This window comes from Lysinibacillus sp. JK80 (assembly GCF_027557635.1).
Lineage (GTDB): Bacteria > Bacillota > Bacilli > Bacillales_A > Planococcaceae > Lysinibacillus > Lysinibacillus capsici.
Map to the genome: position 1 here is coordinate 3,777,777 of NZ_CP058997.1, position 57,671 is coordinate 3,835,447.

The following is a 57,671-nucleotide window of genomic DNA, read 5'->3' on the forward strand; positions in this document are numbered from 1 at the left end:
AAGTTTGGGTAATTTTCTACAACTACTAGTAAACGACTAAGAGCGCCAGTTAAAGCATCATTGGCAACAGCTTGCTCCTCTGGTGAGCTTGCACTTCCCATTTGTGCACGTGCCTCCGTAATATTCGCTATCACCTCTTGCTCATGATTCGCATAGCCTTTCACAGATTCCACTAGATTGGGAATCAAATCATAGCGACGTTGGAGCTGATTTTCAACTTGTGCCCATTTAGAATCAACATTTTCCTCGGCTGTCACCAGACTATTGTATTTAGGTATAAATAATAAGGCGATTACAACAAGAATGATGACAATTATTCCAATTGGTCCAAGTAACTTTTTCAATTTTAATCCTCCTTGACTTGCTTTTCCTTCTATCTTTAGTCTACATTTTTACCTTTACATTTATACCGTATGAAATTGAATTGACACGACATACTAAATACTGCAACAAAAAATTATTGAGGAGGCGTTTTTTTTGTCACAATCGTTTTACAATGAATCATCAAACCAAACAAATTTAAATCAACAACATAGCCTAAATCATGGTGGACATGAAATGATGGACATGCATGAAACAATTGGCGAAATTATTGCAGGTATGAACCAAGCGATTATTTTGCGTCCCCATGTAAAAGATCCTGAATTACTCAACATTTTGGATCGCCAATATAATTTCACTCTTGGTATGTACAATACGATCGTAGAGTCCTTTAAAACAGGACACGATCCATCTGTTCCAACAGGACGCTACCAAATGGAAACAGGAAATGATTTCAAATATGGCCTAAATCCTGGTCAACCAAAAAAGCCGATGCAAAACGCTAATGAAATTAATGATGAAGCTATTTCCGGATTTTTACTTGGAGCTCAAAAAGGAGCAGCAAAATGTATGACAACTGCTGCGTTGGAGACAACAAACCCTGTAGTTCGTCGCGTTGTTGCGGATAGTATTCCTAACTGTATTGAGATGGGATACGAATTATCCATTTATCAAAATAAACACGGCTATTATCAGGTGCCTCAGTATTCCCAACAGGATATGCAAACGATGCTGAATGCATTCGACACAACATCTAATCCCCTTCATTAAATAAGAACAGCACAAAAAAAGCGAACGAGCATGTCGTTCGCTTTTTCAGCTTTATAATACTTTTCCTAAAAACGCTTTCGTACGGTCGCTTTGGGGATTGCCGAATAGTTCCTCTGGAGACCCTTCTTCCACAATATAGCCCCCATCCATGAAGACTACTCGATCACCTACTTCACGAGCAAAGCCCATTTCATGTGTCACAACTACCATTGTCATCCCTTCAGCTGCTAGATTTTTCATAACATCTAGCACCTCTTTTACCATTTCAGGGTCAAGTGCTGAAGTTGGCTCGTCAAATAAAATAGCTTTTGGCTTCATTGCTAAGGCACGAGCAATCGCCACACGCTGTTGCTGACCACCTGATAGCTGCTCAGGATAATTATAGGCCTTGCTGTCGAGCCCGACCTTTTTTAATAGCTCATGTCCTAAAGCTTCTGCGTCTGTACGATTCATTTTACGAATTTGCATAGGTGCCATCGTGACATTATCGATAACAGTCATATGCGGGAATAAGTTAAATTGTTGGAACACCATACCCACTTCAGCGCGAATTTCATTGATATTCGTTTTAGGATCATTAATTTTTACATTTTCAATATAAATAGCACCATCCGTTACTTCTTCTAACATATTGATGCAACGGAGAAATGTACTTTTTCCTGAACCAGACGGCCCAATAACACAGACAACTTGTTTTTCTTGAATTTCATAATCGATTCCTTTTAATACTTCAAGCTTGCCAAAGTATTTGTGTAGGTTTTCAATTTTTATCATCTAGCTTCCCGCCCTTCTACCTTAGCTTTACGAGGGACATAGCTATTGCTAAATCGTTTCTCGATAAATGCTACAATCTTCGTTACACCATATGTCAACACTAAATATAATAATGCTGCAACGATATACGGTTCCCAGAAGCGGAAGCTTGCACCAGCTACGACCTTACTAGCGTATAAAATATCTGGTGCTGCAATTACAGTTACGAGTGAAGAATCTTTTAATAATGCAATAAATTCATTGCCCAATGGCGGAATCATACGTCTAAATGCTTGAGGTAAAATGACCTTACGCATCGCTTGGTTATGCGTTAATCCAAGAGAGCGAGCAGCCTCCATTTGCCCTTTTGCAATACTTTGAATCCCTGCACGGAAAATTTCCGCATTATAAGCAGCACAGTTTAAAATAAGCGCTGTAATCCCTGATACCATATAACCTAAAGAATGACCAAAAATTGTTGGAATAACTGCTAAGTGAATTAACAAGATTTGTACAAGCATCGGTGTTCCACGGAATAAATCGATATATAGTTTAGATGGCCAATAAATCCATTTTTTACTCGATAATTTTCCAAGGCCTAAAAATAGTCCTAATAGAATACCGCCAAAATAACCACTAAGTGTCAAAATAAGTGTTACGCCAATACCTCGTATAAACATATCTCGGTAGTTCCAGACAATGTCCCAGCGTAAGTCAAAGATGTCCATCCGAAAACCCCATTCCCCTTTAAATTACAATTAATAAATGAACTGTTAGCACAGTTACTATGTTAGTAGCATCATTTCATTCATTTTTATTGAAAATCAATGCCTGTAATTTCTTTTAATTTACCGTTTTCTTTAATCTTTTTAAGACCTTCGTTTAATTTATCTAGCAATTCTTTATTCCCTTTTTGAACCATGAAGCCATAGTATTCTTTTTCGAATGCATCATCTTCAATTACTTTTAGTTTTTGATCTGGGTGAGCTTTGATATATTCATAAACTACTGCATTATCTCCGATAGCTGCATCAACATTACCATTTAGCATCTCTTGGATAGCGATTGGCTGACTTTCAAAAGCCATAATATTTGTACTTGCTTCCCCTTGTAGCTTTTTCGCTGCCATATGACCAGTTGCATTGATTTGTACAGATACTTTTTTATCTTTTAATTCATCAAGAGATTTAATCTTTGAATCTTCTTTCACAACAATTAATAACTGAGACTCATAATACGGTTCTGTAAAATCAAATGATTCTTTACGCTCTTCCGTAATTGTGATTCCAGAAGCACCGATATCTGTTTCACCGTTCTTAATTGTTTGGAACACTGGCTCCCATCCAATATTATTCCACTCAACCTCAAAGTCCATCTCATCTGCAATAGCTTGTAGAATATCGACATCAATCCCTACAATTTTCCCTGAATCGTCAACAGATTCAAATGGTGCAAAAGTTGCCTCAGTACCTACTTTGTAAACCTTTTTGCCATCTCCACCATCTTCTGAAGATGAGCTACCTGAAGATGCATCATCTTTTGTACCACAACCTGCAAGTGCTAATGTTAAAGCTGCAATAATCATCAGTAACATCCAACCTGTTTTTTTCATTGTATTTCCCCCTAGTTCGATAATTTTCCGAATTACGTATTATTTTTCGCAATTCGGAAATGTTAGACTATTAGGTCAATTATATTAACATTATAGTATTTAGACAACAACTTTTCGCATAAAATTAAATATTTTTTCATATAAATTTATAATAAATTCATATAATTTGAAAAAACATGTATAAATAACAAGAAAATTAACCTAAAACTAATATATATACAATAAGAACCATGCCAAATTTCGATAAATTTAGGCAAAAAAAAAGAATCCCCTCAGATAGGATTCTTTTTTTTCGACTATTACTAGTCTCACGTACAGTATGTTCACTAAAAAATAATTTGGAGTTGTTGCTTTTTTGAAGGTTTGAAAGGAATAAATAGGGGAATAATGCCAACTAGGACAGTATTCCCTTTATTCTTCCTCTCGATCTCCAGTAAGCAGGCTGCTAAACTACTTATTAGGAGATGAGCTATAACAGTATATCAATTGATCAGTAAAATGGCGCCCTCGGAGGGAATCGAACCCCCAGTGCAAGAACCGGAATCTTACGTGTTATCCATTACACCACGAGGGCAAAAGACACAAAAAAAAAGTACTCACTCTAGGCTTACGAAAAGCATGATGTAGATAACCCTCATTTTTGAAGCATACCTGCAAAATAGTGTCCTGTACTTTAAACCTTATAACCTTAATCATTATACAAGCCTATCCTATATAATTCAACCATAGAATGCAAAAACAATTTATTTTTTTTAATTTCACTTTAGCAGGGTTAATATTTGACCTTCCCTGACTATAATGTGTATGATAAGGATACAGCTGAAATACAAAGGAAAATTTTCAGCAAAGGTATTCGAATTTAGCTTTTTAAGGAGGATTTAACATGAATTTAATTCCTACAGTTATTGAACAAACTAGTCGTGGTGAGCGTGCATATGACATTTATTCACGTCTACTTAAAGACCGTATTATCCTTTTAGGAAGTGCTATTGATGACAATGTTGCTAACTCCATTGTCGCTCAGCTTCTTTTCCTACAAGCAGAAGATCCAGATAAAGATATCTCTCTTTATATTAACTCACCTGGCGGATCCATTACGGCTGGTATGGCTATCTATGACACAATGCAAATCATTAAACCACAGGTACAAACTATTTGTATTGGTATGGCTGCATCAATGGGTGCTTTCCTACTTGCAGCTGGAGAACCTGGTAAACGTTTTGCCTTACCAAATGCTGAAGTCATGATTCACCAACCACTAGGTGGTGCACAAGGTCAAGCGACAGAAATTGAAATTGCTGCTAAACGTATTCTATTCTTACGTGAAAAATTAAATGGCATTTTATCTGAACGCACTGGTCAACCACTTGAAGTCATTGCAAGAGACACAGATCGTGATAACTTCATGACTGCTGAACGTGCAAAAGAATACGGTTTAATCGATCATATTATGCACCGTAGCGATAATAAATAAAAAAATAGAAGGCATCACAGAATTGCTCTGTGATGCCTTTTGTATTTAATGAATGTTAATCTTCATTTTCAATAATTGTTGCCAATGCTGTAACCGCTTGCTCAGCATCGTTACCTTCACTGCTTAAAGTCACTTCGGTACCTTTAGCAACTGCTAAGCTCATAACACCCATAATGGATTTGGCATTTACTTTTTTCTCATCTTTTTCTAGAAAGATATCAGCACTAAAACGATTTGCTTCTTGCACAAATAGTGCTGCTTGTCTAGCTTGTAGTCCTAATTTTAATTTAACCTGGACTCTTCTCTCAATCATTCTCAAAACTCCCCTTCACTACCGTTCGTCTATTAGTTTTATCTTACCTTACTTACTGGCAAAAGAACAATAAGCGATTAGCATGACATTCATACCTGAAAAGTATGATAACTTAACCACCTATTTTTTCACCACTCCTTAATGCATCCGCAATCTCATCAATTTTTCTCAATCGATGGTTAACACCTGATTTACTAACCGTTCCACTAGATACCATTTCACCAAGCTCTTTTAATGTCACATCTTGGTATTCAACACGGAGACGTGCTATTTCACGAAGCTTCTCTGGTAGTTGATCAAGACCAATTGAATTTTCAATAAATCGAATATTCTCAACCTGCCGTAATGCTGCTCCAATGGTTTTATTTAAATTGGCAGTTTCACAGTTCACAATACGGTTGACACTATTACGCATATCTCGCAAAATCCGAACATCTTCAAATTTCATCATAGCCTGATGCGCTCCAACAATATTAAGGAAATCTGAAATTTTTTCTGCTTCTTTTAAGTAAGTTACAAAGCCTTTTTTACGTTCAATTGTTTTGGCATTGAGTTCAAATTCATTCATCAAATCCATTAATGCCTCACCATGTTCTTTATATAAAGAATAAACCTCTAAATGATAAGCCGATGTTTCTGGATTATTGACGGAACCTCCTGCTAAAAAGGCTCCTCTTAAATAAGCTCTTTTTTGGCCGCTCTTTTGAATGAGCTTTCTTGAGATAGTATGGTTAAATTGAAAGTCGTCTGAGATGATTTCTAAATCAATTAATAGCTCACGCGCTCCTTCTCTTACACGGCATATATACACATTATTTTTTTTCAATCGCATTTTCTTACGAACAAGTAATTCAACATTGTACGGATACAATTTTTTCATAATCGTATATAGTCTTCTGGCAATTGCAGCGTTTTCGGTTTGCACGTCTAAGCTTAGTTGTTTATTTGCAAAGGATAATGAACCATTCATACGAATTAGGGCAGAAACTTCTGCTTTCATACAATGATTGTCTGCTTCTATTTGTGTCAATTCTTTTTTTGTTTCAGAAGCAAAAGACATATCACGCCCCCCTTTCAATCATGATTTCTATGTATATGTTCATCTTACCATATACAATAAAGCCATTATGTTTCTATTATTGGTCCTCTTACTTTTTGATGGTAAATATCAGCATAATCTACCAGCCATTCTGCAACATTTGTAGCATTATGTCGAACCGTTCCATCTGGTCGAATTGTAGCAATGTCTCGTTTGATAACTTCTAAACCCATACTTTCAAGCTTTGCTACGTCAAATGTTACTGGTTCCGCTCTTTCTTCTTTATACAGTTCTTTTACAGGGTTAGGGAGTTCTTCATCATTTACTAAGATGGAATCGATAAAATCATGGCCAACATGCTTATGTATGGCTGTTACATGATCGCCTGCTGTATAAGAAATGGTTTCACCCTTTTGTGTCATTAAATTACAAACATATATTTTTCTTCCTTTAGCCTTAACAACTGCTTCACCTATTTCCTTAACAAGCAAATTAGGAATAATACTTGTATATAAGCTTCCTGGTCCTATTAAAATATAATCTGCACGAAGTATTGCACGAATAGCTTCTGGCAACGGTTGCACATTTTCAGGTACTAAAAAAACGCGATTAATGCGTTTCGTCGCTGTCGGGATTTTTGATTCTCCCTCGATAATTGAACCGTCCTCAAGCACAGCATGTAAGGTGATTTTTTTATTAGCTGCTGGAATAACTCGACCATGAACTTTTAAAACCTTTCCCATCTCACTGATAGCATGATTGAAATCACCAGTAATATCAGTAAGGGCTGTAAGCATTAAATTCCCTAAGGAGTGACCTCGTAAGTCTTCAGATGCCGAAAAACGGTATTGAAACATTTGCTCTACAAGGGGCTCAATATCTGATAATGCTGCAATCACATTGCGTACATCACCAGGCGGTGGGATATCGTAATCATCACGTAAACGACCTGAAGATCCACCATCATCTGCTACTGTTACGATAGCAGTAATATCAAATGGGTGATGCTTCAGACCGCGAAGTAACGTGGAGAGCCCTGTGCCACCACCAATTACCACAAGCTTTGTTTGCTTTTTCCCCATTCACTCATTCCTTTCTACGATTAATATCACGATGCGTAATAACCGTATTTTCCTTGCCCGCAAAATATGCACCAAAAAATTCTGCTAATGTCACGGAGCGATGCTGGCCCCCAGTACAACCAAAAGCAATAACAAGCTGTGATTTACCTTCTTGTCGATAGAGAGGAATCATAAAGTCTAATAAATCCGTCAGTTTTTGTATAAGGATTTGCGTATCTTCCAACGCTAACACATAAGAAGATACCTCTGTTTGAAGACCCGTTTTTGGACGTAGCTCCTCCACATAGTATGGGTTTTTAAGAAAACGAACATCAAACACTAAGTCCGCATCAATCGGCATACCATGTTTAAAGCCAAAGGACATAATGTTAACGGTAAAAATAGTATCTGCCTCACTTGCAAATTCTTTTACGATTTTTTCACGTAATTGCTTTGGTTTCATGTTAGATGTGTTATAAACAAAATTGGCACGACCCTTTACTTCAGATAAAAGTACTCGTTCCTGTTTAATTCCATCTAGAGGTAAACCATTCACTGCTAATGGATGTGCACGTCTCGTTTCTTTATACCGTCTGACTAATGTGGCATCATCTGCATCTAAAAATAAAATACGAGCAACAATATCGCCTTCTTTTAGTATATGGTCTAATGCGCCAATTAGAGCATCAAAAAAGTCGCCTCCGCGCATATCCATTACTGCTGCAATTCGGGTACTGTTTTTACCAGAATCTCTTAATAAGGTTAAAAAAGTTGTAAGTAACGCAGGTGGTAAATTATCAATACAGTAATACCCTAAATCCTCAAAGCTTTGAATAGCTACTGTTTTCCCAGCCCCAGACATTCCTGTAATAATAACCAATTCATGTGTACTTTGTTGGCCTTCAACCACCACTGTCATGCAACTCCTTTATTGTTCTTTTGAAATTTGTATTTTCTGATGAAGTAATTCAAAATTCGTTGTATAGTCAAACGTGCCATACTGAATGCCTGATTGCGAAACAGCAAATTGTAAATTAGTTCGATCTCCTTCAGCCATTGGCAAATGTGCTAAATCCTCTACTGGGTGCCATGCAAGTTTGCCTTCTCTTGTTTCTTCGAATGGTACTCCATCTACATCCTTTGCAACAAATGTATAGAGCATCCATTCATCCACTACGTCATTGTTTTCTTTAATGATCATCGTATAAACACCCTTTAAATGAACATGTAAAGGTATGACGTTTGTCTCTTCTTGAAATTCTCGAATAGCAGCCTCGAAGATTGACTCGCCACTCTCCATTTTCCCTCCTGGTGCTACATACCAGCCTCGTCTTGGTTTCTGAAGTAATAATACTTTACCGTCTTTTACGGCAATTAAATTTGCAATTCTTTGCATAGGCACACCTCTAATCACTTTTGCATTCTACTCTTCATTATAACAAGACCTTGTAAGTTTTGTCCTCATTTACAACTCTTGTACGCAGACAATTAACAATTTAGTTCTATTCAAAGATAACCATTTCATCTTGGGCGAAATTTACGTTTATCGTGATATTATTATTTGATTTTTTACACATAAAAAAGTAGGTTGCTCCCACCTATTGGAGGCGGAAACAACCTACTAAACAAAATAAAAGGGGGATTGCTAATTACATTTTTAATCATACACCTTTTATATGTCATTCAAGTTACAGCAATATTAAAACCACATTAAAATTGTATTTTTTTCCTTAAAATAGCCCTATTAGGCATTAATTTTCTCTAATAGCTCTTCTACATAATGTTGAACAGCTTGCGCGGCAATACTACCGTCACCAGTTGCTGTTACAATTTGACGAAGTGATTTTTCACGAACATCTCCAGCTGCAAAGATACCTGGGATTTTTGTTTCCATCGTTTCATTTGTCAAAATATAGCCAGCCTCATTTAAAATACCTAATGACTCAAATGGTTTCGTTAACGGAAGCATACCTATATAGACGAAAACACCATCTGTAGCAAATTCAGATTCTGTACCATCGACAGTTGATTGTAGTGTTACACTGCCAACTTTACCATTCGCTTCATTGATTTCTTTTACAGTTGCATTCCAAATGAAATCAATTTTTTCATTGGCAAAGGCACGATCTTGGAGAATTTTTTGTGCACGTAATTTATCACGACGGTGGACAATTGTCACTTTATCAGCAAAGCGAGTTAAATAAACACCCTCTTCAACAGCTGAATCTCCGCCACCTACGACAACTAGATTTTTTTGTTTAAAGAATGCTCCATCACATACTGCACAGTAGCTGACACCACGGCCACCAAGCTCTTTTTCACCAGGCACACCCATTTTTTTATACTCAGCACCAGTGGTGATAATAATGGCACGTGTTTTATATTTTTTTGCACCTGATTTAATTGTTTTATATTCTTCTCCATCGATGATTTCCGTTACATCACCATAGGCATATTCAGCACCAAATTTTTTAGCATGCTCAAACATTTTTGTAGAAAGCTCTGGTCCTAAAATTGTCTCAAAACCTGGGTAGTTTTCTACTTCTTCAGTGTTTGCCATTTGTCCACCAGGAATGCCACGTTCAATCATTAAAGTAGACAAATTTGCACGAGATGTATAAACAGCGGCAGTCATCCCAGCAGGACCTGCACCAATAATTACTACATCATAAATTTTTTCTTCCGACATAAATACTTCCCCCTAAACAGAATACTTTTTATCTTCATTCAACCAATACATCTAACGTCATCTATAGAAGAAGATCAATGACGCTAAGGAAAAATTGGTGATAGCGTTAGTATGTTCATCGTATGTGAAAGTATAAAGTTATTCAACTATGTTGCTCACACATTAATCATGACTGTTTGGCAAAAACGTTAATATTTCGTCAATATACTTTGATAAAGTAGATACAGAAACTCCATATTGCTGCGCAATTTCCTTTTTTGTCACTTTAAGCATTTGTGAAGATCTGAATAAATAATCATTTGCTCCTGCAATTGCTGTTGGATTTGTAAAACGATAATTTTCTATTAAAGCTTGTTCACATAGCACAAACCACATTTGAAACAGCGGTACAATTAATGATGATAGCTTTCCATATTGTTCTAATAAAATTTCTGAGACCTGTACTGATCGTAAAAAGCTTGCTTCTACTTTATTTTTCTTATCAAATTCATGTCCAAGTGCATAAGCTAAAAATAATTTTTCAAAAGAGCCTAATTGTTCAATATTAATCCATTTCGGATGGGCGATAATTTCTTGCTTATGCGCTGTACCTTTCAGTAAAAATAAACCAAAAATGCGTTCACTCGTATAAGTGCTCTCTAATTTTTCAACAATAAAATCACGATCATGCTCCAATGCATCAAGTCCAAATTCATTTTCTTGTTGGCGCCAAGGTTCGAAGCCCTCTTTGTCTGGGTCTAGCTCTAGAAGCTGATCCCACGCACTTTTCGAAATCTCCTCATGTCCTGAGAAATAAGCAGCATGTGACAGCCAAAAGTAAAATCCTGCATCTCCTACATAGCCTCTCTTTTGCATGCTGCGCAACCATTTATAGGCTAATTCATATTGGCCGATTAAGGCTAAGGTAGCACCAAGTTTATAACGATGCTCCCAAGTATAGGGTTGAATTTTAACAAGAACATTTAACAGTTCTTGTAAATCATCTTCATTTTTTTCATAATACGCAATTACCGTTAAATTGCATAATGCATGTAGATTGCCCTTATTTTCACGTAGCACTGTATGCAAGAGAGCCTTTGCTTGCTCTTCTTCTCCAACATAAAAATAAGCGAGTGCTAGATTATTATAGGCTGACCAAAATGCTGGTCGATCTTCAATTAAATCTTCTAAAATAGTAATAGCTTCAGGAAAATCTCCCTTTTCCATACAACGACGAGCTTGCTCCTGACGATATAAATCCTCACCAGAGCCTTCAAGCTCTTCAAAATCATCTTGCTCAAAAGCGACAAACTCTAATATTTCTGCTGCTTCATCGGCATAAGCACCCTCAGGTTCTAGCTTTAAATATTCTTCTGCAAAGCGTTTTGCATCATGCATGATGCCTACACACCCTGATACTTCTGCCATGTAAAATATGATTTCTGGATTATCTGGATCAATTTGATAGGCGCGACGAAGTAGGTCATACGCTTCCTCAAAACGTTGACCTTCTAACTCTACTATGGCTAACTGCAAGATAATCATTGGATCGTCGGGACTTAAATCTACCGCACGCTGTAAATATTTATAGGCTTTATTCATTTGTCCACTGTTCATTGCTTGAATTGATTTCTTATAATAATAGTCGCCTGTTGGAATGAACGACACTATATTCGATTGAGTCTCATTTTGACGTTTCTTTTCCAATATATTTCCTCCGAAACAAGAAATAAGGAACGTATTCTACGTTCCTTTACACAGTAACTCCTATTATACCACACAATCAATAATATGCTGTTATTTCTCCTCGTGACGTTTTTCCAACACATGCAGAACATCATAAATGCTTACTTTTTGTTCTTGTAATAATACGAGTAGGTGATAAATTAAATCAGCTGCCTCCCATTTTACTTCCTCAGCATCTCGGTTTTTGGCACCAATGACCACCTCTGTTGCTTCTTCCCCAACCTTTTTACAGATTTTATCAATGCCCTTATCAAATAAATATGTAGTGTACGCTCCTTCTGGCATTTCCTGCTCTCGCTTTTCGATGACACGAGCAAGTTTAGAAACGATGTCCACAGAGCCTACCTTCTCTTTTTGCTGAATAACCTCAGTGAAGCAAGAAATTGTCCCATTATGACATGCTGGCCCTGTCGGTAGAACCTCCACTATTAAAGCATCTTGATCGCAATCCGCTTTGATTGAAACCACCTGTTGTGTATGGCCACTTGTTGCTCCCTTATGCCAAAGCTCTTGACGGGAACGAGAATAAAACCAAGTTTCCCCTGAGTCAATTGTTTTAGCTAATGACTCCTTATTCATATAAGCTACTGTTAATACCTCTTTTGTATTGGCATCTTGTACTACAGCTGTAACAAGACCTCTCTCATCAAATTGAATGTTCTCTATCATCTTACTGCCACTCCTTTTGCACGTAAGTATTCCTTTACTTGCGCTACACTTGTTTCTTTATAATGGAAGATAGAGGCTGCTAGTGCAGCATCTGCATCTACCTCTTGTGCTAATACTTCGTAAAAATGTTCGGCATGTCCCGCTCCACCACTAGCAATCACAGGGACTGTCACAGCTTCACGCACTGCTTTGGTTAAGGCTAAATCAAAGCCTGATTTTTCTCCATCTTGATTCATACTTGTTAATAAAATCTCACCAGCTCCTAAGCGTACAGCCTCTTTGGCCCACTCAATGGCTGACCAAGGGGTTTTGTTGCGACCACCATGTGTATAAACCATCCATGTGCTATCTTCCTCACTATAGCGAGCATCGATTGCTACAACAATGCATTGTGCGCCAAAGTAATCAGAGCCTTCCTGAATAAGGGCAGGTCTTTCCAGCGCGGATGTATTCACTGAAACTTTATCGGCACCTGCTCGTAAAATACGCTTCATATCATCCAACGTACGAATGCCTCCGCCAACAGTAAAGGGTATGGCAAGCGTAGCCGCTGTTTGACGAACGACATCTACCATCGTTTCTCGACCTTCATGTGATGCAGAAATATCTAAAAATACAAGCTCATCTGCTCCTTGTTCATCATAGAACTTCGCAAGCTCCACTGGATCTCCTGCATCTCGGATAGAGACAAATTGTATACCTTTTACAACACGACCTTCTTTCACATCAAGACATGGAATAATACGTTTTGTTAGCATGCCTTCACACCTTCCAACCATTGCTCTAATAAATAAACACCTAATTCCCCTGATTTTTCAGGGTGAAATTGCATACCAGTCACAGAACCATTCATCACAATACCAGGTACTTGAATGCCGAAGTAATCAGCATAGGCAACAAGCTCTGATTCTACGATATCTGTTGCATAAAAGGAGTGAACAAAATAGACATGCTTCGCTGATACTTCATTGTGTAACCATGCAGGACGATTTGTCACAATTAGTTCATTCCACCCCATATGTGGTACTCTGTATGCTCGGCCCTCTTGGCTACCACTAAAGCGTTTAATACACCCCTTGAAAAACCCTAGCCCTTTTGTTGGGGTTACTTCATCACTTTGCTCGAATAATAATTGCATACCTAGACAAATTCCTAAAAGTGGACGGTTTTCTCTTTGTGCCTTCTGTAAATATTGATCTAAGTTTGTTTCAGCTAAACGCTTTCTGGCATCAGGGAATGCACCCACCCCTGGTAATAAAAGTGCGTCAGCTGTATCTAATGCCTTCTCATCAGCAGTTATAATAACTTCACAGCCTAGCCTTTTTAATGCCTGCTCCACACTAAATAAATTACCCATTCCATAATCAATGACACCTATTTTCACGTCAACAGCCCCTTAGTCGATGGTACGCCTTTAACACGCGGGTCAATTTCCACTGCGGCATCAATCGCACGTGCTAATGCTTTGAAAATTGCCTCAATAATGTGATGTGTATTCTGTCCATAAGGTACAATTACATGAACATTCATCCTTGCCTCAAGGGCAAATTTCCATAAAAATTCATGCACTAATTCTGTATCAAACGTTCCTACTTTTTCTTTTAATGCTGGCACACGGTACTCTAGATGAGGTCGATTCGAGCAATCGACCACTACCTGAGCTAGTGCGTCATCCATCGGTACAAAGGCGTTACCATAGCGTTTTATGCCTTTCTTATCACCAAGTGCTTCTCGAACAGCCTGTCCTAATACAATACCAAGGTCCTCTGTTGTATGGTGATCATCAATATAAGTATCGCCATTTGCATGTATTGTGCCGTTAAATAGTCCATGCTTAATAAATAAGTCAAGCATATGGTCCATAAACCCCACGCCTGTTTGGATATCTGCCTTGCCTTCACCATCTAAATCAATTGCTACAGAAATTTGCGTTTCATTCGTTGTACGCTCTATCTTTGCATATCGTTTCTTTTCTGTCATCGTCCTATTCCTTCTCCCATCCACGTGATTCCACTGCACGAGCATGGCCCTCTAAGCCTTCCATACGCGCTAAACGTGCAATTTTTGGTGCATTGTCTCTCCAAGTTTTTTCACTATAGTAAACAATACTTGATTTTTTCACAAAATCATCAACATTTAAGCCACTTGCAAAACGAGCCGTACTATTAGTTGGAAGTACATGATTGGTCCCTGCAAAATAATCACCAACTGGCTCAGAACTATACCGACCTATAAAAATACCACCAGCATGTCTTATTTGCTCAGCTAACGCCTCCGCATTTTCCATCACAATTTCTAAATGCTCCGGTGCTAATGAATTAATGGCTTCCACTGCATCTGCCAACGTTTCAGCTACATAAATCACCCCAAATTTCTCTATGGAAGCACGAGCTACTTCTTGACGCGGTAAGTTCAGCAGCTGCTTCTCTACTTCCTCAGCCACTTTTTTGGCTAATTGCTCTGAGGTTGTGACAAGAATTGCACAAGCTAGTGGATCATGCTCTGCTTGAGATAAAAGGTCTGCAGCAATTTCATCAGGATAGGCTGTGTCATCAGCCAGCACAGCAATTTCACTCGGTCCCGCAATCATATCAATGGCTACTTCTCCAAATACCTCTCGTTTGGCAAGTGCCACATAAATATTTCCTGGACCTGTTATTTTATCGACTGGGGGAATTGTTTCCGTGCCATAGGCAAGTGCAGCTATTGCTTGTGCCCCACCAACTTTATAAATCTCATCAATCCCTAAAAGGTGAGCCGCCACAAGTACACCTGCTGGTAGTTTCCCATTTGGCCCTGCAGGTGAAGTAATAACAATACGTTTCACCCCTGCAACCTGCGCTGGTATTACATTCATCAAGACTGATGAAGGGTAGGCTGCTGTACCCCCTGGAACATATAGTCCTACTGCATCTAAAGCTGTTACCCGTTGGCCTAACCAAGAACCATCTCCCAGTTCTAGGTGATACCCTGAACGTATCTGTTGTTCATGATAAAAACGAATATTTTCTGCTGCTTCCGCTAAGTCCTTATATAGTTGAGGATCGAGTTCACTTACTGCTTCTTGTATTTCTTCTTCAGAGACACGTAAATTTTTAGGGACATAGCCATCCCATCGCTCAGTATAGGTGCGTAAAGCCGCATCTCCCTGTGTCTTAACATCCGAAAGCACTTGTCGTACAACTTTTATTTGTTCTTCATTTCCTCCTTCAAGTGGTCTTTTTAAGGAAATGCCTTTTTCAAGCTTTGTTATTTTCATAGGATTAATCCCCTTTAGTCCTTCATATGTAGCTACAAATGATTACTTTTTCTGCTCATTTACACATTTCTTTAACCGCCTCACAAGATCAATAATACGCTCACCTTTCATACGATAACTTACAGGGTTTGCAATTAATCGAGAAGAGACAGCAGTAATAAATTCATATTCTACTAAGCCGTTCTCTTTTAATGTACGACCTGTAGAAACAATATCGACAATTCGATCAGCTAAGCCAATCATTGGTGCTAATTCAATAGAACCGTTGAGCTCGATAATTTCCACTTGCTCTCCAATGCCTTTGTAGTACTTCATGGCAATATTCGGATATTTCGTAGCAATTCTAGGCGCAATCTCATTCATGGAGGTGTTTGGTAGGCCTGCAGAAGCGATATAGCAATTACTAATTTTCAAATCAAGTAATTCGTGCACTTCTCGCTGTTGCTCTAACAATACATCCTTACCAGCAATACCAATATCAGCAACACCATGTTCAACATAGACAGGAACATCCATTGGCTTTGATAAAATAAAGCGAATTTTTTCCTCTGGTATTTCAATCATTAATTTACGTGACATTTCTACTTCTTCAGGTAAATTAAAACCTGCCTCTAACAACATTTGATATGCCTCTTCAAAGATTCTTCCTTTGGGCATTGCAATCGTTAATTCATTCACCGCCAACTTCCTCCTGTCCAACTACCACCACTTCTGTAAAGTATGCTAAAAAGGCCGCCTCATCGACTAGACTACTACGTAACTGCAAAGTAGCTAATTTTCCTGCTGCTCGTAAATTTTTAACCTTTAGTAAAGCTTCCTCAAATTGTTCTTCTTCAAAAAGAACAACTGTTGCTTCCTGTCGTTTCACTGATTGCCCGTTTAATGTTTCTAATAAACGATCCACACGAATACTAAATCCTGTAGCACCAACCTTTGAACCAAAAACTTCTAACAAGCCATCATAACGACCACCATTTCCTAATAAAAAGCCACTTCCCACAGCAAATACTTCAAATAGCATACCCGTGTAATAACTCATATGACTCGAAAGTGTGAAATCGAAAGCTACATAATCAGCTAAATCAGCCATTTCAAGTAGTTGAGCAAGTTGTTGCATATATTCTAATGCATCATTTTTGCGGACATATTTTTCAATATCTCGTATATCTCTGACATTCATGGCTTCTTCAATAAATTGTAAGAGGGCATCGGATTTAGCTTTAGGCAGATGAAATGACTCTACTGCTTCTTCAAACCCTACGTAATTTCGTTGGACAAGCAATGTTCTAAGCGTTGTTTGCTGTTCGATACTCTCTGTGTAATCTTGTAAAATGCAATTTAATATACCAGCATGTCCAATTGTGATTTTAAACTCTTCCAATTTAAAATGCTTTAATAGCTCCATTGCTGTTACAATAACTTCTGCATCAGCAAAAACTGATTGATCACCTATTAACTCAATCCCCATTTGATCAAACTCAGCAGGCCTGCCTCCCTCTGCTTCCTGAGCTCGAAAAACGCTTGCAAAATAGGCAAGACGTAGTGGGATCATTTCCTTTAATAGTTTCGATGTAGCTACTCGAGCAATCGGTGTAGTCATGTCAGGTCGCAGCACTAACGTATTTCCTTGGCTATCCACTAGCTTAAATAAATGAGCATCAGCAATCGCTGAAGCCTTCCCCACTGTATCGAAATACTCCACCGCAGGCGTTTTAATAAACTCATAACCCCTTTTATATAAAAAGTCTCTGCCCGCATGTCTAACTGCTTCAACTTTCTCATAGATTTGCGGGAATGTATCGCGCATTCCAAGTGGCTTTTCAAACATTTTTATCGACGACATATGGACACTTCCTCACATTTCACTTTAATTCACTAGAGTATTAGAGAATTAGATTATGAAAGAATTTTAACTTATTTCATTAATACAGTCAACGATATCCTTATTAATTATCGAAATCTTTAAATACTTATTATTCTGTTAATTATACACATTGAATTGCAAAGACTTCCAAAAAAAGCATGACTCATTTTACTTATAATTTGACAAAATACTTTAGTGACAATGAGAATATGTCTAAATTGTGACAAACCAATTTTTAATCACTTTAAGTATTCGCTAAAAATTGATAATGATTCTCTCTTAACAAATCATTGATAAAAATAAAGAGTTTTCAATAGAGTATTCTCAATATCGAAATCCAATAATTATATCTATATAATTATTTTTAGCCAATCACTTAAAATGATTCTCAATCTCATTATCATCAATAATACTTTTATATCAATACATTTATTGATTATTACTCTCATTCTATTTTACTTTTTACATTTCAAAAAACTTAATATAGAATAGCATTAATAACAAAAAGAACCACATACACTACGCATTGGAGGGATTTATTATGGCATGTCCATTCGTACAAATTAGTGAGCAAATGATCGTTAGTATTTGTAAAGGCGAGTTTTATCCTGGTGACAAGGTAACACTTCACACAATTGAAGACATTGATGGGACTGCAATTAAATCAACTTTTGTTGAAACAACTTGCTTAGGTGATCATGACACTTGTGAATTCAAATCAGATTATGACGCAGCTCATGCTTAAACAGTAAAAGCTACTCCAAAAACTAGTGTTTTTGGGAGTAGCTTTTTATGCAAAAAACTCACGAAGTATATCACTATACTACGTGAGTTTTTATTATTTCTTTGGTGTACACCACTCTACAGCCTCATTACGTTTGCGCTCAGCCATTTGTTCAGCAGTATATATTATTCGCATTGGATTACCCCCTGCTAAACAGCCTGCTGGCACATCCTTATGTACAAGAGTGGCAGCTGAAACAATGGCACCATCACCAATTGTTACACCTGGTAAAATAGTTGTATTTGCCCCTATCATTACTTCTTTTCCGATATGAACATCACCTAAGCGATATTCCTCTATTAAATATTCATGCGCTAAAATGGTTGTATTAAAACCAATCACAGTATTGTCTCCAATGAAAATACGTTCAGGAAACATGGTATCTGGCATGACCATTAAGGCTAATGACGTTTGCTTACCAATAGTCATGTTTAAAAAAGTACGATATAGCCAGTTTTTCACACGTAAAAATGGTGTGAAGCGTCCAACTTGAATGACAATGAAACACTTCATCACCTTCCAAAAGGACACCGTGTCATAGATATTCCAAAGTGAATTGGCTCCTTCGACACGGTAACGTTCTGTCTTACGCGCCATCTACCTTACCCCTCTTTCACAATATCAAATAAATCTGACATATGCTGCAACATATATTCTGGTTGATACTGCTGTAAGTAAGCCTCTCCCTTAATTGCCCAAGCAACACCCGCTGCTCTTACACCAGCACGATGTCCAGCTTCAATATCGTGCGAATTATCACCAATCATAATCGCATAGTCTTTTTCTATCCCTAATCGTTCCAACGCAAGCAATACTGGCTCTGGATCAGGCTTCACATTGTTCACATCATCTGTACCAATACGCACATCAAATAGATGCGTTGCACCAAGAATAGCAAGTCCACGATCGATGGTCTCATTACGTTTCGTCGAAACAATAGCCAATTTTATACCTTGAGCTTTTAACTGCTCTAGAGTTGACACAACATCAGGATATTGGCTGACTAGGTCATCATGGTGTGCAATATTCCAAGCGCGATACATCTCTATCAAATCGTCTTCTTCACCTGGTGCAATGTCATTAAATGTCTGTTTCAATGATGGACCAATGAATTTCAGGCAATCTTTTGGCGAATATTGCCCGGGAAATCGCTCATTTAATACATGCATAAATGTTTGAATGATTAAATCATTTGTATTTAGTAAAGTCCCATCGAAATCAAATAGTAGTGCCTTAACAGCCATCTTTTACAACCCCTTATTTATTATCCAAGTATTTTACGGCTGGTTTCACCTTTATTCTACGATAAATAATTGCACCTAGACCAACTACAATACCGATAATGGATACAACCTGTGCTGAACGTAAATCTCCCACTAAGTAAAGGCTATCTGTGCGCATTCCTTCGATATAGAAACGACCAATTGAATACCAAATTAAATAGCTAAAGAATATTTCTCCACGATGTAAGTTCACTTTACGCAAAACTAATAGAATAATAAGCCCAATTAGGTTCCAAATCGATTCATATAAAAAAGTGGGATGAACATATGAACCTAATTCTTCAATATACATTTGATTAATAATCCAGTCTGGTAGCATTAGGTTTTCTAAAAATGCTTTCGATACCTCGCCACCATAGGCCTCTTGGTTCATAAAGTTGCCCCATCGACCAATAATCTGCCCGATTAAAATACTAGGTGCTGCAATATCTGCTACTCGTAAAAAGCTTACATTTTTTATACGAGTATATATGTAAGCTGTGACAAATGCCCCGATGAGTGCACCATGGATGGCAATACCACCATTCCATATCTCTATGATTTTGCCTGGATTTTCGCTATAGTAATCCCATCGCATTGACACATAGTAAATACGTGCACAGATAATGGATATAGGAACTGCCCATAATAATAAATCTGCAAGAAAGTCTTCAGGCAGACCTCGCTTAACGGCTTCTCTTTGCCCAACAATATAGGCTAAAATGATTCCCGACACAATTAGCAATCCATACCAACGAACTGGAATTGGTCCTAAATGAAAGGCAATCGGGTCAATTTGCAATAGTAATAAATCCATCTTCTACTCCTCTCAATATGTCATGAACAATGTTGTTCGCTTTTTAATCGTCTAACACATCATTTGATGAAATCACTTCATCTAAACGTCTTGAAAATTCCTCTGCCGCATTGACGCCCATTTTCTTTAAACGATAGTTCATCGCTGCCACTTCAATAATAACGGAGACATTGCGTCCAGGTCTTACTGGAATTGTTAGTTTTGTTAGTTCCGTGTCAATTATTTTCATTTTTTCTTCTTCTAAGCCCAATCGATCATAAACTTTTTGTGGATCCCATATTTCGAGCTCAATAATGAGGGTAATACGTTTATAGGGGCGTACTGCACTTGCACCAAAGAGTGTCATAATGTCAATAATGCCAATGCCTCGTATTTCCAATAAGTGCTCTAACAAAGGTGGAGGGCTTCCAATTAATAGGTTTTCTGATTCTTGACGAATTTCAACACAATCATCAGCAACTAAACGATGACCCTTTTTTACAAGCTCAAGTGCTGTTTCACTTTTACCTACGCCGCTTTTACCGATTATAAGCACTCCAATGCCATACACATCAACAAGTACTCCGTGTGCTGCTGTCATTGGAGCTAAGCGCCCCTCTAAGTAGTTCGTCAATCTACTCGAAAATTTGGTTGTTGTCATATGTGTTTTAAACACAGGTACATGCTTCTCGTTTGAGGCCTGAATAAGCTCCTCTGGTACTTCTAAATCTCTAGAAATAATAATAGCAGGTGTATCCTGTGAACAAAGTAAACGCATACGCTCAAGCTTAACATCCGCTGGGAGCATTTCAAAAAAGGAAAGTTCAGTCTTGCCAAGCAATTGTACACGATTTGCTGGATAATGAGTAAAGTATCCTGCCATCTCAAGCCCTGGTCTTGAGATATCACTTGTCACAATTGTCCTGCCTATTCCTTCTTCACCAGCTAATAACTCTAATTTAAATTTCTCCATAACATCTCTTGTTAATACTACGACCAATGAAAAAGCCTCCAATCAATGGATAAGGTTCATCTTATTTTAGCATGTCTATGTGTAAAAGAAATGTATTTACTCTCAATACAGCGTTTACTTGCACTAAAAAAACTAGCGGCTCTCCAGCCCGCTAGTTTTTAAAAAGCAATTATTTTTGAGTTGCTAACCATTTAGCAACAGCTTCAGCATCTGCACCTTTTACTAATCCTGCAGGCATGCCGTTTTTACCATTATTTATAATATCTAAAATTTCCGATTCAGACAAACGTGAACCTACATCATTTAATGCTGGACCATTTGCACCTTGTAGCTCGCCACCATGACAAGTAACACAAGATTTCATCGCTATTGCTTCGCCATCTGGCTCTGTAGCAGTTTCATTACCATTATTAGATGCAGTTTTATCTCCGCCGCCACATGCTGCTAAGAAGATTGCTGATCCGAACACTAATGTTAACATTGCTTTTTTCATTAGTACCCCTCCTCATAATAAATACCTTACGCCGCCATTATACCAAAATTATGCACGTTTGAAACCTTCTCCTAATACCTCATATGCATCAGAAACGATAACAAACGCTGATGGGTCAACGCTTTTAATGAGTTGTTTCAGCTTTGTGAATTCTGTTTGATAAACAACAACCATTAGAACTGGTCGTGCTTCTCCTGTATACCCTCCAATTGCTGGTAACTTCGTTACACCTCGATTAATTTCAGCATAAATGGCTTCCCTTACCTCATCTTGTTTCAATGTAATGATATAGACCATTTTAGACTGACTAAAACCTAGCTGAATAATATCAATCGTTTTTGTGGTAACATAAAGTCCAATCAGAGCATACAAACCTTTTTCTAAGTCAAAAACAATTGCTGCACTAATTGCGATAACGCCATCTATTAACAGCACACTTGTTCCAAGCGACAATCCTGTAAACTTCGTAATGATTTGCGCCAGTAAATCAGTGCCACCAGTTGAAGCATTCCCCTTAAAGACCAGTCCTATTCCTAGGCCAACAACAATTCCACCAAAAAGAGCACCCAATAAAGGATTATCAGTCCAAGGCTCCCAGCTATTTGTTAATAAGACGATAAAAGGTAATGTAATTGTCCCAATAAAGGATTTTATTCCAAATTTTTTGCCCAATAATAAAACACCAGCAATAAAAAGCGGAATGTTAAATGCATACTGAACAATTCCCGGATTCCAACCAAATAAACCATGCAAAATCGTACTTATTCCACTTACCCCACCTGAAGCGACTTGATTTGGTAATAAAAAGACATTAAAACCAATAGCAATTATTGCCGCTCCTACAATGACATACACATACTCCACAATGCTATCTCTCACATCATGTTTCATTTCCCCACGCCCACTTCAACTATCAGAATTTTTTAAAGACGAGATGATTATAGCAAATACTTTTAGCATTGAGAACTTCATCATGATGAAGGGATACTAGATTGAGGAAGGTATAAAATAAGCTATCTTACAGTATTCAATAAGATAGCTTTTGTTGATTTGGTTTAAAATGATTTTTCTGCCCATTCGATGGCTTCATAATATAAAAGATCAATGTCAACTAACTGTATATTCAACTGTACAGCTAGCTCTTCTAATCGCGGCCAATCAAGTTTACTTAACGCAATACTAAACTCCAAATATGGGGTCATTTCCGTTTCAAAGCCTAAAATAGTATTCGTAATAGCCTCTGAGAATGGTAGCTGCTGTAAAATAACATTCATCGGTCTTTGAAGTAATGTGTCAATTAGAGAAAACATGCCGACTAAAAAATATTCTGAGAAATTCTTTTTATAAGCAAGCTTAGCTAGTTTTTCACAAACCTTAGCTCGGAATAAAGACGTACACATCACTTCTTTAAAAAGATCAGAATCAGCATCAATATCAATTTCACGCATGGCCAATAAATAAATCCATTTTCGTAAATTGGATACGCCCAATAACACAATCGCTTGCTTGATGGAGCGCACTTTAGATTTAGAACGTTTAGATGAGTTATTAATCATTTGCAATAATTTATATGTCAATGAAATATCACGTTCAATATTTTCCGCTAACAAATGAATATTTGGTTCTTCCTCTTTTAGTAAAGAGATAATGTGAATATATTGAATCGCATTTGCTGGAATGTCTGTTGCTCGTATTATTTGCGGTTGTTCAAAAAAATAACCTTGAAATAACACATAGCCTGAGGATTTAGCGACTTCAAATTGATGACGCGTCTCTACCTTTTCAGCGAGCAATTGAATATGTGGAAATTTCTCCTTAACTTTATTTTCGATTTCCATTCTTTTTACGATGGAAGAAGCTAAAAAATCCACCTTAATATAATCAATTTGTTCAAATAATTCATCATAAACTTCCACCTGATCATCCATCATAAAATCATCCAAGGCAATTTGAAACCCCTGTTTTTTTAGCTCAATTACACGCTCCACTAATTGAGCGGTAAGTGGAACATCCTCTAATATCTCAATCACTACCTGTGAGGGATTTAAAAATTCATGGATAGAGCTCATCAATAAGTTTTCAGTAAAATTAACAAAACCAGGCTTACCTTTCGTTACCTCTTCAAAACCAATTGAAAGAAATGAGTTCACAAGTACATCAATCGTTGCTGCATCTGAATCGACCATTGGAAAGGCATTTACATTTTTGCTACGGTATAACAATTCATATGCAACGACTTGCTCATGAAGATTAAATATAGGCTGTCTGCCAATGAATACTTCCATTCCATTGTCCCCCATTTCTCCATTTTCTAGTAATTTATAGTATAACATTTTTTACGACCTGATGCTTATACTTCAAGCTAACATGCCAACTTTGCTTTTTCAGCAAATAATAAAGAAAGGACAGTCCCCGTGATGATGAATCACTTAAGGACTGTCCATATTATTTACCGACTTTGGATTTAATTGCACCGATCACTGCAGGCACAACTGATATAAAGATAATCAAAATCAATACAACAGAGAAGTTATCTTTAATAATTGGAATATTCCCAAAGAAGTAACCTAATAACGTACAACTGAATACCCATAAAATTGCACCAAAAATATTATAAAATAAGAAATAACTATATTTCATTTTACTTGCACCCGCCACAAACGGGATAAATGTACGAATAAATGGCATGAAACGTGCGATTACGATCGTTTTCCCACCATGTGTATTAAAGAATTTTTCAGCTGCTTCCATACGCTCTTTCTTAACAACTCTACCGAGGAGGCTCTTTGGCGGAATAGATGTCCCTACCTTATGTCCAATATGATAGTTCATCGTATCTCCCAAAATAGCTGCAGCTAAAAATACAGGGATTAAAATCCACATATCGAATGCACCCATTGCCGCAGCTAATGTTCCACTTGCAAATAACAAGGAATCACCAGGTAAGAATGGGAAAATAACAACCCCTGTTTCTACAAAAACAATCGCAAATAAAATAAGATAGCTCCAATTGCCAAAATCACGAATAATTTCTTCTAAATGCACATCGATATGCACAATAAAACTTATTAACTCCTTAATGAGTTCTAACATGTTTTTGTATGCTCTCTTTCAATAGTATTTTTACCTAAAAGCTTTGACGTGGCTTCACCTCAAAGGGTTCCAGTTTTGTACGTCTTTTTACATTACTTCCTCACTATATGACAAGCTCTTGAAAAGTATGTAGAAGATTTCACAAGTTTGATTTTATCACTTACAGACATCTACTCTCAACTGATTTTACTATTATACGAATAATGTACAAAAAAAGAGCTACCATTTTTCAATAGTAGCTTTTCTCGTTTAAACTTTTTCTTTTAATGAGCGTCTTAATATTTTTCCTGTTGTGTTTTTTGGTAGTTCATCCAGTATTTCAATTACTTTCGGAACCTTATACTTCACCATATGTTTAGCACAATAGGATAGTAGATCGTCTGTTGTAGTAGCAGCTACTTCTTTCAACACAACGTAGGCATGTACAGCTTCCCCTAAGTTAGGGTCTGGGAAGCCTACCACCGCTGCCTCTACAATATTATTATGGGCAAACAGCACTTCCTCCACTTCCCGAGGATAAACATTAAAGCCCCCTACAATAATCATATCCTTTTTGCGGTCAACAATGTAAAAATACCCTTCTTCATCTACCTTTGCTAAATCTCCTGTATAGAGCCAGCCGTCACGAATCGCCATAGCCGTTTCTTCAGGCATTTTATAGTATCCCTTCATCACGTTTGGACCACGTACAATTAGCTCTCCAACTTCGCCCACAGGAACTTCCTGACCATTTACATCAACAACTCTATTCTCGACATTGCTAATGGATGTTCCAATAGAGCCAGCTTTACGATCACGATCTAATGGGTTAAAACATGTCACAGGCGAAGCTTCGGATAAGCCATAGCCCTCTGACACACGCACATTAAATTTCTGTTCGAAATTATGTAATAGTGCAACAGGCAAGGAGGCACCACCTGAAATAGCTAAACGAATTGTCGAGAAATCTTCAGGATTGCCCTCAGGTAATTGGTACAAGAAATTATACATAGTAGGAACACCAGCAAATACCGTTGCTTTTTGCTCTCGTGCTAAAGCGAAAATTTCGCTAGGGCTAAAGCGTGGTGCAAGTAAAACTGTTGCCCCACTTAATAAAGGCGCATTCACCACTACCGTTAAGGCAAATACATGGAATACAGGTAGTGTCGCAATAACACGGTCCTCTGCATTAATGCCTAAATAATGCGCAACATCACGTGCATTTGAGTACACATTGCCATGTGTCAGCATGGCCCCCTTTGGACTACCTGTAGTTCCTGAAGTATATAAAATAATAGCATTGTCATCCTCTGCAACTTCAACAGGTTGTAAAGATTGAGTGGTTTTGGCGATTACATGTGTAAATAAATGTGTTTTTTCTTGTGCTTGTGGTGATAAAGCTGCCACTTTTTCCGCTATATCTGGTGTGGTTTCACAAACTATAAATGTTTTTACCTGTGGAAATGCTTGTACACCTTTTTCAACCAAGGGTAGCAACATATCCAGAGCAATGACTGCTTTTACATCTCCATTATGCAAAATGTAAGAAATTTCATCCGGTGTATAGATTGGATTAACAGGTATTGCTGTTGCCCCTAAGCGCATTGTTGCATAGAGAGCGATTAAGTAGTGTGGCGTGTTGCCGAGTAAAAACGCCACATGATCCCCTTTTTCAACGCCTAAATCTTGTAATCCCTTTGCAAAGCGGCCAACTGTATGCTCAAATTCCCCGTAAGTCGTATCTTTCCCCATAAAATGATACGCCACTTTTTCAGGTTGTTCTGCTGCCTGTTGACGAACACGTGAAACTAAATTCAATTACACCATCCCCTTATCGTATAAAATGAATCGTTATTCAGTAATATTATATAAGAAATATATCTAAAAAACAATGAGTCTTTTTATCTCATGTCATAAATTACGTTAAATAATTCATTTTTTTCTCTTTTAAACCATTACTTCATGAGCGAATATGGGAGATATAGCGCCATCGAATTAAATAAAAATAAACCACTTGTATTAATACAAAAAAGCCAAAAGCAAAGAATACTTCTTTTACAATCGATATATTCGCAATGTCCCTTAAAATACCTTGAACCATTAGAAAAGCAAAGGCACTATGCATCATCGCAACACCCCAAGGTAAAAAGAATTGGGGAAACAAATGGCGATTAACTAGCTTTTTTAACTCTGTATCTGTTAAACCCATACGTTTTAATACATCAAATTTACGCTTTTCACGTTCGAGGGATGTATGCAATTTAAAATAGATAAAGCTACCAGCCGCAAGTAAAAATACAGTGGCTACTAAAACGCCCACTAATGTAAATAATGAGTAGGTAGCTAGTATATAAGAATAATTTAATCCTGCATTTTCAAAGTAAAAAGGGCTAAACTTATCCTTTTTAATAAAATATAAATTGGATTCTAGATGATCGATATCCTTACCAATATCCTTCGTTTCCATCCATTGAGGAATAACAAATGTAAATAGATGATAGCTTGGTTGAATAATGTCTTGATCGGAAATCGGATGAATAAGCTTCGCGAAGTCTTCATCACTAATGACAATCGAATTGACACTGACAATCGAGCCTGGAAACACTATTTTTGGATAGACACTATCAATAGTGAGCGTTATATTGTTTTCTTCTAAAACAGTATGCACAACTCGATCTTTTAATTTTTTTAGGGAATCCTCCGAATAAGGAATGAATACTGCCTCACCTGCTTCCAGATTCAATAATGGATAACTGTAGGAAGAAAGCAGTACATTCATATCGGACTCTCGAAAAACCTCCACTTCATTTCGAGTGAAAGAGGAGGTTTGCTTCACAACAATAAAACGGGATAGCTGATACGATAAACCTTTCTCCTCTAATTGCAGCCTTAAAGAATTGATATGCTCCCGTTCATATGGATTATCGACATCCCCTTTATAAACCAGCCCGAGTGGATTTAATCGATCATATTGCGTTGTATAGGAGGACATTGTTGCTAAAACACCAACAGATAAAAATGCAAGTGTCGATACCATCGTCACAACGAAAAACATTTTCACGTTATCCATCATTATATGCGTTTGTTCTGCTAGCGATAGTAGACGGTAGCGTTGCCAATGATATTTGCGTTTCCCACGTGCTAAATCTAAAAAACAAGGTACAGAATCACTGAAAAAATAATAGGTGCCAAATGTTGCGGAAAATGGTATTAACAGCGTTAGCCCAATTAGTGATGTATGTCCGACAACAAACGCGAGAATATACGTCGTTACAATTAAAGCAATACCATAGAAAGCTCGTATTTTGGAATACGTTGTTAAGCTATTTAAATAATCACTGCCTTTTATAAGATCTCGTAATTTTCTCTCTCGTGTAAAATACACACTAATAAAGGAAATGACGAAAAATGCACTTGTGAAAACACCAATCGTTAATAAAAATGGCTCCCATGAAATATAGAGTGGTAAATCTTCTAAATGTAAAATTTCCCGAACAATCATAAAAAAGAATTTTGAAAAGGAGAAACCAAAGACAATCCCTACAATAATGGAGCCTGTTCCAATAATCATTGTCTCTAAAAAGACAAGTTTATTCATCTGACGTTTTTCCATTCCCAAGTGCAATAAAATAGCAAATTCATGTGATCTGGCCTCTAAAAAGGCACTCATGGAATAATATAAAAAGAATAATGTAAACAGGACGAGAACAATTTCAGCCCCCACCATCCCAATGAGAGACATCTCCCCTAATATCCCACGTTCAATATCAGGGTGAAACATCAGCATGGAATAGATAAAAAATACAGCCACAGAAAAAAAGCTTGCCATGAAAAAGGCGCCATATATCCGGCTGTTCCGCACGACATTACGGTAAGCGAATTGTCGAAAGGTCACCTACTTGCCCTCCTCCTAGTAAGCTCAAAACATTTAAAATACGTTGGAAAAACATCTGACGGCGGTCATCTCGATAAATTTCATTAAAAAATTCACCATCTTTAATGAATAACACTCGATCACAATAACTTGCTGCAATTGGATCATGCGTGACCATCACGATTGTCGTTTGTTTATCCTGATTCACTTTTGTCAATAGTTCAAGCACATCACGTGAAGAATTTGAATCTAAATTACCTGTAGGTTCGTCCGCTAAAATGAGACTAGGATTATGAATAAGCGCACGACCAATTGCTGTTCTTTGTGCCTGTCCCCCAGATATTTCATTTGGACGTTTATGAAGGAAGGAAGTTAAATCTAGCTTTTCTACAATACTTGCCAGACGCTCCTCCATTACCTCTAGCGGCTGTTGATCTAACGTTAAGGGCAACACGATATTTTCCTCGACCGTCAGCATATGCAAAAGATTGAAATCCTGAAACACAAAGCCAAGCTGTCTTCTTCTAAAATAGGCAAGCTCTGTTGCATTCAACTTATGTGGATTCATTCCATCTAAAATGATTTCTCCACTAGTTGGTTCATCAATGGTCGAAATAATATTCAACAATGTCGTTTTACCGCTTCCTGAGGGCCCCATAACAGCTAAAAACTCGCCTTCTTCCACGTCAAAGCTCAATTGATTTAATGCACGATGCGTTACTTTACCTTCGTACACTTTTGTCACATCTTTAATTTGTAAAATAGGCATACTTCATTCACCTTATTTCTTCATTAATTCTAAGGATTGAGGTAAAAGCCACTGTAAAACGACCTCAAAACCAATGTGAAAATGAGGCTCTGTTAAAGCCAGTATTGACTCTTCCTCTACTAAACTAAAGCAATGCTCTCCAATAATTACATCCCAAGCATCCATTTCTCCCTCTACGATTTCCCCACATACAGTATAATACCCACTATACATAATCTGTTGACCGTCTACAGGAAAAGCATTCAATAATGTTGGTTGCTGTAAGTTTAACCCAAGGCTCTTTGAAAAATGCAGTAGTTCTTCATCTAACTTTTCATTTGCCAGGATAAAATTTTGATAGGCTAATGGATCTCCCGCTTGCAGATGTGTCATATAAAGCGCATTTGTTTTCTCCTTATCAATTGTTAGTTTCCAATCTAATATACGTACCTCTACCATCCTAGTGCCCCCTAATTTGTAAATGTTACTGTCACAATCGTCCCTTTTCCTACCTCTGATGTAATAGCCAGCTCATGCCCTAGCTTTTCACAGATTTCTTTGGCTAAATAAAGGCCCATTCCAGTTGATTCACCTGTTTTCCGCCCATTTTCGCCAGTAAAAAAGGCTTTCGTAACACGAGAAAGATCGGAAGCTGGAATCCCAATACCCTCATCACAAATCGCAAGTTGTACATAGTCATCCTTTTCAATGGCAGAAATAACAATTTTTTTATTGGCTTCAAACGTGTATTTCACTGCATTGGTGATAAATTGTCCAAGAATGAAACGAAGCCATTTTGAATCACTGGCAACAATTAGATCGTCGTCAATATGAATTTCCGGGAAAACTCTTTTCGTAATAAATAAACGTTTATTTTCATTAACAGTTGCAGTTACAATACCTTTTAGCGCAACTCGCTCTACTTGCATATCATCCTCAAAATTTTCTAGGCGTGCATTAACAAGTACCATGTCCAACCCTCTACGCAAGCGATCGATTTCCTCCTGAACATTCCTTTTATCAAGAGGTCGGTCATCTTGTAATAATAATTCAATCACTGAAATAGGTGTTTTCATTTGATGGACCCACTGGTTCATAAATTGATCATGCCTTTTTTGACTTGCATATAAAGCATGCAGCTCATGTTGATAAAGTCGATACAATTCATGCATATACTTCTCGGTTTGTATAGCTTCTGGCGTTTTTGCATTTTTTTGTAGCACATCCTCCATTGCTGATGGAAGCTGAGTTATCTTCAATAAGTAGCGTTGCCGCATTAAATAGCGGACAAGTAAAAAGGATGCTAATAGCACAAGGCTAATACAAAAGGAATAAATAGCCGTATCAATATTTCGAAAACCGTCGAGTGCATAGATAACCATGATGAAGCCAACTAATAAGAGCTGGAACACAATAAATGATGCATAATCACGTAAAAAAAGCTTCCAGCCCACTATAGCTCACCTGCACTTAATATGAATCGATAGCCTGCACCACGTACCGTTTCGATTGTTGACGATATATGATAATCCGCTAACTTTTTTCGAACTCGGGTCATATTCACATTCAAAGTGTTTTCATCGACAAATGCTTGATCGTCCCAAAGCTCCTCTAACAATTGCTCACGCGAAACTACTTTCGGTGCATTGCCCATCAGTAGCTCTAAGATGATACATTCTTTTTTCTGAAGCGGAATTTCTAAATCATTTTTATGTAGCTCCATTCTTTCTAAATGAAGTACAAGCTGTCCTTGCTTGATTGTCCGTTCTTCTTGCCTTGCTGCATATTCACCATATGTACGGCGTAGATGACTACGGATTTTAGCCAACACAATTTCGTAGTTAAAAGGCTTTGTAATAAAATCGTCGCCCCCATTTTCAAGTGCAAAGATTTGGTCCATTTCTCCTGAGCGTGCAGAAATGAAAATTATTGGACATGTTGTATGCTGACGTAGCTGGCGACACCAATAATAGCCATCGTAAGCGGGTAAATTTATATCAAGCAGCACCATATGTGGATTAAATGCTGTAAATTCTTCTATAAGATGATCAAATTCTTGAATTGTTGCAACTTCGTATTGATATTTTCTAAGCGTTTCCGCTAGTAATGATGCAATCTTGACATCATCTTCAACTATGAATATTCGATGCTTTTCCATATCAACACTCCTTTCTTTCTATATTGTATCAAAAAAAGGTTCGACGACATAATTGTCAGCGAACCTTTAGGCTAAAACATTACATGAAACCGTATTTTCCTTAATAAATTAATTGTAAAAAGTCCTCAGTTGAAATTCCACCAAAATATGTAGGGATATCAATGTCTGCTAATGCCTTAGCAATTGCAGCTCTGTCATAGTTTGTCCCAACTAAGCGCTGTTCTATATCAGCCATATCACCGACACCAAAGAAATCTCCAAAAATATGCACTTCTTCCATCACACCATGATTTACTTCTAGGCGAATATCAATGCCTCCTGTTGGGAATCGGTGTGTTTTTTGAATATTAAAGCGAGGTGATTTCCCAAAATTCCACTCCCAAGTTTGATAGCGTTCCTCTGATAGCTTGTGGATATTTGCCCAATCATCTTCGGTTAGCTCATAATAACGAATATTTTCTTCCCCGCCAAAAATGGATTTTAAAATTTCAAGACGGAATTCCTCAACTGTCATTTGCTCTTTTAAAAACTCTGAAATGTTTGCTACTCGTGAGCGAATTGATTTAATACCTTTTGATTCGATTTTATCCTTTTTGACCTTTAAGGCTGAGACAACCGCATCGATTTCTGTATCAAACATCAATGTACCATGGCTGAACATACGTCCTTTTGTAGAGAACTGAGCATTTCCTGAAACTTTACGTCCCTCTGCTAGTATATCATTACGTCCTGAGAGCTCTGCATTCACACCCATTTTTGCTAGAGCGTCAACAACTGGTTGCGTGAATTTTTTATAGTTCATAAAGCTATCGCCATCATCATTTGTAATAAAGCTGAAGTTAAGATTGCCTAAATCATGATAAACAGCACCACCACCTGAAAGACGGCGCACAACAATAATGCCATTGTCCTCTACATAGTCTGTATTGATTTCTTCAATCGTATTTTGGTTTTTACCGATGATGATAGACGGTTGATTAATATAGAAAAGGAGCACTGGCTCTTTCTCAACGTCCATTGTTTTTAACAAATACTCCTCAATAGCAAGATTAATACGTGGATCATGGATCCCTTTATTATCAACGAAAATCATAGTTCACGTTTCCTCCTTCACAAAATATCCATATTTATTTTACCGTAAATTAGGCATTTTGTGTTGACGAAAAGCATCTGTTATAATACACTAGAAAATATCAAAACAGTAATAGTACAGATGAACTTAAAGGAGGAGTCCACAATGTTAGAAAACGTAGTTGAATTTTTCAAGAATTTACCTGCTAAGCAATGTACTGAGTGCGGTGAAAAAATGGAAGAACAAAGCGAATGCTACAGCAACACTTGTGAAAAATGTAACCACCTATAAGCATTTGCCTATTCTGATATAGTCATATACGTGCCCCACACGTAGCAATCATGACACCCTTCATCATATTTTGATGAACCCTTAATTAAATCTCTTACACTTACAAAAAACAACAGCTGATACGCTCATATCAGCTGTTGTTTTTATGCTTTTGAAAAAGACAATCACTAGCAGAGAAATACCTTTTGGCAAGGGAAGGGGGATTTCCGTTCTGCCAGCGTCCAGAGGGAGCAGCTCACCTACTTAAAAACAAATGATCGCAATGGAAATCCATACTTTTTTTCATAAAATTTCTATAGATAACTTCGTTTTTATTTATGTCATTTGAGGCTGAAGAATTATTACATAACCCCTATGAACAACAAAGCACTCACCGTACATTAGGTGAGTGCTTCATGATTAGTTTTCTTCAGCTACTTTAGAGTAACGTTTATTGTGCAGTAGCATAAAGTAACCAAATGTGATCGCTAAGAATGCTACTAAGAAGCCAGCTAGAACTCCATAGTTTTGCATTAAGAATGACGTATCACCAGTAGAAATACTTGATTTAAATGCTTGAACTGTATATGTCATCGGTAATAGCTTGTTAAATACTTGTAATGGTGAAGGTATTAATTCTAATGGGAATGTACCTGCACTTGTTGTTAATTGTAAAATTAGTACAACAATTGCCATGAAACGACCAGGGTCACCAAAGATCGAAACAAGCATTTGGATTAAGGCTAAAAATACATAGCTTGTTAATAAGGCTGTTAAAATAAAGTAGCCCATGTTATTCACTTCGAGGCCTAGACCCCATTTGACAATAACTACTGTTAGTAATGTTTGCACTAAACCTACTACTGCTAGTACAGTCACTTTACTTGTAAACCAAGATGCCCCGTTTTTAGGACGAATAGCAGGTTCAACAAGTGGGAACACAATTGAAATTAATAATGCACCTACGAATAAACCTAGAGAAATAAAGTACGGTGCAAAACCTGTACCATAGTTAGGAACATGGTTTACAGACTCTTTTTCAACTTCAACTGGACTACCTACCATATCATACGTGTCTTGATTTGCTTTAACTTCATTTGCTTTTTCACTAGCCTCACCTAATTTACCAGATAAAGTAGCTGTACCATCTGCAAGCTCCGTCGAACCATCTGCAAGTGTTGCAGATCCTTGTGCTAGCTCACCAGATTTTGAAGCAAGTGTTGAAGTACCTTGATTTAATGTTGTTGTACCATTCGCTAATTCATTTAAACCAGATGCTAATGTTTTTGAACCTGTTACAGCTGTATTCACACCTGCATGTAGTTCACCTAATTTTGCAGCTAATGTAGCATTACCTGCTTGTAGACCTTTTGCACCTTCCAATAAAGCATTACTTTTAGCTGTTAATGCATTCGCACCAGCTAGCACTTCTGCTTGACCTGCTGCAATTTGAGTTGCCCCAGAGCTTACTTGATTGGCACCAGCTTGTAATTTTTCTGTACCAGCTGATAAGGATGTTAAACCGTTATGCACACTAGCACTACCTGCCTGTAGTTCCGCTAATGTTTGTTTCAACGCTGCTGCTTGCTCTTCAGGCATTGAAGCCATCATCGTTTGTAATTGATTTGATAGAGCTGTAATGCCTGCCTCTACTTTTGCAGATCCCGCTGTTAATTGAGTTGCCGCACCATTCAATGCACCGGCATTCTCAGCAATAGATGCTGCACCTGCACTAATTTGCTGTTGTTTGTCGTTTAAAGTGTTTAAACCAGCACCAACTTTTGCAACACCTTGTGTATATTGTGATAACCCCTGTTCAAGGCTCGTTGCTCCATTTGCAGCTTGCTGTGCACCCTGTTGTAATTGAACAGTACCATCTTGTAGTTTGACTAAACCACTAGATAAGTCATTCGCGCCTTTTGCGGCATCTCCTGCACCTTTTGTTAATTTATCAGTACCATTTGATAGTTCAACTGTGCTCGATGCTAGTTGCTCCAGATATCCTTTTAAATCTTTTGCACCATTCGCTACTTTTTGTGCACCCTCATCTAGCTTATTTGAGCCATCTGCAGCTTCTGTAAAGCCATCTCCAAGTGTTGCAATGGAATCAAATAATTTTTCAGCATAAGTCGCTGATACTTGAGAATTTACTTCAGCGCGTACACGATCCATTGCAGTCTCACCAATTTGAGCACCAAGGAAGTTCAATCCCTCGTTTGGAATGTAGTTCATTACTAATTTTGATGGTTTGTCATCTAATAGTGTTGTTGCATGTTCAGAGAAATTTGTTGGAATTTCTAAAATCATATAATAGTCACGACTATTTAAGCCTTTTTCAGCTTCATCTTTTGAAACTTCTATAAAGTTAAATTGCTCGCTATCTATTAATTTATCGACCAAGGTATCCCCTAAGTCTAATTTAACGCCATCCATCTCAGCACCAGTATCCTCATTAACAACAGCTACTGGAAGATTAGGAAGCCCCGCATAAGGATCCCAAAACGCCCATAAAAACATACCCGCATACATTACTGGAATAAATAATACAGCAATGATTGACACAAGCATTTTTCTTGTTTTAAAGATCTTCAGCCACTCAGCTTTAATCATATAATATCCTCACTCCTAAACTATTTGACCGAAAACGTCATTTGGTCATTTTCATTCAAAAAAAATAATCAACCTCGACAATATTGCAAAAAGAGCACTTGATTCAATACTTATACAGCTGTATTTTATCGAATCAAGTTAAAATCAAACCTCGAAAGATAGTTTCCTTAAAAAGATTAAGAATCTTTTCTTCAGGGATTACATCACCATGTAACTCATGCCAATCGACAACAAAAGCAAGATATGCCTTCAGCAATAAGTAACTAACTAGCTCCGCATCACACTCTCTAATTTCACCTTTATTAATACGTCGTTGTATTAACTCTGCGACATACGATAAGATTTCAGTCTCGATACGTAGTAGCACCTGTTTAACTGCTGGTGTTCGTAATTCTTTTTCTTCCTCGATTAGCTTTGCAAATAAAAGATGTTTTTCTCGGAACTGTAGCATTTTCATTAAAGCATTATGCGCATTATCCATAAAGCTTGCTGATGCATCCAACACTGCATCTGCTTCCGCTTTCATCTCTCGAACAAGTGACATTGCGATCTCTTGAAATAAAATTTCTTTATTTGCAAAGAATGTATAAATCGTACCTTTACCGACATTGGCGATTTTAGCCACTTGCTCCATTGTTGTTGCCTTGTAGCCAAACAATGTAAAAGATTTTGCAGCTGCTTCAAGAATTTCCTGCCTACGATCCATTAGTAACATCCTTTCTAGTTAGGTTATGTACATCTCTCGTACACTTTAATAAAAATGACCAGAAAACCATTTCGGTCATCTGGTCATTATCATATTCCTATTTCAAAAAAATTGCAAGCCTTTAATGATGATTTTTTTCATCTTTTTTCTCTTCCTCATGATCCATATCATCTGAAGTGTCATTATTATGATCCATCATGTTATTATCCATGCTGTTATTGGCTTTTTCATCCTCTGGGACAACCTTTGTCATATCAGGGCTTCCAGCAATAATTTGTTGCTTTGGCATATTATGAACACCGTTAGCTGTTGTATGTGCATACATATAATACACACCATCATGATCAAAAGTAGTCGTTGCTTTATATACACCGTCTTGCTCTAATTTCCCATCAATCATTTGTCCTTCATCGCGTTTTCCTGATTCCCAAACTTCAAATTCTACTACAGCATCATCGACATTTTTTCCACCTTGTTCAACATGTGCTGCCAGCTCAATCGTTTCATTGAGTGCTACTTCTTTTGGTGTTAAAATTTCAACTTCTGGGATCTGAGGTACTTCTGGTTCTGGCAATGCCTCTTTTTTTTCTCCACATCCTACTAATAATGTAGGGACTGCAATTAGCGCAAATAACCACTTTTTCATCTTTTAATCCTCCATTAATGGCAACCGTATCTTCACGGATGTGCCTTTTTCAACAACACTTTCAATTTCTAACGTTCCCTGTAACTGTTTTAATAACTGTTCAACAATCGATAAACCTAGTCCACTACCACCGTCCGCACGACTTCGAGCTTTGTTAACACGATAAAATCGTTCAGTGACATGGGTTAAATCCTCGACAGGAATACCAATTCCATAATCCCTAATGGTAATTTGTGCACTACCAGCCTTTTCAGCAGCAACAATTTCTACCTTAGAATTTTCATGCGAGTAATTTATCGCATTTTCAATAATGTTAATAAAAATTTGTTTTAGTTTTACTTCATCCGCTTCAATAATTAGGGCATCATCTACATCTAAATATAAAGTTATGTTCTTTTTATTTGCTTGATGCGTTAAGATTTTTTGAACCTCTCGTAATGTTTCACCTAATGGAATTGGATATAAATCAATGTCAGTTTGTTCATTTTCTGTTCTTGCCAGTTGAAGTAATTCGTTTGTTAAGCGTTCCATGCGATTGGCCTCACGGACGATTAGCTGAATGGTTTCTTCTTTTTGGCCTTCTGTGATGATGCCATTTTGCATGGCTTCGCTATAGCCCTTTACATAGCTAATTGGTGTTCGTAATTCATGCGAGACTGTTGCCAAGAATGTTTTTTGTGCTTCATCCTCTTGCTGAATGGCCTCTGCCATTTTATTAAAGGTACTAGATAATTTACCGATTTCATCTCGTGAATTGACAGGTACACGAGTCTCATAATTCCCATAGGACATCTGCTCCACTGCAAGCTGTAAATCGTTTAATGGTCGCATAATATGTCGAATCCCTTTATAAATTAAATAGCTAACAACTACTAAAAATATGAAGGCACTAATAAACAATAAAATAACTCCACTATTTGCCAATTCACTAATTTTGGCCAGTGGGAAATAAATATAAATAATACCTTCTAATCGATTTTGATCAACAAGTGGTACAACCACCGAAATAAGTTGTCGATCAAAGCGAGGCTCGTACCCAATTTTTTGTACATACTTTCCTGCCAATAATTTTTGTCTTTCCTCAGGACCAATCAATGTCTCATAATCGATATCAAATGGAACACAGGCACTTAATTCACGAGGATTCCTTACCGCAAATATATTCAAATTGGAATAATCATTAAATTCTTCAATATCTGCAATAAATTCATCCGTTACCTTGCCATTGTCATACATTGTTTGTAGCTTCAATCCAACTTCGACCATTGTATCTTCTGTATCTTGTACATATAAACGTTGATATAAAAAATTTGTGAGAACATACATAAAGACGACGGTAATAATTAAAAAGGCGAAAATTAACAACCAAATGCGCGTGGCAATTTTTTTCATTCGCCAGGATCAAAGCGGTAGCCCACACCCCAAACGGTTTGAATATGCGAAGCCGCATCCTTTCCAAGCTTTATTCGTAAAGTTTTAATATGTGTATCTACCGTGCGTGTTCCACCTACATAATCAATATCCCAAATGCGTTCTAATAATTGCTCTCTCGAATAGGCATTTCCTGGATTTTTCATAAATAAGTGTAAGAGTTCAAATTCCTTTAAAGTAAGTGGAATACTCTTTCCATCAACGGATACTTTTCGTGCTATTTCATCTATTTTAATAGAGCCAAAAATTACGTACTTTTGCTGTAGTTCTGTAATATTTGCACCACTTCGTCTTAATACAGCATAAATTCTGGCTACGAGTTCATCATGTGTAAATGGCTTAACAATATAATCATCTCCGCCAAGTGTAAGACCTTTCACTTTATCCTCATTCGCATCACGTGCAGTTAAAAAAATAATCGGCACATTGGACATAGCCCGAATACTTTGACAAACAACAAAACCATCCTCATGTGGCATCATTACATCAAGTAATACTAAATCTATATTTTCACGCACTATTACATCGTAAGCCTCAGTTCCACTAGCGGCAGTAAATGTCTCTATATCAGAGTTATTGAGCATCATTTCAATTAAATTACGCATATCCTGCTCATCATCAACTATTAATACAGTTGTCATCATTGTTCCTCCCTTACTAACAGCTGAAAAGCACCTTTCCCCACATCAACTGTTTTTTCCTTCTGGCCATCTTTTATAAAATACAATGTGTGATCATCATAGCCAGCGACAACAATATAATCTTTAAATTGATCCACTACAAATGGATTTGCCCCAACCTCTTGCTGCCATTTGATATGGCCATCAAAGTCAGCCACATATAACTCGTTGTGACCATGACTTACAACAAGAACAGCATCTTTGGTCTTTTTTAATCCTACTGGCATCAAAGGCATGTCAATCTCTCCATGCAGTTGACCTGTAGTCAAATCATATTTTTTAACAGAACTATTTGGCTTACTTCCTTCCCCATGACCGCCTACCCATAGCTCATGTGTTTCTTCTAGAACAGCTATTCCATGTGCAGATTTTTGAATCGGCCACTCTTGCTCAATTTTTAAATCCTTCATATTTAACACAGATAACTTTGTATCTTTAAAATTAATAACATATAGTTTATCCCTATACGATGTCATTGACATTGGATAATTGCCAAGTTGTTGTGAAGCTAGCTGATTGCCTTCTTGATCAAAGCTTGTCACTGTATTGGTTTTACTATTCGTGATAAAAAATTGCTTGATGTTGTCATCGTAGTATACATTGGTCGTACCAATCTCTACTTTTTTTGAATAGAGCTTTTCTCCGGTGGATATTGTATAGACGTCGATGTTATTTAGTTGGTGTCCATATAATAAAACTTGGTCATCTCCTAATAATATGGCCCCTGAATAAGCCTTATCAAATAACCATGTCGCAAGCATATTCCCATCCTCATCAATAAAATCTAATGATGGCTCTTGTATGTTCAATGAAGCTATAAAACTTCGTTCCCTTTCAATGGGTTCATATGACTTTTCAGCGCAACCCGCTAACCATATAATTTGTAGTAACGAAAAAATGAAGAATGCCCATTTTTTCAACTTTATCACCTCTGCCCCTTTACTATACTTCACAATTGTGAAATTCGGGTGAAACTTGGAAGGTAAATTTATGACAAACCATGAAAATACATTTCACATATCAGGCGCGCAATTCTTCTAACAGTTCAATCATCCAACCAATATTTCCGTCCTTACATATATTACAAAGATAATGGTAAGGAGGAATAGAGTATGATATCCATTAGCTTATGTATGATTGTAAAAAATGAAGAAGATGTTATTGGTCGATGTCTTGACTCTGTCAAAGATATAGTAGATGAAATTAATATTGTTGATACGGGATCAACAGATAGTACAAAGCAAGTGGTTGCACAATATACAGACCGAATTTTTGATTTTAAATGGATACATCACTTTGCAGCAGCACGAAACTTTTCCTTTCAACAAGCAACAAAAGAATACATCCTCTGGCTTGATGCTGACGATGTTTTTTTAGAGGAAGACCGCCAAAAATTAAAGGCACTCAAAGCATCTCTTACTTCCGACATTGATGCTGTTTCTATGAATTATCATTTAAGTTTCGATCATGAGGGAAATGCAGATGCCTTAATAAGAAGATATCGCCTTGTCAGGAGGGAAAAGCAATTTCAATGGATTGGTGCAGTTCATGAATATTTAGAAGTTTGTGGTATGTTGTTTGATAGTGATGTTGCTGTCAGCCATTTACCGTTAACCCATGATCACTCCCGCAATATTACGATTTATAGACAACTGATTGAAACAGGAGAAACACTATCACCACGTGATACATTTTATTTTGCTAATGAATTAGTAGATCATGGCCTGTTTGAGGAAGCTATTTATTATTATGAATTATTTTTAACGTCCAAATTAGGGTGGATTGAAGATAACATACGTGCCTGCTTAAAATTAGCTGATTGCTATTCCCATTTAAACGATAAAGAAAACAATTTCAGCGCTATACTACGAAGCTTTGAATACGATATCCCCCGACCAGAAGCCTGCTGTCGCCTAGGTTATCACTTTATGGAACAATCTAGAAATTACGAAGCTATATTTTGGTATGAGCAAGCTCTAGTGATTAAACAGAAGCCAAATGCGCCCTTTCAAAACAAAAGCTTTTCTACATGGCTACCCCACTTACAGCTCTGTGTTCTTTACGATCGCTTACAACAATATGAACTAGCCAATGCCCATAATGAATTAGCGGGCTCGTTTATTCCGAATGACCCAAAAATTCTACACAATAAAGAATACTTCAAGCGTATTTTAACAATCAATCAAAATGACTCTTAAAAAATATCAATCACCATCTAAAAAGTTTCGTCTCCTGTTTGCAGGATAAACATCCAATTATCTTAAATACAGTTGCAACGAATCTATAAATAACTCTCTATTTACAAGTAATTAATAGTTATGTGTCTACCTCCCTTCTCATTCATCAGAATACGATATTTGAGAGAGGAGGTGAGATTATGCATTTTGGAAATTTTATAGATAGAGTTTGCAGTAAGTGCCATTCATTTCCTTGTTGTTGTAAAACTGGTCCTATTCCAAGTTGTCCAATTTGGCCAGTGAAACCTACAGGACCGACTGGGGGGATAACTGGACCTACAGGTAGTACAGGTGTGACTGGCGCTACGGGGGTAACTGGCGTTACTGGGGCTACTGGCGCTACCGGCGTTACTGGCGCTACCGGCGTTACTGGCGCTACCGGCGTTACTGGCGCTACCGGCGTTACTGGCGCTACCGGCGTTACTGGCGCTACCGGCGTTACTGGCGCTACCGGCGTTGCTGGGGCTACGGGTGTGACTGGCGCTACTGGCGCTACTGGCGTTACTGGTTCTACGGGTGTGACCGGCGCTACTGGTTCTACTGGTTCTACGGGTGTAACCGGGGCTACTGGCGCTACTGGAGTAACCGGCGCTACTGGCACTACTGGCGTTACTGGCGCTACCGGTGTTACTGGAGTAACCGGCGCTACTGGCACTACTGGCGTTACTGGCGCTACCGGTGTTACTGGAGTAACCGGCGCTACTGGCACTACTGGCGTTACTGGCGCTACCGGTGTTACTGGAGTAACCGGCGCTACTGGCGTTACTGGCGCTACCGGTGTTGCTGGGGCTACTGGCGCTACCGGCGTTGCTGGGGCTACGGGTGTGACCGGCGCTACTGGGGTTACTGGTTCTACGGGTGTAACCGGGGCTACTGGCGTGACTGGGATAACTGGGGCTACTGGCTTGACTGGTGCAATCGGACCTACTGGCGCTACCGGCGTTACTGGCGTTACTGGCGCTACTGGCGTTACTGGCGCTACTGGCGTTACTGGCGCTACTGGCGTTACTGGCGTTACTGGTTCTACGGGAGTGACCGGCGCTACTGGTATTACTGGTTCTACGGGTGTAACCGGGGCTACTGGCGCTACTGGTTCTACTGGGGTAACCGGCGCTACTGGGGTAACCGGCGTTACTGGTTCTACGGGTGAGACTGGGGTAACTGGGGCTACCGGCATTACTGGAGTAACCGGCGCTACTGGCACTACTGGAGTAACTGGGGCTACCGGTGTTGCTGGGGCTACTGGCGCTACCGGCGTAGCTGGGGCTACGGGTGAGACCGGGCCTACTGGCGCTACTGGGGTTACTGGCGCTACTGGGGTTACTGGTTCTACGGGTGTAACCGGGGCTACTGGCTTGACTGGTGCAATCGGACCTACTGGCGCTACTGGGGTAACCGGGGCTACGGGGGTTACTGGTTCTACGGGTGTAACCGGGGCTACTGGCGTTACTGGGGTAACTGGGGCTACTGGGTTAACTGGTGCAATCGGACCTACTGGCGCTACTGGGATAACCGGGGCTACTGGCTTGACTGGGGCAATCGGACCTACTGGCGCTACTGGGGTAACTGGGGCTACCGGTGTTGCTGGTTCTACGGGCGCTACTGGCGCAATCGGACCTACTGGCGCTACTGGAGTAACCGGGGCTACTGGCTTGACTGGAGCTACCGGCGTTGCTGGGGGTACGGGTGAGACCGGCGCTACTGGGGTTACTGGTTCTACGGGTGTAACCGGGGCTACTGGCACTACTGGCGTTACTGGGGTAACTGGGGCTACTGGCGTAACTGGGGCAATCGGACCTACTGGCGCTACTGGGATAACCGGGGCTACTGGCTTGACTGGTGCAATCGGACCTACTGGCGCTACTGGGGTAACTGGGGCTACTGGCTTGACTGGTGCAATAGGACCTACTGGCGCTACTGGGGTAACCGGCGCTACTGGCTTGACTGGAGCTACCGGCGTTGCTGGGGCTACGGGTGAGACCGGCGCTACTGGGGTTACTGGTTCTACGGGTGTAACCGGGGCTACTGGCACTACTGGCGTTACTGGGGTAACTGGGGCTACTGGCTTGACTGGGGCAATCGGACCTACTGGCGCTACTGGGGTAACCGGCGCTACTGGCTTGACTGGAGCTACCGGCGTTGCTGGGGCTACGGGTGAGACCGGCGCTACTGGGGTTACTGGTTCTACGGGTGTAACCGGGGCTACTGGCACTACTGGCGTTACTGGGGTAACTGGGGCTACTGGAGTAACTGGGGCAATCGGACCTACTGGCGCTACTGGGGTAACTGGGGCTACTGGCTTGACTGGGGCAATAGGACCTACTGGCGCTACTGGGGTAACCGGCGCTACTGGCTTGACTGGTTCTACGGGTGAGACTGGTTCTACGGGTGTAACTGGGGCTACCGGCGTTACTGGTGTAACTGGCGCTACGGGTGCTACTGGGCCTGCGTTTACTGAAGGATTCTCTGCCTTTAAAAACACGTTGGCTGTTAGTGGATCTACTTCAATCACTAACTGGAGTGTTGTTTCACCATACTTTACAACACCTGCTTTCAATCCAACAACTGGTATATTCACTGTACCAACTACAGGTAGGTATTCCTTTGAAGCAACCATTAACTACTCCATTGCTGCGGCTATTACCGTTACTTTAGGAGCAGGAATAAACCCTTCATTTGCAATTAGACAAAATGCTACTACAAATTTAATTAGTGGCTTGTTCCCTGTACTAAATGTCAATGTGGCGCTTGTATTAACTTTACGCGCAGTTCTTGGAAATGGCACAATCACTTTAGCAGGAGAAGTGAATTTAAATGCTGGAGATACGATTGATTTGTTCTATGAAGCAAATGGATTGACTATCTCTCTTACACTAGGCGGCGCTAACTCTGGTGGTATTGTTTGGTCATGTCATCGAATTTCTTAGAGTTAGGACATTAATCAGCAATACAGCTCTTAGTAGAAATAGCAAACCACAAAATAGTGGTTTGCTATTTCTTTTTCATGTAACAATATAAAAAATAGTACAAACATTGATAATAAATGTTTGTACTATCTGATTTGCATTACTTGAACATCTCCATTAATACTTCATTCGCAACCTGTTTACCTTGCTGTACACATTCTGGAATCGATATTCCTTCAAACGAGCTTCCTGCAAGCTTTACAGTTGGAAAATGTTCTTGTAATTCTTGTTTGATACGAAGGACTTTCGCCTCGTGGCCAACTGTATATTGTGGCATCGCATTTTTCCAACGTGTTACAACCGTTGTGACAGGTGCGCCATCGATACCAATCGTTTTCTGTAAATCCTGTAGCACGGTTTTTTCGATCTCCGTATCCGATAAAGCCACAATCGCTTCGTCGCCCACTCGACCAATATAACTGCGTAATAATACAAAATCCTTTGGTGAAGTACCTGGCCATTTTCGATTCATCCAAGTGCAGGAAGTAATTGAAAAATCACTATTTCGAGAGACATAAAAAGAAAGTGCATCTAAATCCCCGAGTTGTTCCTTTTTAAAGGCCATTGTAACGGTTGCAATAGTAGCAGCCTTCATTGTGCCCAATTCATGTAATAGACTTAACTTACTAAACATTTTTTCAGCCATATTAAAGGGGGTGGCAATAATAACAGCATCTGCTTTGATATGTGAAAAATTATTGAGCATCACCTGAACTGAACCATCCTTGCCATGCTCTATTTTCTCTACTTTGACACCCTTCATCACTGTCCCCGGAAGTAGTGATTCTTCTATACTTTCTATGAGTGTTTCAAGGCCATTGCTAAAGGTTTGAAAGATACCTTTATTTTCAGCTATGTGATGATTGCTTAAGAAATTCGTGCCTGACTTCTTCATACCAATCAGCAAACTACGATATTGTTGTTCTAAACTATAAAGCTGTGGGAAGGTTGAGCTCATACTTAACTGCTCAATATCTCCTGCAAATGTACCTGCTAGTAGGGGCTCTACTAGATTTTCCACTATCTCAGCACCAAATCTTCTTCTAAAAAAAGCGCCTAACGGTTGATCGTCATCCTGTGTAGAACGGGGAATGAAAAAGTCCCCCGCCGCACGAACTTTACCACTTAGTGAGAACAAGCCTGAAGTTATGAATGAAGAGATATGTGGTGTCTCTCCAGATAAGAGATGACTAGGTATTGGATATAACTGACTACCAACAGCTATATAGTTTGGACCCGCATTACTTGTTAATAGTTTCTGTTCGATCCCAAGATCCTTTGCTAAATCATTGACATAGTTTTCACGATCAAAAAAAGATTCTGGCCCACGCTCAATAATAAAGCCATCTTTTCTTAGAGTTTGAATTTTTCCGCCAAGACGTAATGACGACTCGACAAGTACGATATCTAATGGCAATTCTTTTGCGCTTGCTTCTTTTTGCATATAGAACGCAGCTGTAAGGCCTGTAATGCCACCGCCTACGACAACTACCTTTCGTCTTTTCTGAGTCACCAACATCATCACTTTCTTTTCGCTTAGCTTAATTTTTTATGAATCGCCTCTACCATCGCATCAATAAATAAAGGATGTGTATTTGGCATCGCTGGACGATAGTATTTTGCACCAAGTTCATCACAGACAACTTTACATTCAAAATCGTTGTCATACAACACTTCTAAATGCTCTGTTACGAAACCTACTGGAGTATAAACAAATGAACGGAAACCTTTTTCTTCGAATAGCTCACGTGTTAAGTCTTGAACATCTGGACCAATCCAAGGCTCTGGTGTTTGGCCTGCCGATTGCCAGCCAACCTCTACATTTTTTAAACCAGTCGCAGCTTGAATAAGACGAGCTGTTTCAATTAGTTGATCTTCATATGGATCACCTAAGTTTTTAATTTTTTCAGGCAATGAATGTGCTGATACAACTAGACAAGCTGTCTCACGTTCTTCTTCTGACATTGCATTGAATGTCTCATTCACTTGTTGTTTCCAGTATTCTATGAATTTTGGCTCGTCATACCAAGATTCCACAGAAGTTATCTTTAAGCGACCTCCTGCGGCCTCTTCAGCACGACCATTATAAGACTTAATTGAGAAAGTAGAGAAATGAGGAGCTAAAACAATAGAAACCGCTTCTTTTATGCCCTCCTCCACCATTTGCTCTACTGCATCTTCTATAAATGGATGAATATGTTTTAAACCAATAAACAATTTATATTCTACAGCATCCTGTACTTCGTTCAAACGTGTACATAATGCTTCAGCTTGTGCTTGTGTTGCCGCAGCTAATGGGGATAAACCACCGATTGCTTCATAGCGGCTACGTAAATCTTCTAAATGCTCTGCAGAAGGTTTACGTCCATGACGAATATGCGTATAGTAAGGTTCAATATCTTCTTCTTTATAAGGTGTTCCATATGCCATTACTAGTAAGCCTTTAACTTCTTTCATTACCCTTTTCACCTCTAAAATTGTTTTATGTTTTTCATACATTATGTGATAAAAAGAAGCTGCCCAATCTTGATTGTTGGACAGCTCCTTTTCTACATTGAAATTAAAATTCCCTATGTAGAAAAGGACATATTATTCACGCTTGATTGACTTCCATTAAGAACGAGCTTGAATTTGTTGAGCACTATATTCATGAATAAACGTTGTAAGACGTTTTAAGACATCTGGGTCAACCTCTGGGAAAACACCATGACCAAGATTAAAGATATGACCTGGCATTTCTAGACCTTGATCAATAATATCCTTCGTTCGTTTTTCAATAACTGACCAATCTGCAAGTAATAGAGATGGATCTAAGTTTCCTTGTACAGGCTTGGTAATACCATTGGCACGTGCATCTTTAATCGGTAAACGCCAATCTAAGCCCACAACATCTATCGGTAAATCATTCCATTCCTTTGCTAAATGGCTAGCACCCACTCCAAATTGAATTAATGGTACATTTTCTTTTTGCAACTCTGCAAAAATACGAGTCATAATCGGTTTAATAAATACTCGGTAATCCTCTACATTTAAGGCTCCAACCCATGAGTCGAACACTTGGATAGCTTTTGCACCAGCTTTAATTTGAGCCGTTACATCTGCAATAATCATGTCAGCGAGTTTATCCATTAAAGCAAACCAAGCTTGAGGTTCAGATACCATAAATGATTTTGTTTTATTATAGTTTCTTGAAGGACCACCTTCAATCATGTAGCTTGCAAGTGTGAATGGGGCTCCAGCAAAACCGATTAGAGGTACATTTAATTGCTCTTCTGCAAGTAACTTGATTGTTTCTAATACAAATGGTGTATGCTCTTTAGCATTGAATTCACCTAATTTTTCTACATCCGCTACTGAACGAATAGGATTTGAAATAACAGGACCAACACCTGCCTTGATTTTCACATCTATCCCAATTCCAGGGAGAGGTGTGACAATATCTTTATATAAAATAGCAGCATCTACATTGTAATTTTCTACAGGTAGACGAGTGACATACGCACATAGCTCAGGTTGATGTGTAATTTCCTCTAAGGAATACTTTTCTTTAATGGCACGGTATTCTGGCTGAGAACGTCCTGCCTGACGCATATACCAAACTGGTGTATGTGCGGTCCTTTCTCCACGTGCAGCACGTAGAAGTGTATCATTAAAAGTTGTCATGAATAGTTCCTTCCCCTCGTTAAATTCTTACTATAAAAAATCGCATGTTTATTCCTTTATTATTGATATCCGTTTCCAATAGTAAACGCTTCCTCTGTTATTGTATAGTTTTCCTAGTGAAATGTCATAAAATTGTTCTTTCTCGGCATATTCTTTTTGAGCGGAGCGTTAGACTTACGCCAGAAAGGGTATAATCACGCTATATTAGTAAGATTCATAAGGAGGATAAATTCATGTATATTTATTTAACTTCTGGTACTGGCGATTTTTTGGAACAGGTAAAAAATAAGTATCCTAATGAACATATGATTTTAATTCATGGGGAAGGTAACTCTGTACTGATACATGAAACAGAAGGAAAAACAGTATTTGCGACACCCCGTAAATTTGAAGTGCTAGATTCAGTAAATGATTTAGAGGAACATGGTTTCTTTGTTTTCAACAATATTCCTGTAACAGATGAAGGAAGACCAGTTTTCGAGCATCGCTTTTTAGAACGTTCACGCGCTATTGAAAACGAGCCTGGCTTTGTTGCCTTCCGTTTATTAAGGCCTATCAAGAGTGATACTTACATTGTCATGACTCAATGGCATGGACCTCATTCATTTGAGGCATGGAAGAGCTCTAAAGCCTATGAAACTGCCCATGCTAGAAGGGATGATTCAACTGGAATACGCCAGCAAAACATCTTCTCAGCAGCTTCTTATGTAACAACCTATAGTGCTATACCGAAAGAAGAAGATTCACAATAAGTTTAAATAATTAAAAGCTCATTTATCCAACAATATCATTGGTAAATGAGCTTTTTAGTATTCTATTCTACTTTGAAACCTTCGACGTTAATTCACTAATCACCAAAACAATGATAAAGGCAATATAAAACATTGGTTGTGTCATAGCACATAAGCCCACAACAATAGCTTGTGTAATCATGGCTAAACGCACAATTTGCTTCACAGCTAGTTGACGAGCATGATCTGGTAACGGATAGAGCATGTCCATTCGAAACTCGCCACTGGATAACAGAGCTTGTTTTAACTGAATAGTTGTAGCAAAGCTGAGTGCACCTGCTACAATCCATGTAACGACAGGAATATCTACAAATGCTGCAATGATTGCTGAAATAGCAGTAAGGCGTACCCATAAATAGAAATGGTCATCTGTTCGAATAAAGGTACGAAATACCAAGTACTTTTGAGCATTTCCCTTACCGTATGGTACAAATTTATAGAGCCAGTCCATCCAGCTTCGACACCGAATGCTACCGTGTAAATGAGGTACGTCTGTAAAATAATTTGCAAAACGATAGAAGCTCATCATACGATTCTGTTCGAGCTTGACAAAATGCTCATACGGCACTGGTTCGCCAACTGATTTTTTACTAAAGACGATTATATAAACAACACTAATAACTGTCGCTATTACTGCTAATAACAACTGCGCATGGAGCCCCATATAAATAGCAGCTACAAAAATGACAGCTCGGATAAACCTATCCACCCAAACCATCTGCCCTCGTTCACTATAACGATAGCTGAATTCTCCACGAACACTTAGATATTTCAACACAATAGTAAGTAAAAATATTGTCCATATTTCGACCGTTGTTAATTCAGTCACGGCTTTTAATAAAGGGATACTAACAATATAGACAATCGCTACAATCCACACCTGAGACCAAAACGTCCAAGCCAACGCCTTGCTGAAATACAAAGACATCTTTGATTCTAAAGGTAATAAGTATACTTGATCTGGCTCTCTCAACAATGTAGTCGGACGGCTAAAGGCCAATAAAATCCCGATGATAACAGCTATCAGGACTTCTGCTGGAAAGTCTGTTTGAACAACTTTCAGCCATTCGCTATATTGATAGCCCCCTGCTCCTATTAGAAATACAAGTACGATAGCAATATGCCCTGTAAAAATAAATTGCATATATTTTTGTACTTCTCCTATATAATGCATGAAGCGAGAGGACCATACATCACGCAAGTTCTTCATGGTCCCGCTCCTTTGTCATAGCAATATAGAGGTCATCTAATGTCGCATACGGCATAGCAAATGATTGACGTAAATCAGCCATTGTTCCTTGTGCTCGAACTCTTCCTTCATGCAATAAGATAATGCGATCACAATGCTTTTCAGCTGTCGATAGAATATGTGTAGACATTAATATAGAAGCGCCTTCTTTTTTCTTTTCATCCATTTGATCTAATAACGATTGAATACCTAATGGATCCAATCCCACAAAAGGTTCATCAATAATATATAGACTTGGATTCACTAAAAAGGCACACATAATCATAACTTTTTGACGCATTCCCTTTGAAAAATGTGAAGGGAACCAATTTAATCTTTTCTCCATTCGAAATTCTTTTAACAGTACCTCAGAACGAGCATCGAGTGTTGCTTTGTCAATACCGTAAGCCATTGCAGTTAATTCTAAATGCTCTCTTAATGTTAGCTCATCGTATAATACAGGGGTTTCAGGAATATAGGAAAAGGCTGTACGATACTTGTCCGTATCTTCCTTTAATGTTACACCATTTAGACGAATGTCCCCTTCCTTTGGCAACATTGTTCCTATAATATGTTTAATCGTTGTACTTTTCCCAGCTCCATTTAAGCCGATTAAGCCAACTAGTTCACCTTCTCCAATCGTAAAAGATAGATCTTTAATAACAGGTTTTCTTGTATAACCACCTGTCACATGCTGTACCTCTAATACTGACATATTCTCACTCCTCTTCTTGTATTATATTTTATCAAAAATTAGCAAATGATACAGGTTTGAGTATGATAGAATGTACTTACATATACGTTAAGGGGGAAATTCTTATGAGCGATTGCCTATTTTGCAAAATTATTGATGGTTCCATTCCAAGTACAAAAATTTATGAAGACGATCATGTCTATGCATTCACAGACATTTCACCTGTTGCAAAGGGCCATACACTTTTAATTCCAAAGCATCACTGCAAAGATTTATTTGAAATGCCAGAGGAAGTGGCTCGTAATCTATATGCTGTAGCACCAAAAATTGCAAATGCAATTAATGCAGCATTTCAGCCGATTGGTTTGAATACCATTAATAACAACGGTGCTGCTGCTGGACAAACTGTTTTCCACTACCACTTACATTTTATTCCGCGTTACGATGAAAAAGAAGGGCTAGGCTTAATTTGGCAAACACAAAAGTACTCACCAGAGCAGTTGTCAGAAGTAGCAGAAAATATTAAAGCCAATCTATAAGCCATTTGTAATATATTAACATCTGAATGTTCAGAATGCTGTATTGCAAATTTTTAAAATTTAGCGTACAATCACAAATAAGTTTCGCTAGCGGTCAAGAGGACACGTTAGGAGACAAATAGATTAGCATAGTCGAGGAGAGATTCAAATGAATACAAAGAATTTAGTATTAATGGCACTGTTAGTAGGTGTCGGTGCTGCACTTTATGTGGTTACACCAGGAATGGTGAATGGGATGAAGCCTGATTTTATGTTAACCATGATGTTTATTGGTATTCTATTATTCCCAACAGTGAAAGAAACGTTCCTACTTTCTCTTTCAACAGGGGTGCTTTCAGGTTTATTTACAACATTCCCAGCAGGTCTAGTTCCAAATATTATTGATAAAGCTGTTACTGGTTTTGTATTTTTAGCTGCTTTAATCATTCTCAAAAAACTGGCAGGTCATTTCGCCGTATCTGCTGTCTTAGTTGGCTTGGGAACAATTCTTTCAGGAACTGTCTTCTTAGCAGTAGCGCTTTTTGTGTTTAATGCAAATGTTGGCGCGACGTTTGCGATGCTATTTATTGGCGTTGTCCTTCCAGCTGTCGTATTTAACGTTGTTGCGTTTGCCGTTATTTATCCAATTGTTTCAAAATTAGTGAAGCGCTCTAAATTCAATACAGCTATTTCTCAAATTTCATAAATAAACACTTTAAATAATCAAAAGAAACTAAACTGTGACGGTCAAATCACTCGTTTAGTTTCTTTTTTCTTTTTGTATTGGTGCATTTCATGGTTTAATAGTAAATAAACATGACTAGAAATGAGGTATCTAATATGAAAGCAAAACCATTTTTACTTGGACTAACGACAGGAATTATCGGTGGGACAATCGCTGTACTTTTCTCCACGCCACAATCTGGGCAACAGCTACGTGCTTCTGTTAAACAAAATGTTGACCAAACAAAGGGTATGCTCCTTGATGTAAAACAACAAGTAGGAACTGTTAAACAATCTGTTAATACATTAACAAATGAAGTAAAAAATAATATCCCACAAATAATAAATGATTTAAAGCAAACAATTACGACTTTTACTGAAGAAATCGAACCAACGAAAAATAATTTACAACAAGATTTAGATGCTTTACAGAATTCGATAAGCGAAATCGAGAAAAACATTGCACAAATTACAGAAAATAAGAAAAAACCCCAAGAAAAAGTTAGCGACTAAAGTCCTTGTTGATAGTTAGATAATCTGTATTTTTATCAAAAACTATTGCTATAATATTATTTTTTAGCCACTTTTCAATTTTTTAATTTTTCTAACTTTAAACTTTTTTCCTTTACTGCTATAATATTTTTAAAAATGTGAAAGAAAGCAGTAGGTGATGGCTTTGTCAGAGGAATTATATACACAAAAAGAAGCGATGCTTTATAGTCAAAGAATCGCACAGTTATCAAAAGCGCTGTGGAAAGCGGTTGAAAAGGATTGGCAACAATGGATTAAACCTTATGATTTAAATATTAATGAACACCATATTTTATGGATTTCATACCATTTAAAAGGCGCTTCCATTTCTGATGTTGCGAAATTTGGCGTTATGCATGTTTCTACAGCATTTAATTTCTCAAAAAAATTAGAAGAGCGTGGCTTTCTTAAGTTTTCCAAGCGTGATGACGATAAACGTAATACGTATGTTGAACTTACAGAAGCTGGCACAGAGCTCATTATAGAGATGAATAAAAACTACCATAATACGTATCATTCCGTACTGGAAGGATCATTAGCATTAAAAGATTTATATGGCCGTTTCCCTGATTTTTTAGATGTAATGGCTGTTATTCGTAATATCTATGGTGAAGATTTCATCGATATTTTCGAACGCTCTTTCCAACATTTCCGTGATTCCTTTGACACACTAGAAGAACGCACACCTGTAAAAGGATAAGACGAAGCTTCAAACTGCACATAATTTTTCCTGCAATTATTTATAAGTTGAACAAAAATGAGTTATACTACTGTTCATTCAGGAATGAGTCATGTGAAAGGAGGTATTTCAGAAATATTTCTGAAGTACCTCCTTTTTCTTGCATTCTAACATAATTCAATTTACATTAAATAGGACACTTCCTATTCGGAGTTGATAAAAAACCATGCATTGCTGGAAAATTTTAAATTTAGAACATCATTACGGTACTACGCGTATTATTATAATGGGTGTCATTACTTTTTTATTGGTCTTTTCTGTTTCGTATGTAACGTTTAATTTATTTAATGAAGAGCATTATACAGATCGACTATTCTGGCTCTTTGTGATAGCTGTGCTAACACTTTATCCCATTCACAAATTTTTGCACTTTGTGGCCCTATTTGATTTACGCCAACATTTAAAATTACGTGTACGTAGTCAGTTTTATATAATTCCTGTTTTACACATGCGAATTCGAGAGCCATTATCTAAAAATCGATACATCTTAGCATTACTTACGCCTTTTATCGTTCTAAATACTAGTATTATAGTTGGAACATGGCTTTTACCAGCCTATACCCATTATGGGACATTGCTGTTAGCCTATCACTGTAGTCTATGCCTGATTGATATCCTTTACGTAAAGTATCTCTTGAATTCACCTAAAAATTCACAAATAGAGGAAACACCTAAAGGCTATGAAATTTTAGTTCCACCGACTGTTCACTAAATTGCTTGTACTTGTTTTTTATTGACGTTCTTTGTTATGCTATTACTATTGAAAGAGGGGAGGAATAGACTTGCTATTAATGATTGTAGTTCTATTCTCGGTATTCTATTTATTTCAAATTAACCGCATGACATATGCTCTATGCATGCGACGTGAAATTCCCGAAGAAAACCAACCAAAAATATTCCGAACTATAAATATACTTATTACTATCCTACTTGTCTCATTCTACATTGAAATTTTATATGCAGTTTAACAGAAAATTCCATTACGCCTCGGCGTAATGGAATCTAAATTTTTTCGGGCTTTTTTGAAAAGGCCCTTTTAAAAACATGTGCACCATCCGCGCCCGTCCGCACGCTTGAAGATAAGTCGAGCCCCCCATGCAACAACTTTTACTAAACAAATAAATTGTTTAGAACCTAAGGCATGCGGCGCGAATGTCTAACATTGTTAAGAAAAGCTAAGAGTTAAAGCTCTTAGCTTTTCGCTGTTTTATTAATTAGTATAGGAACGCTGCACCAACGATAATTAATAAAATAAATAACACAACTAATAAAGCAAAGCCTGAGCCGTAGCCACCGCCACCGTATCCTCCGTTGCCCATAACTTCACCCCCTTTCTTTTCTATATCCTATGCGCTTCAAAATTTGAAATATAGGCAATACTCAAGGGGGAACCATTTTGTTTTTAAAACGTTTATGTTATAGTAAAAAATGGACGAAACCATGTTAGGAGAGAATATCCACTATGAAAAAGACAGTTTTATCTTTAACTTTAGCTGCATCTGTATTAGCGCTTGGTGCTTGTAGCGGCGGAGACAGCAAAGCAATCGTTACTTCTAAAGTGGGCGATATTTCAGTAGCTGATTTTAATGAAAAGGCAAAAGCTTTAACAGGCTCATATGTAATGCAGCAAATGGTGACTGAAAAAGTTTTAGCTGACAAATATGAAGTAACAGATAAAGAAATCAAAGAAGCGTATGACACAACTGCATCACAATTTGGTGATGGCTTTACACAAGCGCTTGCTGAAAGTGGTTTAACAGAACAGGGCTTTAAAGATTCTTTACGTGTTCAACTTCTTCAAGAAAAAGCTTTAAAAGATCAAGCAATTAAAGAAGAAGATGTGAAAAAATACTACGAGCAAATGAAAACAGAATTAAATGGTCGTCATATTTTAGTAGCAGATGAAAAAACAGCAAAAGAAGTAATTGAAAAAATTAAGGGTGGCGCTAAGTTTGAGGACGTTGCAAAAGAGTACTCAACAGATACTGGCTCTGCTCAAAAAGGTGGAGAGCTTGGATGGTTCTCTGTAGGTTCAATGGTAGATGAATTTAACGATGCCGCTTATGCTCTTGAATTAAATACATTAAGTGAACCAGTAAAATCTAGCTTTGGTTACCATGTAATTGAAATTACGGACAAGCGTGATGTAAAAGGTGTTGGTTCATTTAAAGACGAAGAAGAAAACATTCGTTCAACTATGTTAAGTAAACTGAACCAAACTGGTGAAGCTCAAACGATTCTTAAAGATATCGTTGCAAAAATGGCTAAAGATGCCGATGTGAAAACATCTGATAAAGATTTAAAAGAACCGCTTAAATTCTTTACAACAACAAGTGAAGAACAAGCAAAAGCAGCTGAAGAAGCAGCTAAAAAAGCTGAAGAAAATGCGCCAAAAGAGGATTCCGAAGATAAAGCAGAAGATACTGACAAGGAATCTAAATAATTAGAGTCTAGTATATAACAAAAGAGAAGCACCCTGATACATCAGATGCTTCTCTTTTTTACTCTATTTTACTTTAAATTGGCTAATTTCAGTTTGTAAGTCATTTGACATTGTCTGAAGAACATTTGCAGCACTTGCTATTTCCTCATTAGAAGCACTTTGTTGCTCGATAGATAAAGCAATATGCTGTATGCCCGAAGATGTGCCATTTGCTATGCCAACGACTTCTTTTACAGCCTCATCTGTTTGACTAGCTTTCTCATTGACACGCAAGACAATATCCTTTACCTCCGTTGTACGATGACTTATCTGTTGCAAATATACGACTATATTTTTAAAGGTATCGCCTGTCTGTTCAACAGACTCACGGCCTTCCTCCACAAACTGTGTACCGCTATTAATAGCATAAACAGCACTGGAGGTTTGGTTTAAGATATCATCCACCAATGTTCGAATATTATCTGCAGCCTTTCCAGATTCCTCTGCTAACTTTCTTACTTCATCTGCCACTACTGCAAAGCCTTTTCCAGCCTCTCCTGCACGAGCTGCTTCAATAGATGCATTCAATGCAAGCAAGTTTGTTTGATCTGTAATACTTGTAATCAACGCTACAATCGTACTGATTTCCTTCGATTTTTCGCCTAAAGCATTTACAACTGCAGTTGACTGGTGAACAGATTCATTAATAGTATTCATTTTTGCAATCGTTTGCTCAATTAACTGTAATCCTAAATCAGCCTTTTGGTTCGTTTCATTTGCTATTGAGGCAACTTCCTGTATAGCAGAAGATGCATGATCCATATCTTTAGTAATTAAATGTGCTGATTCAGATAATAAATCCATTTGCCTTAATTGTCCTTCTGCACTGGAGGCAATTTCCCCAATGGCACCCGAAATAGTTTCAACTGTTTGACTGCTTTGTTCGGTAATCGTTGTAAATTCCTTTGTAAAGGTTGATACATCTGTCGATGCTTTATTCGTCTTTTCAATGACCGTCCCTATTTGTTCCAGCATATGATTAAATTCAGTCGATAATTGACCAATTTCATCTTTTAATCGATCATCAATGCGAACAGTTAAATCACCATCAGCAGCCTGGGTCATAGCATTTAACACACGCTTTACACGCCTTAAGACAATATACCTTGTACATAACGAAATAATTACTGTGCCAATAAATAACGAAATAAATGTATTAATGGCAACCCCAGCACTTCCATTCAAATGGACTACCTTCTCGAATTGACGACTAACAAATTCTGAAATATGGGAGCTAATAAATAAGCTTATGCCGATAGCTAGTATCATTTTGAAAATTAAACTTTTCCAAAACTTAATTTTCCGTGAAAAAAGTCCCTCTGTATCCATTACTTTTCCCCATTCCTATAATTTCTCTCTCTATTCTAAATTAAATATTCACATTGGTACAATAGTTAGGCACTACAATTAAATATATGAATACTTAGACTCAGAGAAATTAATATCGAATAGCTAGACAGCAACGTTAGTTTATGGGACGATTGATATTGCTTTTTAAATAGTAGGCTTATAGAATGAACGATTATCAAGTGGGAAGAGTCTCTCTGTAAATTCTCCCGGTGTCGTTTTACCTAATGCCCTTGTTAACATATTCATCTTTGCATCAATGTTATCGATATAATGCAAAATTTCTGCTTCCTGAATCATAGGTTTTTTCGGGCTACCCCACTCTTCTTTCCCATGGTGTGACAATACCATATGCTGCAACAGCATGACTTCTTCACCTTCAATTTCAAGCTCACTAGCAATCTTAGCAATTTCATTTACCATAATCGTAATATGACCTAATAAATTGCCCTCCACTGTATACATTGTGGCAACTGGGCCTGATAACTCTACAACCTTGCCTACATCATGTAAAATAATTCCAGCATATAATAAGTCACGATTTAATGTTGGATATAGGTCAGCAATGGCTTTACCTAGTTTGAGCATGGAGACCATATGATCTAATAAACCTGATGCATAGTCATG

The 57,671-nt window shown here is 38.0% G+C and carries 61 protein-coding genes and 1 tRNA gene (2 of these 62 cut by a window edge); 14 read left to right on the forward strand and 48 right to left on the reverse strand.

Annotated features, from left to right (window positions below; all coding sequences use genetic code 11):
- Window positions 1-344, reverse strand: partial view of a LemA family protein gene (locus tag HXV90_RS18945; RefSeq protein ID WP_048390866.1) — the 5' portion only. Its footprint begins 238 nt before the window's first position; only the first 344 of its 582 coding nucleotides appear in the window; its start codon is at window positions 342-344; the stop codon falls past the left edge of the window.
- Between the two features lie 133 nt (window positions 345-477).
- On the opposite strand from HXV90_RS18945, the gene HXV90_RS18950 reads away from it, so the two are divergent.
- Window positions 478-1,092, forward strand: coding sequence for a spore coat protein (locus tag HXV90_RS18950; RefSeq protein ID WP_004228038.1), 615 nt, complete (start codon window positions 478-480; stop codon window positions 1,090-1,092).
- Window positions 1,093-1,143: 51 nt separating this feature from the next.
- Here the strand turns inward: HXV90_RS18950 and HXV90_RS18955 are convergent, their stop codons facing one another.
- The 4 genes from HXV90_RS18955 to HXV90_RS18970 all read right to left on the reverse strand — a co-directional run bounded on the left by HXV90_RS18955 (window position 1,144) and on the right by HXV90_RS18970 (window position 4,031).
- On the reverse strand, window positions 1,144-1,866 hold the full coding sequence (locus HXV90_RS18955; protein WP_048390865.1) for an amino acid ABC transporter ATP-binding protein: 723 nt from the start codon (window positions 1,864-1,866) through the stop codon (window positions 1,144-1,146).
- Entirely contained in the window at window positions 1,863-2,573 is a 711-nt protein-coding gene (locus HXV90_RS18960) for an amino acid ABC transporter permease (RefSeq protein ID WP_004228035.1), read from the reverse strand. Before HXV90_RS18960 ends, HXV90_RS18955 begins: the two co-directional genes overlap by 4 nt.
- Window positions 2,574-2,659: 86 nt before the next feature.
- Window positions 2,660-3,457, reverse strand: a complete 798-nt coding sequence (locus HXV90_RS18965) for a basic amino acid ABC transporter substrate-binding protein (protein WP_004228033.1) — start codon at window positions 3,455-3,457, stop codon at window positions 2,660-2,662.
- A gap of 499 nt (window positions 3,458-3,956) precedes the next feature.
- Window positions 3,957-4,031, reverse strand: a tRNA-Arg gene (locus HXV90_RS18970).
- Window positions 4,032-4,340: 309 nt separating this feature from the next.
- Between HXV90_RS18970 and clpP the strand changes: the two genes are divergently transcribed.
- The gene (gene clpP / locus HXV90_RS18975; RefSeq protein WP_004228025.1) at window positions 4,341-4,931 is read left to right on the forward strand and encodes an ATP-dependent Clp endopeptidase proteolytic subunit ClpP; all 591 of its coding nucleotides are present in this window, start codon (window positions 4,341-4,343) and stop codon (window positions 4,929-4,931) included.
- 55 nt (window positions 4,932-4,986) lie between these two features.
- Here clpP and HXV90_RS18980 read toward each other — a convergent pair whose 3' ends face one another.
- From HXV90_RS18980 to HXV90_RS19045, 14 genes are all read right to left on the reverse strand, one after another.
- A complete protein-coding gene (locus HXV90_RS18980) occupies window positions 4,987-5,244 on the reverse strand; it encodes an HPr family phosphocarrier protein (protein WP_004228023.1) in 258 nt (85 codons plus the stop codon).
- A gap of 112 nt (window positions 5,245-5,356) precedes the next feature.
- Window positions 5,357-6,304, reverse strand: a complete 948-nt coding sequence (gene whiA / locus HXV90_RS18985) for a DNA-binding protein WhiA (RefSeq protein WP_269897814.1) — start codon at window positions 6,302-6,304, stop codon at window positions 5,357-5,359.
- Window positions 6,305-6,369: 65 nt separating this feature from the next.
- Complete coding sequence (locus HXV90_RS18990) at window positions 6,370-7,365, reverse strand: gluconeogenesis factor YvcK family protein (protein ID WP_054549565.1); 996 nt, start codon at window positions 7,363-7,365, stop codon at window positions 6,370-6,372.
- Window positions 7,366-7,369: 4 nt separating this feature from the next.
- Window positions 7,370-8,263, reverse strand: coding sequence for an RNase adapter RapZ (gene rapZ, locus HXV90_RS18995; protein ID WP_054549566.1), 894 nt, complete (start codon window positions 8,261-8,263; stop codon window positions 7,370-7,372).
- 9 nt (window positions 8,264-8,272) lie between these two features.
- Window positions 8,273-8,740 carry an NUDIX hydrolase gene (locus HXV90_RS19000; RefSeq protein WP_048390859.1) on the reverse strand — a complete coding sequence of 156 codons (468 nt, stop codon included), beginning with the start codon at window positions 8,738-8,740 and terminating at the stop codon, window positions 8,273-8,275.
- A gap of 348 nt (window positions 8,741-9,088) precedes the next feature.
- Window positions 9,089-10,033 carry a thioredoxin-disulfide reductase gene (gene trxB, locus HXV90_RS19005; protein ID WP_269897815.1) on the reverse strand — a complete coding sequence of 315 codons (945 nt, stop codon included), beginning with the start codon at window positions 10,031-10,033 and terminating at the stop codon, window positions 9,089-9,091.
- Window positions 10,034-10,195: 162 nt separating this feature from the next.
- Window positions 10,196-11,719 carry a tetratricopeptide repeat protein gene (locus tag HXV90_RS19010; RefSeq protein WP_112116617.1) on the reverse strand — a complete coding sequence of 508 codons (1,524 nt, stop codon included), beginning with the start codon at window positions 11,717-11,719 and terminating at the stop codon, window positions 10,196-10,198.
- A gap of 90 nt (window positions 11,720-11,809) precedes the next feature.
- Window positions 11,810-12,427: a bifunctional phosphoribosyl-AMP cyclohydrolase/phosphoribosyl-ATP diphosphatase HisIE gene (gene hisIE, locus HXV90_RS19015; protein ID WP_048390853.1), complete on the reverse strand. Its 618-nt coding sequence runs from the start codon at window positions 12,425-12,427 to the stop codon at window positions 11,810-11,812.
- A complete protein-coding gene (gene hisF, locus HXV90_RS19020) occupies window positions 12,424-13,185 on the reverse strand; it encodes an imidazole glycerol phosphate synthase subunit HisF (protein ID WP_259949819.1) in 762 nt (253 codons plus the stop codon). Before hisF ends, hisIE begins: the two co-directional genes overlap by 4 nt.
- Window positions 13,179-13,811, reverse strand: coding sequence for an imidazole glycerol phosphate synthase subunit HisH (gene hisH, locus HXV90_RS19025; protein ID WP_269897816.1), 633 nt, complete (start codon window positions 13,809-13,811; stop codon window positions 13,179-13,181). Before hisH ends, hisF begins: the two co-directional genes overlap by 7 nt.
- Window positions 13,808-14,407, reverse strand: coding sequence for an imidazoleglycerol-phosphate dehydratase HisB (gene hisB, locus HXV90_RS19030; RefSeq protein ID WP_004227994.1), 600 nt, complete (start codon window positions 14,405-14,407; stop codon window positions 13,808-13,810). The genes hisH and hisB overlap by 4 nt, the downstream gene beginning before the upstream one ends.
- A 4-nt stretch (window positions 14,408-14,411) precedes the next feature.
- The gene (gene hisD, locus HXV90_RS19035; RefSeq protein WP_269897817.1) at window positions 14,412-15,686 is read right to left on the reverse strand and encodes a histidinol dehydrogenase; all 1,275 of its coding nucleotides are present in this window, start codon (window positions 15,684-15,686) and stop codon (window positions 14,412-14,414) included.
- A gap of 42 nt (window positions 15,687-15,728) precedes the next feature.
- Window positions 15,729-16,364, reverse strand: a complete 636-nt coding sequence (hisG, locus tag HXV90_RS19040; RefSeq protein WP_048390844.1) for an ATP phosphoribosyltransferase — start codon at window positions 16,362-16,364, stop codon at window positions 15,729-15,731.
- The gene (locus HXV90_RS19045) at window positions 16,357-17,529 is read right to left on the reverse strand and encodes an ATP phosphoribosyltransferase regulatory subunit (RefSeq protein WP_054549570.1); all 1,173 of its coding nucleotides are present in this window, start codon (window positions 17,527-17,529) and stop codon (window positions 16,357-16,359) included. Before HXV90_RS19045 ends, hisG begins: the two co-directional genes overlap by 8 nt.
- Before the next feature lie 562 nt (window positions 17,530-18,091).
- Here HXV90_RS19045 and HXV90_RS19050 point away from each other — a divergent pair.
- A complete protein-coding gene (locus HXV90_RS19050; protein ID WP_048390840.1) occupies window positions 18,092-18,295 on the forward strand; it encodes a hypothetical protein in 204 nt (67 codons plus the stop codon).
- Between the two features lie 93 nt (window positions 18,296-18,388).
- Here the strand turns inward: HXV90_RS19050 and HXV90_RS19055 are convergent, their stop codons facing one another.
- The 15 genes from HXV90_RS19055 to HXV90_RS19125 all read right to left on the reverse strand — a co-directional run bounded on the left by HXV90_RS19055 (window position 18,389) and on the right by HXV90_RS19125 (window position 32,803).
- Window positions 18,389-18,931, reverse strand: coding sequence for an acyltransferase (locus HXV90_RS19055; protein WP_048390838.1), 543 nt, complete (start codon window positions 18,929-18,931; stop codon window positions 18,389-18,391).
- A 5-nt stretch (window positions 18,932-18,936) separates the two neighbouring features.
- A complete protein-coding gene (gene ppaX / locus HXV90_RS19060) occupies window positions 18,937-19,578 on the reverse strand; it encodes a pyrophosphatase PpaX (RefSeq protein ID WP_048390836.1) in 642 nt (213 codons plus the stop codon).
- Window positions 19,579-19,591: 13 nt separating this feature from the next.
- On the reverse strand, window positions 19,592-20,413 hold the full coding sequence (lgt, locus tag HXV90_RS19065) for a prolipoprotein diacylglyceryl transferase (RefSeq protein WP_054549573.1): 822 nt from the start codon (window positions 20,411-20,413) through the stop codon (window positions 19,592-19,594).
- A 43-nt stretch (window positions 20,414-20,456) separates the two neighbouring features.
- Complete coding sequence (hprK, locus tag HXV90_RS19070) at window positions 20,457-21,392, reverse strand: HPr(Ser) kinase/phosphatase (protein ID WP_004227974.1); 936 nt, start codon at window positions 21,390-21,392, stop codon at window positions 20,457-20,459.
- Between the two features lie 142 nt (window positions 21,393-21,534).
- Complete coding sequence (gene cccB / locus HXV90_RS19075) at window positions 21,535-21,858, reverse strand: cytochrome c551 (protein ID WP_048390832.1); 324 nt, start codon at window positions 21,856-21,858, stop codon at window positions 21,535-21,537.
- 48 nt (window positions 21,859-21,906) lie between these two features.
- A complete protein-coding gene (locus HXV90_RS19080; protein WP_004227970.1) occupies window positions 21,907-22,749 on the reverse strand; it encodes a YitT family protein in 843 nt (280 codons plus the stop codon).
- Between the two features lie 164 nt (window positions 22,750-22,913).
- The gene (locus HXV90_RS19085; RefSeq protein ID WP_269897818.1) at window positions 22,914-24,191 is read right to left on the reverse strand and encodes an EAL and HDOD domain-containing protein; all 1,278 of its coding nucleotides are present in this window, start codon (window positions 24,189-24,191) and stop codon (window positions 22,914-22,916) included.
- Between the two features lie 112 nt (window positions 24,192-24,303).
- Window positions 24,304-24,951: a VTT domain-containing protein gene (locus HXV90_RS19090; protein ID WP_048390828.1), complete on the reverse strand. Its 648-nt coding sequence runs from the start codon at window positions 24,949-24,951 to the stop codon at window positions 24,304-24,306.
- A 249-nt stretch (window positions 24,952-25,200) separates the two neighbouring features.
- The gene (locus tag HXV90_RS19095) at window positions 25,201-26,748 is read right to left on the reverse strand and encodes a fatty acid--CoA ligase family protein (RefSeq protein WP_048390826.1); all 1,548 of its coding nucleotides are present in this window, start codon (window positions 26,746-26,748) and stop codon (window positions 25,201-25,203) included.
- A 142-nt stretch (window positions 26,749-26,890) separates the two neighbouring features.
- Window positions 26,891-28,825, reverse strand: coding sequence for an FtsX-like permease family protein (locus tag HXV90_RS19100; RefSeq protein ID WP_269897819.1), 1,935 nt, complete (start codon window positions 28,823-28,825; stop codon window positions 26,891-26,893).
- Entirely contained in the window at window positions 28,797-29,573 is a 777-nt protein-coding gene (locus HXV90_RS19105) for an ABC transporter ATP-binding protein (RefSeq protein WP_004230460.1), read from the reverse strand. Before HXV90_RS19105 ends, HXV90_RS19100 begins: the two co-directional genes overlap by 29 nt.
- Before the next feature lie 12 nt (window positions 29,574-29,585).
- A complete protein-coding gene (locus HXV90_RS19110; RefSeq protein WP_066037084.1) occupies window positions 29,586-30,011 on the reverse strand; it encodes a hypothetical protein in 426 nt (141 codons plus the stop codon).
- A gap of 11 nt (window positions 30,012-30,022) precedes the next feature.
- Window positions 30,023-31,006 (reverse strand): sensor histidine kinase, encoded by a 984-nt coding sequence (locus HXV90_RS19115; RefSeq protein WP_269897820.1) that lies wholly within the window; start codon window positions 31,004-31,006, stop codon window positions 30,023-30,025.
- Window positions 31,006-31,710, reverse strand: coding sequence for a response regulator transcription factor (locus tag HXV90_RS19120; protein WP_004230457.1), 705 nt, complete (start codon window positions 31,708-31,710; stop codon window positions 31,006-31,008). The genes HXV90_RS19115 and HXV90_RS19120 overlap by 1 nt, the downstream gene beginning before the upstream one ends.
- Window positions 31,711-31,810: 100 nt before the next feature.
- Window positions 31,811-32,803, reverse strand: a complete 993-nt coding sequence (locus tag HXV90_RS19125; protein WP_048390817.1) for a lipoate--protein ligase — start codon at window positions 32,801-32,803, stop codon at window positions 31,811-31,813.
- A 144-nt stretch (window positions 32,804-32,947) separates the two neighbouring features.
- Between HXV90_RS19125 and yhfH the strand changes: the two genes are divergently transcribed.
- Window positions 32,948-33,073, forward strand: coding sequence for a protein YhfH (gene yhfH, locus HXV90_RS19130; protein WP_004230455.1), 126 nt, complete (start codon window positions 32,948-32,950; stop codon window positions 33,071-33,073).
- A 399-nt stretch (window positions 33,074-33,472) separates the two neighbouring features.
- Here yhfH and HXV90_RS19135 read toward each other — a convergent pair whose 3' ends face one another.
- The 6 genes from HXV90_RS19135 to HXV90_RS19160 form a co-directional block, all read right to left on the reverse strand.
- On the reverse strand, window positions 33,473-35,662 hold the full coding sequence (locus HXV90_RS19135; RefSeq protein ID WP_048390815.1) for a YhgE/Pip domain-containing protein: 2,190 nt from the start codon (window positions 35,660-35,662) through the stop codon (window positions 33,473-33,475).
- Window positions 35,663-35,795: 133 nt separating this feature from the next.
- Window positions 35,796-36,368, reverse strand: a complete 573-nt coding sequence (locus HXV90_RS19140) for a TetR/AcrR family transcriptional regulator (protein WP_009373269.1) — start codon at window positions 36,366-36,368, stop codon at window positions 35,796-35,798.
- A gap of 121 nt (window positions 36,369-36,489) precedes the next feature.
- Complete coding sequence (locus tag HXV90_RS19145) at window positions 36,490-37,014, reverse strand: FixH family protein (protein WP_004230451.1); 525 nt, start codon at window positions 37,012-37,014, stop codon at window positions 36,490-36,492.
- Window positions 37,015-37,017: 3 nt separating this feature from the next.
- Window positions 37,018-38,406 (reverse strand): sensor histidine kinase, encoded by a 1,389-nt coding sequence (locus tag HXV90_RS19150; RefSeq protein WP_054549576.1) that lies wholly within the window; start codon window positions 38,404-38,406, stop codon window positions 37,018-37,020.
- The gene (locus HXV90_RS19155; protein ID WP_004230448.1) at window positions 38,403-39,086 is read right to left on the reverse strand and encodes a response regulator transcription factor; all 684 of its coding nucleotides are present in this window, start codon (window positions 39,084-39,086) and stop codon (window positions 38,403-38,405) included. Before HXV90_RS19155 ends, HXV90_RS19150 begins: the two co-directional genes overlap by 4 nt.
- Window positions 39,086-40,054, reverse strand: coding sequence for a YncE family protein (locus HXV90_RS19160; protein ID WP_233436259.1), 969 nt, complete (start codon window positions 40,052-40,054; stop codon window positions 39,086-39,088). Before HXV90_RS19160 ends, HXV90_RS19155 begins: the two co-directional genes overlap by 1 nt.
- Before the next feature lie 183 nt (window positions 40,055-40,237).
- Here HXV90_RS19160 and HXV90_RS19165 point away from each other — a divergent pair, with 183 nt between their 5' ends.
- Together HXV90_RS19165 and HXV90_RS19170 are read left to right on the forward strand one after the other, a co-directional pair.
- Window positions 40,238-41,323 carry a glycosyltransferase family 2 protein gene (locus tag HXV90_RS19165; RefSeq protein ID WP_112116627.1) on the forward strand — a complete coding sequence of 362 codons (1,086 nt, stop codon included), beginning with the start codon at window positions 40,238-40,240 and terminating at the stop codon, window positions 41,321-41,323.
- Between the two features lie 179 nt (window positions 41,324-41,502).
- Window positions 41,503-44,289, forward strand: coding sequence for a beta strand repeat-containing protein (locus HXV90_RS19170; RefSeq protein ID WP_269897821.1), 2,787 nt, complete (start codon window positions 41,503-41,505; stop codon window positions 44,287-44,289).
- 139 nt (window positions 44,290-44,428) lie between these two features.
- On the opposite strand, the gene hemY is transcribed toward HXV90_RS19170, so the two are convergent.
- From hemY to hemE, 3 genes are all read right to left on the reverse strand, one after another.
- A complete protein-coding gene (gene hemY, locus HXV90_RS19175; RefSeq protein ID WP_269899049.1) occupies window positions 44,429-45,850 on the reverse strand; it encodes a protoporphyrinogen oxidase in 1,422 nt (473 codons plus the stop codon).
- 14 nt (window positions 45,851-45,864) lie between these two features.
- Window positions 45,865-46,785: a ferrochelatase gene (hemH, locus tag HXV90_RS19180; protein ID WP_103118795.1), complete on the reverse strand. Its 921-nt coding sequence runs from the start codon at window positions 46,783-46,785 to the stop codon at window positions 45,865-45,867.
- A 156-nt stretch (window positions 46,786-46,941) separates the two neighbouring features.
- Window positions 46,942-47,991: a uroporphyrinogen decarboxylase gene (gene hemE, locus HXV90_RS19185; RefSeq protein WP_269897822.1), complete on the reverse strand. Its 1,050-nt coding sequence runs from the start codon at window positions 47,989-47,991 to the stop codon at window positions 46,942-46,944.
- Between the two features lie 233 nt (window positions 47,992-48,224).
- On the opposite strand from hemE, the gene HXV90_RS19190 reads away from it, so the two are divergent.
- Window positions 48,225-48,743, forward strand: coding sequence for an antibiotic biosynthesis monooxygenase family protein (locus tag HXV90_RS19190; RefSeq protein WP_112116631.1), 519 nt, complete (start codon window positions 48,225-48,227; stop codon window positions 48,741-48,743).
- Between the two features lie 67 nt (window positions 48,744-48,810).
- Here HXV90_RS19190 and HXV90_RS19195 read toward each other — a convergent pair whose 3' ends face one another.
- Together HXV90_RS19195 and HXV90_RS19200 are read right to left on the reverse strand one after the other, a co-directional pair.
- The gene (locus tag HXV90_RS19195) at window positions 48,811-49,992 is read right to left on the reverse strand and encodes an ABC transporter permease (protein ID WP_269897823.1); all 1,182 of its coding nucleotides are present in this window, start codon (window positions 49,990-49,992) and stop codon (window positions 48,811-48,813) included.
- Window positions 49,976-50,725, reverse strand: coding sequence for an ABC transporter ATP-binding protein (locus tag HXV90_RS19200; RefSeq protein ID WP_066037077.1), 750 nt, complete (start codon window positions 50,723-50,725; stop codon window positions 49,976-49,978). Before HXV90_RS19200 ends, HXV90_RS19195 begins: the two co-directional genes overlap by 17 nt.
- 104 nt (window positions 50,726-50,829) lie before the next feature.
- Here HXV90_RS19200 and HXV90_RS19205 point away from each other — a divergent pair, with 104 nt between their 5' ends.
- From HXV90_RS19205 to HXV90_RS19230, 6 genes are all read left to right on the forward strand, one after another.
- A complete protein-coding gene (locus tag HXV90_RS19205) occupies window positions 50,830-51,243 on the forward strand; it encodes an HIT family protein (RefSeq protein ID WP_269897824.1) in 414 nt (137 codons plus the stop codon).
- Window positions 51,244-51,391: 148 nt separating this feature from the next.
- Window positions 51,392-51,928, forward strand: a complete 537-nt coding sequence (locus tag HXV90_RS19210) for a tryptophan transporter (RefSeq protein ID WP_112116634.1) — start codon at window positions 51,392-51,394, stop codon at window positions 51,926-51,928.
- A 134-nt stretch (window positions 51,929-52,062) separates the two neighbouring features.
- The gene (locus HXV90_RS19215; protein ID WP_269897825.1) at window positions 52,063-52,458 is read left to right on the forward strand and encodes a YtxH domain-containing protein; all 396 of its coding nucleotides are present in this window, start codon (window positions 52,063-52,065) and stop codon (window positions 52,456-52,458) included.
- A gap of 157 nt (window positions 52,459-52,615) precedes the next feature.
- Window positions 52,616-53,176 (forward strand): HTH-type transcriptional regulator Hpr, encoded by a 561-nt coding sequence (locus HXV90_RS19220; RefSeq protein ID WP_004230760.1) that lies wholly within the window; start codon window positions 52,616-52,618, stop codon window positions 53,174-53,176.
- Between the two features lie 205 nt (window positions 53,177-53,381).
- Window positions 53,382-53,927, forward strand: a complete 546-nt coding sequence (locus HXV90_RS19225; protein WP_016992098.1) for a DUF3267 domain-containing protein — start codon at window positions 53,382-53,384, stop codon at window positions 53,925-53,927.
- Between the two features lie 70 nt (window positions 53,928-53,997).
- A complete protein-coding gene (locus tag HXV90_RS19230) occupies window positions 53,998-54,183 on the forward strand; it encodes a hypothetical protein (RefSeq protein ID WP_008173337.1) in 186 nt (61 codons plus the stop codon).
- Between the two features lie 246 nt (window positions 54,184-54,429).
- On the opposite strand, the gene HXV90_RS19235 is transcribed toward HXV90_RS19230, so the two are convergent.
- Window positions 54,430-54,534, reverse strand: coding sequence for a YjcZ family sporulation protein (locus HXV90_RS19235; RefSeq protein ID WP_004230765.1), 105 nt, complete (start codon window positions 54,532-54,534; stop codon window positions 54,430-54,432).
- Window positions 54,535-54,677: 143 nt separating this feature from the next.
- Between HXV90_RS19235 and HXV90_RS19240 the strand changes: the two genes are divergently transcribed.
- On the forward strand, window positions 54,678-55,658 hold the full coding sequence (locus HXV90_RS19240; RefSeq protein WP_048391754.1) for a peptidylprolyl isomerase: 981 nt from the start codon (window positions 54,678-54,680) through the stop codon (window positions 55,656-55,658).
- A 63-nt stretch (window positions 55,659-55,721) separates the two neighbouring features.
- On the opposite strand, the gene HXV90_RS19245 is transcribed toward HXV90_RS19240, so the two are convergent.
- Both HXV90_RS19245 and yhaM read right to left on the reverse strand, forming a co-directional pair.
- Window positions 55,722-57,026: a methyl-accepting chemotaxis protein gene (locus HXV90_RS19245; RefSeq protein ID WP_048391756.1), complete on the reverse strand. Its 1,305-nt coding sequence runs from the start codon at window positions 57,024-57,026 to the stop codon at window positions 55,722-55,724.
- 165 nt (window positions 57,027-57,191) lie between these two features.
- On the reverse strand, window positions 57,192-57,671 hold the 3' portion of the coding sequence (gene yhaM, locus HXV90_RS19250) for a 3'-5' exoribonuclease YhaM (RefSeq protein WP_048391758.1). It continues 456 nt past the right edge of the window; the window shows 480 of its 936 coding nt (coding positions 457-936); the start codon falls outside the window, past its right edge; it ends in the stop codon at window positions 57,192-57,194.

Coding starts and splice junctions, on each gene's coding strand:
- hisF (WP_259949819.1), bottom strand. CDS start 13,185: ATGCTAACAAAACGTATTATTCCATGTCTTGATGTGAAAGAAGGTCGT.
- hemH (WP_103118795.1), bottom strand. CDS start 46,785: ATGAAAGAAGTTAAAGGCTTACTAGTAATGGCATATGGAACACCTTAT.
- HXV90_RS18990 (WP_054549565.1), bottom strand. CDS start 7,365: ATGGGGAAAAAGCAAACAAAGCTTGTGGTAATTGGTGGTGGCACAGGG.
- HXV90_RS19080 (WP_004227970.1), bottom strand. CDS start 22,749: ATGAAACATGATGTGAGAGATAGCATTGTGGAGTATGTGTATGTCATT.
- HXV90_RS19225 (WP_016992098.1), top strand. CDS start 53,382: ATGCATTGCTGGAAAATTTTAAATTTAGAACATCATTACGGTACTACG.
- HXV90_RS19205 (WP_269897824.1), top strand. CDS start 50,830: ATGAGCGATTGCCTATTTTGCAAAATTATTGATGGTTCCATTCCAAGT.
- HXV90_RS19170 (WP_269897821.1), top strand. CDS start 41,503: ATGCATTTTGGAAATTTTATAGATAGAGTTTGCAGTAAGTGCCATTCA.
- HXV90_RS19105 (WP_004230460.1), bottom strand. CDS start 29,573: ATGCCTATTTTACAAATTAAAGATGTGACAAAAGTGTACGAAGGTAAA.
- HXV90_RS19240 (WP_048391754.1), top strand. CDS start 54,678: ATGAAAAAGACAGTTTTATCTTTAACTTTAGCTGCATCTGTATTAGCG.
- HXV90_RS19245 (WP_048391756.1), bottom strand. CDS start 57,026: ATGGATACAGAGGGACTTTTTTCACGGAAAATTAAGTTTTGGAAAAGT.
- hisIE (WP_048390853.1), bottom strand. CDS start 12,427: ATGATAGAGAACATTCAATTTGATGAGAGAGGTCTTGTTACAGCTGTA.
- HXV90_RS18980 (WP_004228023.1), bottom strand. CDS start 5,244: ATGATTGAGAGAAGAGTCCAGGTTAAATTAAAATTAGGACTACAAGCT.
- HXV90_RS19050 (WP_048390840.1), top strand. CDS start 18,092: ATGGCATGTCCATTCGTACAAATTAGTGAGCAAATGATCGTTAGTATT.
- hemE (WP_269897822.1), bottom strand. CDS start 47,991: ATGACAACTTTTAATGATACACTTCTACGTGCTGCACGTGGAGAAAGG.
- HXV90_RS19195 (WP_269897823.1), bottom strand. CDS start 49,992: ATGAAGAACTTGCGTGATGTATGGTCCTCTCGCTTCATGCATTATATA.
- HXV90_RS19120 (WP_004230457.1), bottom strand. CDS start 31,710: ATGGAAAAGCATCGAATATTCATAGTTGAAGATGATGTCAAGATTGCA.
- trxB (WP_269897815.1), bottom strand. CDS start 10,033: ATGTCGGAAGAAAAAATTTATGATGTAGTAATTATTGGTGCAGGTCCT.
- HXV90_RS19045 (WP_054549570.1), bottom strand. CDS start 17,529: ATGTCGTCGATAAAAATGTTTGAAAAGCCACTTGGAATGCGCGATACA.
- HXV90_RS19215 (WP_269897825.1), top strand. CDS start 52,063: ATGAAAGCAAAACCATTTTTACTTGGACTAACGACAGGAATTATCGGT.
- HXV90_RS19150 (WP_054549576.1), bottom strand. CDS start 38,406: ATGAAAAAAATTGCCACGCGCATTTGGTTGTTAATTTTCGCCTTTTTA.
- HXV90_RS19090 (WP_048390828.1), bottom strand. CDS start 24,951: ATGTTAGAACTCATTAAGGAGTTAATAAGTTTTATTGTGCATATCGAT.
- HXV90_RS19190 (WP_112116631.1), top strand. CDS start 48,225: ATGTATATTTATTTAACTTCTGGTACTGGCGATTTTTTGGAACAGGTA.
- HXV90_RS19140 (WP_009373269.1), bottom strand. CDS start 36,368: ATGGATCGTAGGCAGGAAATTCTTGAAGCAGCTGCAAAATCTTTTACA.
- HXV90_RS19145 (WP_004230451.1), bottom strand. CDS start 37,014: ATGAAAAAGTGGTTATTTGCGCTAATTGCAGTCCCTACATTATTAGTA.
- HXV90_RS19055 (WP_048390838.1), bottom strand. CDS start 18,931: ATGGCGCGTAAGACAGAACGTTACCGTGTCGAAGGAGCCAATTCACTT.
- HXV90_RS19200 (WP_066037077.1), bottom strand. CDS start 50,725: ATGTCAGTATTAGAGGTACAGCATGTGACAGGTGGTTATACAAGAAAA.
- rapZ (WP_054549566.1), bottom strand. CDS start 8,263: ATGACAGTGGTGGTTGAAGGCCAACAAAGTACACATGAATTGGTTATT.
- HXV90_RS19110 (WP_066037084.1), bottom strand. CDS start 30,011: ATGGTAGAGGTACGTATATTAGATTGGAAACTAACAATTGATAAGGAG.
- hemY (WP_269899049.1), bottom strand. CDS start 45,850: ATGATGTTGGTGACTCAGAAAAGACGAAAGGTAGTTGTCGTAGGCGGT.
- HXV90_RS18960 (WP_004228035.1), bottom strand. CDS start 2,573: ATGGACATCTTTGACTTACGCTGGGACATTGTCTGGAACTACCGAGAT.
- HXV90_RS19165 (WP_112116627.1), top strand. CDS start 40,238: ATGATATCCATTAGCTTATGTATGATTGTAAAAAATGAAGAAGATGTT.
- HXV90_RS19135 (WP_048390815.1), bottom strand. CDS start 35,662: ATGATTAAAGCTGAGTGGCTGAAGATCTTTAAAACAAGAAAAATGCTT.
- HXV90_RS19235 (WP_004230765.1), bottom strand. CDS start 54,534: ATGGGCAACGGAGGATACGGTGGCGGTGGCTACGGCTCAGGCTTTGCT.
- HXV90_RS19220 (WP_004230760.1), top strand. CDS start 52,616: ATGGCTTTGTCAGAGGAATTATATACACAAAAAGAAGCGATGCTTTAT.
- clpP (WP_004228025.1), top strand. CDS start 4,341: ATGAATTTAATTCCTACAGTTATTGAACAAACTAGTCGTGGTGAGCGT.
- HXV90_RS19210 (WP_112116634.1), top strand. CDS start 51,392: ATGAATACAAAGAATTTAGTATTAATGGCACTGTTAGTAGGTGTCGGT.
- HXV90_RS18955 (WP_048390865.1), bottom strand. CDS start 1,866: ATGATAAAAATTGAAAACCTACACAAATACTTTGGCAAGCTTGAAGTA.
- hisB (WP_004227994.1), bottom strand. CDS start 14,407: ATGACAGAAAAGAAACGATATGCAAAGATAGAGCGTACAACGAATGAA.
- yhfH (WP_004230455.1), top strand. CDS start 32,948: ATGTTAGAAAACGTAGTTGAATTTTTCAAGAATTTACCTGCTAAGCAA.
- lgt (WP_054549573.1), bottom strand. CDS start 20,413: ATGGATTTATTACTATTGCAAATTGACCCGATTGCCTTTCATTTAGGA.
- HXV90_RS19000 (WP_048390859.1), bottom strand. CDS start 8,740: ATGCAAAGAATTGCAAATTTAATTGCCGTAAAAGACGGTAAAGTATTA.
- HXV90_RS19085 (WP_269897818.1), bottom strand. CDS start 24,191: ATGTTATACTATAAATTACTAGAAAATGGAGAAATGGGGGACAATGGA.
- HXV90_RS19125 (WP_048390817.1), bottom strand. CDS start 32,803: ATGATTTTCGTTGATAATAAAGGGATCCATGATCCACGTATTAATCTT.
- HXV90_RS18965 (WP_004228033.1), bottom strand. CDS start 3,457: ATGAAAAAAACAGGTTGGATGTTACTGATGATTATTGCAGCTTTAACA.
- hisD (WP_269897817.1), bottom strand. CDS start 15,686: ATGAAAATAACAAAGCTTGAAAAAGGCATTTCCTTAAAAAGACCACTT.
- HXV90_RS19155 (WP_004230448.1), bottom strand. CDS start 39,086: ATGACAACTGTATTAATAGTTGATGATGAGCAGGATATGCGTAATTTA.
- whiA (WP_269897814.1), bottom strand. CDS start 6,304: ATGTCTTTTGCTTCTGAAACAAAAAAAGAATTGACACAAATAGAAGCA.
- cccB (WP_048390832.1), bottom strand. CDS start 21,858: ATGAAAAAAGCAATGTTAACATTAGTGTTCGGATCAGCAATCTTCTTA.
- ppaX (WP_048390836.1), bottom strand. CDS start 19,578: ATGGCTGTTAAGGCACTACTATTTGATTTCGATGGGACTTTACTAAAT.